48 protein-coding genes (1 of these 48 only partly in view) are annotated in these 57105 nt (G+C 61.4%); 22 read left to right on the top strand and 26 right to left on the bottom strand.

All coding sequences use genetic code 11. From position 1 onward, the window contains the following. A protein-coding gene (locus ACFQDI_RS09070; RefSeq protein ID WP_377165660.1) for a Gfo/Idh/MocA family protein crosses the window boundary here: on the top strand, positions 1 to 692 show its 3' portion. Its footprint begins 583 nt before the window's first position; the window shows 692 of its 1275 coding nt (coding positions 584-1275); the start codon falls outside the window, past its left edge; its stop codon occupies positions 690 to 692. Between the two features lie 24 nt (positions 693 to 716). Here ACFQDI_RS09070 and ACFQDI_RS09065 read toward each other — a convergent pair whose 3' ends face one another. Beyond that, complete coding sequence (locus tag ACFQDI_RS09065) at positions 717 to 2147, bottom strand: DUF1501 domain-containing protein (protein ID WP_377165658.1); 1431 nt, start codon at positions 2145 to 2147, stop codon at positions 717 to 719. Between the two features lie 143 nt (positions 2148 to 2290). Between ACFQDI_RS09065 and ACFQDI_RS09060 the strand changes: the two genes are divergently transcribed. Then, the gene (locus ACFQDI_RS09060) at positions 2291 to 4192 is read left to right on the top strand and encodes a sulfatase family protein (protein ID WP_377165656.1); all 1902 of its coding nucleotides are present in this window, start codon (positions 2291 to 2293) and stop codon (positions 4190 to 4192) included. A gap of 30 nt (positions 4193 to 4222) precedes the next feature. Beyond that, positions 4223 to 5707, top strand: coding sequence for a sulfatase family protein (locus tag ACFQDI_RS09055; protein ID WP_377165654.1), 1485 nt, complete (start codon positions 4223 to 4225; stop codon positions 5705 to 5707). Between the two features lie 78 nt (positions 5708 to 5785). Here the strand turns inward: ACFQDI_RS09055 and ACFQDI_RS09050 are convergent, their stop codons facing one another. From ACFQDI_RS09050 to ACFQDI_RS09040, 3 genes are all read right to left on the bottom strand, one after another. After that, positions 5786 to 7312 (bottom strand): M56 family metallopeptidase, encoded by a 1527-nt coding sequence (locus tag ACFQDI_RS09050; protein ID WP_377165652.1) that lies wholly within the window; start codon positions 7310 to 7312, stop codon positions 5786 to 5788. Further along, complete coding sequence (locus ACFQDI_RS09045; RefSeq protein ID WP_377165650.1) at positions 7309 to 7695, bottom strand: BlaI/MecI/CopY family transcriptional regulator; 387 nt, start codon at positions 7693 to 7695, stop codon at positions 7309 to 7311. Before ACFQDI_RS09045 ends, ACFQDI_RS09050 begins: the two co-directional genes overlap by 4 nt. A gap of 104 nt (positions 7696 to 7799) precedes the next feature. Further along, positions 7800 to 8198 (bottom strand): thioredoxin family protein, encoded by a 399-nt coding sequence (locus tag ACFQDI_RS09040; RefSeq protein WP_377165648.1) that lies wholly within the window; start codon positions 8196 to 8198, stop codon positions 7800 to 7802. Between the two features lie 160 nt (positions 8199 to 8358). Here ACFQDI_RS09040 and tkt point away from each other — a divergent pair, with 160 nt between their 5' ends. The 3 genes from tkt (at position 8359) to ACFQDI_RS09025 (ending at position 12663) form a co-directional block, all read left to right on the top strand. Further along, positions 8359 to 10335 (top strand): transketolase, encoded by a 1977-nt coding sequence (gene tkt, locus ACFQDI_RS09035; protein ID WP_377165646.1) that lies wholly within the window; start codon positions 8359 to 8361, stop codon positions 10333 to 10335. Between the two features lie 126 nt (positions 10336 to 10461). Next, complete coding sequence (locus tag ACFQDI_RS09030) at positions 10462 to 11361, top strand: helix-turn-helix transcriptional regulator (protein ID WP_377165644.1); 900 nt, start codon at positions 10462 to 10464, stop codon at positions 11359 to 11361. Positions 11362 to 11415: 54 nt separating this feature from the next. Then, complete coding sequence (locus ACFQDI_RS09025; protein WP_377165642.1) at positions 11416 to 12663, top strand: MFS transporter; 1248 nt, start codon at positions 11416 to 11418, stop codon at positions 12661 to 12663. A 28-nt stretch (positions 12664 to 12691) separates the two neighbouring features. On the opposite strand, the gene ACFQDI_RS09020 is transcribed toward ACFQDI_RS09025, so the two are convergent. Genes ACFQDI_RS09020 through ACFQDI_RS08980 form a run of 9 tightly spaced genes read right to left on the bottom strand, consistent with a single transcriptional unit; the run spans position 12692 to position 20424 of the window. After that, positions 12692 to 13438 carry a tetratricopeptide repeat protein gene (locus ACFQDI_RS09020; protein WP_377165640.1) on the bottom strand — a complete coding sequence of 249 codons (747 nt, stop codon included), beginning with the start codon at positions 13436 to 13438 and terminating at the stop codon, positions 12692 to 12694. Next, the gene (locus ACFQDI_RS09015; RefSeq protein WP_377165639.1) at positions 13435 to 14472 is read right to left on the bottom strand and encodes an SAM-dependent methyltransferase; all 1038 of its coding nucleotides are present in this window, start codon (positions 14470 to 14472) and stop codon (positions 13435 to 13437) included. Before ACFQDI_RS09015 ends, ACFQDI_RS09020 begins: the two co-directional genes overlap by 4 nt. A 39-nt stretch (positions 14473 to 14511) precedes the next feature. Then, positions 14512 to 15306 carry a DUF1295 domain-containing protein gene (locus ACFQDI_RS09010; protein ID WP_377165636.1) on the bottom strand — a complete coding sequence of 265 codons (795 nt, stop codon included), beginning with the start codon at positions 15304 to 15306 and terminating at the stop codon, positions 14512 to 14514. Next, complete coding sequence (locus ACFQDI_RS09005; RefSeq protein ID WP_377165634.1) at positions 15296 to 15796, bottom strand: DUF2062 domain-containing protein; 501 nt, start codon at positions 15794 to 15796, stop codon at positions 15296 to 15298. The genes ACFQDI_RS09010 and ACFQDI_RS09005 overlap by 11 nt, the downstream gene beginning before the upstream one ends. Next, positions 15793 to 16125 (bottom strand): DUF1475 family protein, encoded by a 333-nt coding sequence (locus ACFQDI_RS09000; RefSeq protein WP_377165632.1) that lies wholly within the window; start codon positions 16123 to 16125, stop codon positions 15793 to 15795. Before ACFQDI_RS09000 ends, ACFQDI_RS09005 begins: the two co-directional genes overlap by 4 nt. 6 nt (positions 16126 to 16131) lie before the next feature. Continuing rightward, on the bottom strand, positions 16132 to 17412 hold the full coding sequence (locus ACFQDI_RS08995) for a class I SAM-dependent methyltransferase (protein ID WP_377165630.1): 1281 nt from the start codon (positions 17410 to 17412) through the stop codon (positions 16132 to 16134). Then, on the bottom strand, positions 17409 to 18209 hold the full coding sequence (locus ACFQDI_RS08990; protein ID WP_377165628.1) for a DUF1365 domain-containing protein: 801 nt from the start codon (positions 18207 to 18209) through the stop codon (positions 17409 to 17411). Before ACFQDI_RS08990 ends, ACFQDI_RS08995 begins: the two co-directional genes overlap by 4 nt. Beyond that, entirely contained in the window at positions 18209 to 19486 is a 1278-nt protein-coding gene (locus ACFQDI_RS08985; protein ID WP_377165626.1) for an NAD(P)/FAD-dependent oxidoreductase, read from the bottom strand. Before ACFQDI_RS08985 ends, ACFQDI_RS08990 begins: the two co-directional genes overlap by 1 nt. After that, entirely contained in the window at positions 19483 to 20424 is a 942-nt protein-coding gene (locus ACFQDI_RS08980; RefSeq protein ID WP_377166577.1) for an acyl-CoA desaturase, read from the bottom strand. The genes ACFQDI_RS08985 and ACFQDI_RS08980 overlap by 4 nt, the downstream gene beginning before the upstream one ends. 163 nt (positions 20425 to 20587) lie before the next feature. Here ACFQDI_RS08980 and ACFQDI_RS08975 point away from each other — a divergent pair, with 163 nt between their 5' ends. After that, on the top strand, positions 20588 to 21313 hold the full coding sequence (locus tag ACFQDI_RS08975; RefSeq protein WP_377165624.1) for an RNA polymerase sigma factor: 726 nt from the start codon (positions 20588 to 20590) through the stop codon (positions 21311 to 21313). Positions 21314 to 21379: 66 nt separating this feature from the next. Beyond that, on the top strand, positions 21380 to 24415 hold the full coding sequence (locus ACFQDI_RS08970; protein ID WP_377165622.1) for a protein kinase domain-containing protein: 3036 nt from the start codon (positions 21380 to 21382) through the stop codon (positions 24413 to 24415). Position 24416: 1 nt separating this feature from the next. Here the strand turns inward: ACFQDI_RS08970 and ACFQDI_RS08965 are convergent, their stop codons facing one another. Then, positions 24417 to 25415 (bottom strand): galactose-1-phosphate uridylyltransferase, encoded by a 999-nt coding sequence (locus tag ACFQDI_RS08965; RefSeq protein ID WP_377165620.1) that lies wholly within the window; start codon positions 25413 to 25415, stop codon positions 24417 to 24419. Positions 25416 to 25563: 148 nt separating this feature from the next. After that, complete coding sequence (metK, locus tag ACFQDI_RS08960; RefSeq protein WP_377165618.1) at positions 25564 to 26784, bottom strand: methionine adenosyltransferase; 1221 nt, start codon at positions 26782 to 26784, stop codon at positions 25564 to 25566. Between the two features lie 145 nt (positions 26785 to 26929). Between metK and ACFQDI_RS08955 the strand changes: the two genes are divergently transcribed. Genes ACFQDI_RS08955 through ACFQDI_RS08935 form a run of 5 tightly spaced genes read left to right on the top strand, consistent with a single transcriptional unit; the run spans position 26930 to position 32178 of the window. Continuing rightward, the gene (locus ACFQDI_RS08955; RefSeq protein ID WP_377165616.1) at positions 26930 to 27874 is read left to right on the top strand and encodes an MJ1477/TM1410 family putative glycoside hydrolase; all 945 of its coding nucleotides are present in this window, start codon (positions 26930 to 26932) and stop codon (positions 27872 to 27874) included. Between the two features lie 35 nt (positions 27875 to 27909). Further along, positions 27910 to 29232, top strand: a complete 1323-nt coding sequence (locus ACFQDI_RS08950; protein ID WP_377165614.1) for a sulfatase-like hydrolase/transferase — start codon at positions 27910 to 27912, stop codon at positions 29230 to 29232. Between the two features lie 58 nt (positions 29233 to 29290). After that, positions 29291 to 30175 (top strand): ATP phosphoribosyltransferase, encoded by an 885-nt coding sequence (gene hisG / locus ACFQDI_RS08945; protein WP_377165612.1) that lies wholly within the window; start codon positions 29291 to 29293, stop codon positions 30173 to 30175. A gap of 30 nt (positions 30176 to 30205) precedes the next feature. Further along, positions 30206 to 30310 (top strand): AURKAIP1/COX24 domain-containing protein, encoded by a 105-nt coding sequence (locus tag ACFQDI_RS08940; RefSeq protein WP_133796641.1) that lies wholly within the window; start codon positions 30206 to 30208, stop codon positions 30308 to 30310. A 17-nt stretch (positions 30311 to 30327) separates the two neighbouring features. After that, positions 30328 to 32178 carry a tetratricopeptide repeat protein gene (locus tag ACFQDI_RS08935; RefSeq protein ID WP_377165610.1) on the top strand — a complete coding sequence of 617 codons (1851 nt, stop codon included), beginning with the start codon at positions 30328 to 30330 and terminating at the stop codon, positions 32176 to 32178. Here ACFQDI_RS08935 and ACFQDI_RS08930 read toward each other — a convergent pair. Both ACFQDI_RS08930 and ACFQDI_RS08925 read right to left on the bottom strand, forming a co-directional pair. After that, positions 32175 to 33443, bottom strand: coding sequence for an MFS transporter (locus ACFQDI_RS08930; RefSeq protein ID WP_377165608.1), 1269 nt, complete (start codon positions 33441 to 33443; stop codon positions 32175 to 32177). The two genes, ACFQDI_RS08935 and ACFQDI_RS08930, sit on opposite strands and share 4 nt — an antisense overlap. A 67-nt stretch (positions 33444 to 33510) precedes the next feature. Next, positions 33511 to 34344, bottom strand: coding sequence for an NlpC/P60 family protein (locus tag ACFQDI_RS08925; protein ID WP_377165606.1), 834 nt, complete (start codon positions 34342 to 34344; stop codon positions 33511 to 33513). A 96-nt stretch (positions 34345 to 34440) separates the two neighbouring features. Between ACFQDI_RS08925 and ACFQDI_RS08920 the strand changes: the two genes are divergently transcribed. Both ACFQDI_RS08920 and ACFQDI_RS08915 read left to right on the top strand, forming a co-directional pair. Then, the gene (locus tag ACFQDI_RS08920) at positions 34441 to 35835 is read left to right on the top strand and encodes a caspase family protein (RefSeq protein WP_377165603.1); all 1395 of its coding nucleotides are present in this window, start codon (positions 34441 to 34443) and stop codon (positions 35833 to 35835) included. A gap of 13 nt (positions 35836 to 35848) precedes the next feature. After that, positions 35849 to 36256, top strand: a complete 408-nt coding sequence (locus ACFQDI_RS08915) for a hypothetical protein (protein WP_377165601.1) — start codon at positions 35849 to 35851, stop codon at positions 36254 to 36256. Between the two features lie 8 nt (positions 36257 to 36264). Here the strand turns inward: ACFQDI_RS08915 and ACFQDI_RS08910 are convergent, their stop codons facing one another. Next, a complete protein-coding gene (locus ACFQDI_RS08910; protein ID WP_377165599.1) occupies positions 36265 to 37086 on the bottom strand; it encodes a TIGR00282 family metallophosphoesterase in 822 nt (273 codons plus the stop codon). Between the two features lie 54 nt (positions 37087 to 37140). On the opposite strand from ACFQDI_RS08910, the gene ACFQDI_RS08905 reads away from it, so the two are divergent. Continuing rightward, positions 37141 to 38625 (top strand): hypothetical protein, encoded by a 1485-nt coding sequence (locus tag ACFQDI_RS08905; RefSeq protein ID WP_377165597.1) that lies wholly within the window; start codon positions 37141 to 37143, stop codon positions 38623 to 38625. Then, positions 38622 to 40058 (top strand): shikimate kinase, encoded by a 1437-nt coding sequence (locus ACFQDI_RS08900; protein ID WP_377165595.1) that lies wholly within the window; start codon positions 38622 to 38624, stop codon positions 40056 to 40058. The genes ACFQDI_RS08905 and ACFQDI_RS08900 overlap by 4 nt, the downstream gene beginning before the upstream one ends. A gap of 7 nt (positions 40059 to 40065) precedes the next feature. Here the strand turns inward: ACFQDI_RS08900 and ACFQDI_RS08895 are convergent, their stop codons facing one another. Next, the gene (locus tag ACFQDI_RS08895) at positions 40066 to 42741 is read right to left on the bottom strand and encodes an ATP-dependent DNA ligase (RefSeq protein ID WP_377165593.1); all 2676 of its coding nucleotides are present in this window, start codon (positions 42739 to 42741) and stop codon (positions 40066 to 40068) included. 177 nt (positions 42742 to 42918) lie between these two features. On the opposite strand from ACFQDI_RS08895, the gene ACFQDI_RS08890 reads away from it, so the two are divergent. Both ACFQDI_RS08890 and ACFQDI_RS08885 read left to right on the top strand, forming a co-directional pair. Then, positions 42919 to 44292: an FAD-binding oxidoreductase gene (locus ACFQDI_RS08890; protein ID WP_377165591.1), complete on the top strand. Its 1374-nt coding sequence runs from the start codon at positions 42919 to 42921 to the stop codon at positions 44290 to 44292. Between the two features lie 51 nt (positions 44293 to 44343). Next, positions 44344 to 45540 (top strand): FG-GAP repeat domain-containing protein, encoded by a 1197-nt coding sequence (locus tag ACFQDI_RS08885; protein ID WP_377165589.1) that lies wholly within the window; start codon positions 44344 to 44346, stop codon positions 45538 to 45540. Positions 45541 to 45545: 5 nt separating this feature from the next. On the opposite strand, the gene fmt is transcribed toward ACFQDI_RS08885, so the two are convergent. The 4 genes from fmt to ACFQDI_RS08865 all read right to left on the bottom strand — a co-directional run bounded on the left by fmt (position 45546) and on the right by ACFQDI_RS08865 (position 48705). Beyond that, positions 45546 to 46475: a methionyl-tRNA formyltransferase gene (gene fmt / locus ACFQDI_RS08880; RefSeq protein WP_377165587.1), complete on the bottom strand. Its 930-nt coding sequence runs from the start codon at positions 46473 to 46475 to the stop codon at positions 45546 to 45548. A gap of 10 nt (positions 46476 to 46485) precedes the next feature. Next, a complete protein-coding gene (locus ACFQDI_RS08875) occupies positions 46486 to 47121 on the bottom strand; it encodes an adenylate kinase family protein (RefSeq protein ID WP_377165585.1) in 636 nt (211 codons plus the stop codon). Positions 47122 to 47150: 29 nt separating this feature from the next. Further along, positions 47151 to 48044: a glycosyltransferase family 9 protein gene (locus ACFQDI_RS08870; protein ID WP_377165583.1), complete on the bottom strand. Its 894-nt coding sequence runs from the start codon at positions 48042 to 48044 to the stop codon at positions 47151 to 47153. 70 nt (positions 48045 to 48114) lie between these two features. Further along, a complete protein-coding gene (locus ACFQDI_RS08865; protein ID WP_377165581.1) occupies positions 48115 to 48705 on the bottom strand; it encodes a hypothetical protein in 591 nt (196 codons plus the stop codon). Positions 48706 to 49013: 308 nt separating this feature from the next. On the opposite strand from ACFQDI_RS08865, the gene nusG reads away from it, so the two are divergent. Both nusG and ACFQDI_RS08855 read left to right on the top strand, forming a co-directional pair. Continuing rightward, positions 49014 to 49562, top strand: a complete 549-nt coding sequence (gene nusG / locus ACFQDI_RS08860) for a transcription termination/antitermination protein NusG (RefSeq protein ID WP_377165579.1) — start codon at positions 49014 to 49016, stop codon at positions 49560 to 49562. Between the two features lie 717 nt (positions 49563 to 50279). After that, positions 50280 to 50525, top strand: a complete 246-nt coding sequence (locus tag ACFQDI_RS08855; RefSeq protein WP_377166575.1) for a glycine zipper domain-containing protein — start codon at positions 50280 to 50282, stop codon at positions 50523 to 50525. 95 nt (positions 50526 to 50620) lie between these two features. Here the strand turns inward: ACFQDI_RS08855 and ACFQDI_RS08850 are convergent, their stop codons facing one another. The 3 genes from ACFQDI_RS08850 to ACFQDI_RS08840 all read right to left on the bottom strand — a co-directional run bounded on the left by ACFQDI_RS08850 (position 50621) and on the right by ACFQDI_RS08840 (position 54595). Continuing rightward, on the bottom strand, positions 50621 to 50821 hold the full coding sequence (locus ACFQDI_RS08850) for a DUF3368 domain-containing protein (protein ID WP_464694259.1): 201 nt from the start codon (positions 50819 to 50821) through the stop codon (positions 50621 to 50623). A gap of 479 nt (positions 50822 to 51300) precedes the next feature. Next, on the bottom strand, positions 51301 to 52365 hold the full coding sequence (locus tag ACFQDI_RS08845) for a putative phage abortive infection protein (RefSeq protein ID WP_377165575.1): 1065 nt from the start codon (positions 52363 to 52365) through the stop codon (positions 51301 to 51303). A 43-nt stretch (positions 52366 to 52408) separates the two neighbouring features. Beyond that, a complete protein-coding gene (locus tag ACFQDI_RS08840) occupies positions 52409 to 54595 on the bottom strand; it encodes a hypothetical protein (RefSeq protein WP_377165573.1) in 2187 nt (728 codons plus the stop codon). A 538-nt stretch (positions 54596 to 55133) separates the two neighbouring features. On the opposite strand from ACFQDI_RS08840, the gene ACFQDI_RS08835 reads away from it, so the two are divergent. After that, on the top strand, positions 55134 to 56744 hold the full coding sequence (locus tag ACFQDI_RS08835; RefSeq protein WP_377165571.1) for an ABC-F family ATP-binding cassette domain-containing protein: 1611 nt from the start codon (positions 55134 to 55136) through the stop codon (positions 56742 to 56744). The last annotated feature ends 361 nt before the right edge of the window (positions 56745 to 57105 follow it).

The raw sequence follows: 57105 nt of genomic DNA, 5'->3' as shown, positions 1-57105 counted from the left end.
GGAACCTGTGGCTGGGCCCGGCCAAGGAACGCGCCTACCATCCCGATTTCTGCCCGCGCAAATGGCGTGGGTGGTGGGACTTTGGCTGCGGTGCTTTGGGAGACATGGCTGTGCACAACGCTGATCCTGCCTTTTATGCGCTGGATCTCGATCCCCCCGATTGGGTGGAGGCGGAAAGCGGGCCGAACAACAACCAGTCCTATCCCGTATGGAGCATCATCACCTACCATTTCCCAGCCAAGGGTGACCGCCCTGCGGTGAAGATGGTGTGGTATGACGGCGGCAAGCTGCCCCCACGCCCCGAGGGCCTGGAGGAGACCCGCAACCTCGGCGACAACGGCATCTACTTTGTGGGAGACAAAGGCTGCATCCTCGCCGGTGGCTGGTCTGGCACACCGCGCCTCGTGCCGGAGACGAATATGCAGCAGTTCGTCATCCCCGCGAAGACCATCCCACGCTGCCTGGGCGGCCACCGCAAGGAATTCCTGGAAGCCTGCAAAACCGGCAACCCACAGGATGCGAAGAGCGGCTTCTGGTACTCAGCGCCGTTCACGGAATCGCTGCTGGTGGGACTGCTGGCGGTGCGCTTCGGCAAACGTGTGGAGTGGGATGCGAAGGCGATGAAGTCGCCGAATACGCCGGAGGCGGATGCGATCATCCACAAGGCGTACCGGGCGGGGTATGGGATCTGAGGTGGGACAACCGGGACGGTTGTCCTACGCCAGGAGCTTGGGCACCAGCTCACCAGCGACGCCGGTGAGGCGCATATCCAGCCCTTGGAAGCGCTGGTTGAGCTTTGTGTGCTCGAAGCCGAGGAGGTGCAGCAGCGTGGCGTGCAGGTCGTGCACGTGCACGGGGTCTTCGGTCACATTGAATCCAAACTCATCGCTCTGCCCGAGGGTGATGCCGGGCTTCATGCCGCCGCCGGAGAACCACATGCTGAAGCAGTTCGGGTGGTGGTCGCGGCCATCGCTGCCGCCTTGCACCATCGGCGTGCGGCCAAATTCACCGCCCCAAATGACGAGGGTGTCCTCCAGCAGGCCGCGCTGCTTGAGGTCGCGCACGAGAGCGGCGCAGGGCTTGTCGGTGAGACCGCACTGCTGCTTGAGGCCGTTCACCAGACCACCGTGGTGGTCCCAGGCTTCATGGAAGAGCTGCACAAAGCGCACGCCGCTTTCGATGAGGCGACGCGCGAGCAGGCAGTTGTTGGCAAAGGAGGCCTCGCCGGGCTTGGCTCCGTACATGTCGAGGATGTGCTTGGGCTCCTGGGAGATGTCCATCAGCTCAGGCGCGGTCTGCTGCATGCGGTAGGCCAGCTCAAAGCTGTTGATGCGGCTGGCGATCTCGGGATCTCCCACTGCGCCGAGGCGTTCTTCGTTGAGCTGCTTGAGTACGTCCAGCGTGTCGCGCTGCGTGGCATCGCTGACGCCTTCCGGATTGCTCAGGTAGAGAACGGGCTCGCCGCTGCTGCGGAAGGGCACGCCCTGATAGACGGTGGGCAGGAAGCCGCAGCCGAAATTGCTCATGCCGCCGCTGGGGCCTTTCTGGCCGCTTTGCATGACCACGTAGCCGGGCAGGTCCTGATTCTCGGTGCCGAGACCGTAGAGCGTCCATGCGCCAAAGCTGGGGCGGCCAAAAATCTGCGAGCCGGTGCTCATCAAGATCTGCCCCGGCGCGTGATTGAAGGCGTCCGTCTTCATCGACCGCACGATCGTGAGGTCGTCCGCGATTCCGGAGAGATGTGGCAGCAGCTCGCTCAGCTCCGCGCCGCTCTGGCCATGGCGGGCGAATTTGAACTTCGGGCCGAGCAGCTTGCTGTTGGGATTGATGAACGCGGCGCGGTAGCCTTTGAGAAGGTCCGGCGGTGGCAGCTTGCCGTCCCATTTGGAAAGCTCGGGCTTGTTGTCAAAAAGCTCCAGATGGCTGGGCGCGCCGCCCATGAAGAGGTAGATCACCCGCTTGGCCTTGCCAGGGTAGTGAGGCTTTTTCACCGCCAGTGGATTTGCCGGAACCGGTGCGGCACCCGCCGTGCGCGACATGAGATCCGCCGCCGCGATGCTGGCCAGCCCCACGCCGCAGTCTTTGAAAAACCAGCGGCGGGTGCGGTAGCGGGCGTATTCGGCCTGGAGTTCGTGGCGGAGGTTCATGGCGTTGATTGACGCATAGAAATCGCTGATTGGCCACGCCGTCTATCCAGGCCAGCGGCGCAGCACAATCCGTGCGGCGGGTTTGTCCATGCGGGCGAATTCATGTGAAGGATCGCCGCTAGTGCCGTCGTTCCACCCGGCCCATGAAGCTCCTCAGCCTCTTCCTTTCGTCCTTCATTGTCGTTTCGGCATCTGCCGCAGACCGGCCCAACATCCTCTGGCTCACCAGTGAGGACCACGGGCCGCACATGGGCTGCTATGGCGACACGTATGCCGACACGCCGAATGTGGATGCACTGGCGGCGAAGGGCATGCTTTTCAAGCACGCGTGGTCCTGCGGCCCCGTCTGCGCAGCAGCGCGCACCACCATCATTGCGGGCATGTATTCCCCCTCCACCGGCGGCGAGCACATGCGCAGCATGGCGGCCATGCCCAAGGGGACCAAGATGTATCCGCAGTTTCTCCGCGAGGCGGGCTACTACTGCACGAACAACAACAAGGAGGACTACAACCTGCAGAAACCCGAGGGCGTGTGGGGTGAGTCGAACGGCAAGGCGCACTGGAAGAACCGCAAGGACGGCCAGCCCTTCTTTGCCATCTTCAATGAGCAGTGCAGCCACGAGAGCCAGATCCGCAAACGCCCGCATGTGGCCATTCACGATCCCGCCAAGGCCCGAGTGCCTGCCTACCACCCTGACACGCCCGAGGTGCGTCAGGACTGGGCGCAGTACTATGATCAGGTGACGCTCGCGGATGCCTCGGCAGGCAACCGCCTGAAGGAACTGGAAGCCGCCGGCCTGGCAGAAGATACCATTGTCTTTTATTACGCCGACCACGGCAGCGGCATGCCGCGCAACAAGCGCTGGCCCAGCAACTCCGGCCTGCAGGTGCCCATGGTCGTGTACTTCCCGCCCAAGTGGAAGCACCTCGCGCCGAAGGAGTATGGCGCCGGTGTGAAGTCAGACCGCCTCGTGAGCTTTGTCGATCTCGCGCCCACGCTGCTCAGCCTCATCGGCGTGCAGCCGCCGGAGTGGATGCAGGGCCACGCCTTTGCCGGCAAGTTTCAGACCGAGCCGCAGCCCTACGTGTATGGCTTCCGCGGCCGCATGGACGAGCGCTACGACTGCGTGCGCAGCGTCACGGACGGGCGCTTTGTCTATCTGCGCAACTACATGCCCCACCTCTCGCAGGGCCAGCATGTGAACTACCAGTTTGAAACCCCCACCACCGCCGTGTGGCGCAAGCTCTACGATGCGGGCAAGACCACGCCGGAGCAGTCCATCTTCTGGAAGACACCCAAAGATGCCGAGGAACTCTACGATCTGCAGAGCGACCCCGATGAAGTACACAACCTCGCCGCCAAACCCGAGCACGCCGAGACGCTGGCCAGGATGCGCGCCACGCAGGAAGGCCTGGCACTGAAGATCCGCGATGTGGGCATGATCTGCGAGGGCGAGATGCATCACCGCTCCGAAGGCACCACGCCCTACGACATGGCGCACGATGACAAGATGTATCCGCTGGCCCGCATCCTCAAAGCCGCAGGCCAGGCATCCTCCATGAAGGCGGACGCCATGCCGGATCTGAAGGCCGGATTTGCCGACAAAGACAGCGCGCTGCGCTACTGGTCCGCCATGGGCATCCTGATGCGCGGCAGTGCCGGACTCAGCGCAGCACACGATGAGATTGCTCAAGCAGCCAAAGACAGCTCCACCTATGTGCAGGTCGTGGCCCACTGGACGCTGGCCAAATACGGCAGCGACTCCGAACGCGCCGCCGCCCTGACCGCGCTGGCAAATCTGGCCAACTGGAGCCAGCACGATGTCTTCACCTCCATCAGCGCACTCAATGCCATCGGCGATCTCGGCGACAAGGCCCAGCCCATCGCCGAGCAGATCAAAGCACTGCCAGCGAAAGGCGAGTCTCCCGATGCCCGCTTCAACGGCTACGTGTCCCGCCTGCTGGCAGACCTGAAGGGCGAAAAACTCCCCGCAGGTGATGCCGAAGGCGCGCCTGCCGCCAAGAAGAAGGGGAAGAAAAAGTAGGCGCTCGGATTCTCATCTGCATTTTGCCCCATGTCCCTGCCCCGCCTCCTCGCCTGCCTGCTGCTTTGCATCAGCAATGCTGCAGCAGCGCCCAATGTGATCCTCTTCATCGCCGATGACGTGAGCTATGACGACCTCGGCTGCTACGGCAACGCAGCCGCACGCACGCCGAACATCGACAGGCTCGCAGCCAAAGGGCGGCGCTTTGACGAGGCCATCCTGGTGGCCAGCAGCTGCAGCCCCAGCCGCTCCAGCGTCATCACCGGCCGCTATCCGCACAACAATGGGCGTGCCTCCGAGCTGCACCAGCCCATCGCTGCGCACCTGCCGTGGTTTCCGCGCCTGCTGCGTGAGGCGGGCTGGTACACCGCACTGGTGGGCAAGCACCACATGACCTCCGACAAACCCGCCGCTGGCGAGCAGCCGCAGCCCGAGCCGTTTGATCTTGTGGATGCAGGCAACGAGCCCGGCAACAAAGGCGGCCACGCCACCTGGGTGAAGACCGTGCAGCAGCGCCCCAAAGACAAGCCGTTCTTCTTCTGGTTTGCCTCCCTGGACGCTCACCGCGCCTGGGACGCCGACAAGGACTGGAAGGCCGACCTCTACGGTCCCAAGCACGATCCCGCCAAGGTCATCGTGCCGCCTTACCTGAATGACGATGCCGCCACGCGCGATGACCTGGCCTCCTACTACAACGAGATCACGCGCTGGGATTACTTCATCGGCCTCGTCGTGACAGAGCTGGAGAAGGAAGGCACGCTGGACGACACGCTCATCATGATCATGGCGGACAACGGCCGCCCCTTCCCCCGCGCCAAGACACGCCTGCATGATTCCGGCATGAAGACGCCCTTCATCGCGCACTGGCCCAAGGGCATCGCCAAAGCAGGCACTCCTACACAAAGCCTCATCAGCAGCATCGACATCGCGCCCACCGTGCTCACGCTCGCTGGAGTCGCAGTACCGCCCACCATGCAGGGGCTCAGCTTTGCGCCCGTGCTGGCCGATCCCGCTGCCACCCCGCGCAAGTACGCCTTCTCCGAGCACAACTGGCACGACTACGAGGCGCACGGCCGCTCGGTGCGCTCAGAGGGCTTTCTATACATCGTCAATTCACGCCCCGACCTCGCGTGGCAGGGGCCGGCGGACTCCGTGCACTCGCCCTCCTTCCAGAGCCTGCGCGCCGTGCGCGATGCCGGAAAGCTCACGCCACCGCAGGCAGATGTCTTCCTTTCCCCACGCCCCACCGTGGAGCTCTACCGCACTGACGCTGACCCGCTGCAACTGCAGAACCTCGCCGATGATGCCAACTACGCCTCCGTCAAAGCACGTCTCGCCAAAGCCATGACCGAATGGACCACCGCCACCGGCGACTCCGCTCCGGCGAGCCTCTCCAAAGACTCCTTTGACCGCGAAACCGGCAACAAACTCAAGCTCAAGGAAGCCGACTATCGCGGCACTCCCGCAGGCTGGGACAAGGATGCCGCGCACATCAATGCGCCTGGGCCGAGGTGATGTTCAGCCCGTAGCTTTGGCGGGGTCCTTTTTGTTGTGAACCGGCTTCTTAGTCGTGCTTTCTTCAGCGGGCTGTTTCTATTCTTTCCTCCAGAGCTTCCAAACGGGAACCAATCCGCTTTGCATGACTTCGGTGGCGGGCTGAGCGCGCTTCTGGATCGCTACGTAATCTCTGCTTTCGGCAGACCCCGGAGGAGGATTCGCCCGCTCATCCTGACTGAGCTTTTGCAGAGCTTTGCCGCCAGACTGTCTGCGGATCGCTTGTCGAAAAGCGATGAATTCATCCAGCAATGCATCCAGGAAGACCCGGGCGTATTCCCTGTCCTCACTGAGCGCCTGCACGCCAAACATGCTCGAGCCCTGCATCTGTGGTTCCTGGAGTGATACATGGATTTCAACATCTCTGCCCCTGAGGTCTGGATGTAAGGCCCGAGTGCGTTCCAAAGCCCGGCGTTTCATTTCCGAAGACTCCAGCGTTTCAGTGATTGTGCCGTTAAAATCATCGCGCCAGGCCTGCCAGTTTTCAACTTTGTCATCCAGACCTCCGGCTACGAGTTTTGCCTCGCTCTGATACATCGGTGCCTTCGGTTTGAATTCCACCTTCGTCGCCGCCAGCACCGCGAGGATCACCGCTACGAGGGAGATCAAACTTAGCGCCCCGACACCGATGCGGCCGCGCCACTGGCTGGCCTTCATCAGCTCCCGCACGCGCCTTTGTACAGACTCTCCTCCAAACATCGCCACCCCCGGCAATTTGCCCAGAGATGAGGGCAGACTGGCGGCGATCTCCACCAGCGTCCGCGCATAATCATGCATGCTCTCTCCGGCGAGCACAGCGGCGTCATCCGCGGCGTGTTCAGTTTCGTTTCGCAGAGAACTCAACGCGAGCCATGCCAGCGGCTGCCACCACCAGAGGCAGGCGGTGCATTGCGCCAGCCATTGCCACGCCACGTCTGCACGCTGCAGGTGGGCCAGCTCATGGCGCAGCACCACGCCCAACCGCCGCTCATCCCATTGGGCCGCATCTGGCGGCAGCCAGATCACCGGCCTGCGCCAGCCCGAGAGCATGGGGGAATGGAGTCGCTGTGCGACACGACACTGCAGGCCATCCGGTGCATTCATTTTCCACAGCAGCCGCTGGATGAAATCAGGTGCCTGATCACTCCGTCGGCGCAGCCAGAGCAGTCCGGCCCACGCCCTCAGCACGCGCCTCAGCAGCAGCACTGTGGCCGTGCCCAGCCAGAGCTGGATGCTGGCTCCCTCCAGAAACATCAGAACGCGCTGCCATGCGCTTTTCTCTGGGAGCACCAGTGCAGGTAAAGCAGGCTCATCTGGCAAAGCAGCAGGGAATGACACACGCCATTCCACCACCGCCACAGGAGGAGCCGCCTCCGGCATCAGCCGCCACACACCTACTGCCAGCAGCGCCAGCATGGCGATCCGCCAGACAATGCTGCGCGCCCGGGCGGAGCGCCGACGCAGTTGCAGAGCCACGGTCTTCGCCACACAAACCACCGCCGTGCTGGTGAGCAAGGCGGACGCGAGCAGTCCAAAGTTTGGATTCTGGGTGAGAAAACGGAGCAAGTCTTCGAACCAGATGTTCATGATTCGCGTGCCTCCTCAATGAGCTGGATGAGTTTTTCCGCTTCCTCCTTGGACAGCTTCACATTTTTCTGTCCCAGCAGCGCCAGCGCGGCCTCGCCTGCGGAGTTTTCAAAAAAGCGGCTCACAAAGCTGTGCAGCGCGCTGACACGCGCCTTTTGAGGCGAGACCGGCAGCGAGAACCAGTCCCGCCCATCCGCCTGTGTTTTGATCAGATGCCCGCGCTCCACCAGCAGGCGGAGGATGGACCGCACCGCCGAGTAGGTGGGAGCGTCCGGCAGCTTTTCTTCAATCTCACGAGCGGAGAGCCGCCCATGCTTCATCACGATTTCCACCACCTGCCGCTCGCGACGGCTGAGCTCACTGGAATGTTTGTCGTTCCACATGGGTGTTGATTTTTCAACACCAGCAGGCCAATGTCAAGGCTCCATGTTGAAATTTCAGCAGGTGGCTGACTCTTGCCCTCGCTTTGCTTGTTCAGCAGGGCCTCTCACAGCCCCAGCAGCTCCCGCATGCGCTCTTTGGGGATGCCGCCGATCTCGCGGCCCGTCTCGCGCCCCGACTTGAAGGCGATGAAGGTGGGGATGGGGCCGACACCATGCTCACGTGCCAGCGTCGGGTTTTCATCAATGTTGATGCGGATCACCAGGGCCTTGCCCCTGAGTTCCTGGGCCAGTTCCTCCACCATGGGACCCACCACCTTGCAGGGGCCGCACCAGTCGGCGTAAAACTCCACCAGCACGGGAAGCTTGGCCGTGCGCACGGTGCTGATCGTGGTGAGAGCCCCGCTGCCGCCGCCAGACACCGGACGCAGCATGTCAAAGGCGATCCAGCCAATGTACAGCAGGACAGCCCCGGCGATCCAGATGGGCAGGTTTCCTTTGTTCATGTGGTACCATCCGGGCAGGAGGCCGGATGGCAAGGGACGATAACGTCCGATTCCCCCCAGTTTTCGACCTTGAAACCCACCCCTGCACTAGTAAGAAAGGCTCCCGCGCTTGGCCGCATCTGGCGCTTTTTTGACCCTACCTGATCCTGAACCAACTCTCATGAACAAAACCCTCCTCGCTCAAGCTGCCAACGAAGCCCGTGGTCTCGCCATGGATGCCGTGCACAAGTGCTCCTCCGGCCACCTCGGCCTGCCCCTCGGTGCCGCTGAAGTCGGCGCCGTCCTTTTCGGCGAAACCCTCCAGTGCGACCCCGCCGACCCCAAATGGCTGAACCGCGACCGCTTCATCCTCAGCGCCGGCCACGGCTCCATGTTCATCTACTCCTGGCTGCACCTCAGCGGCTACGAGGTGTCCATCGACGATGTGTCCAAGTTCCGCGTGCTGCATTCCATCACCCCGGGGCATCCTGAATTCCATGAGACCCCCGGCGTGGAGTCCACCACCGGCCCGCTGGGCCAGGGCATCGGCAATGCCGTGGGCTACGCGCTCTCCGGCAAGATGGCTGCGGCGAAGTACAACACCGCCGAGCACAAAATCATCGACAACCACGTCATCGCCCTCGCTGGCGACGGCTGCCTTCAGGAAGGTGTGGCTCGTGAGGCTGTGGCCTTTGCCGCCCACAACCACCTGGACAACCTGATCGTCATCTATGACTCCAACGATGTGACGCTGGACGCCATGGCCAAGGTGACCCAGAGCGAAGACACCCAGGCGCTCTACACCGCGCTGGGCTGGAACGCCGTTACCATCGACGGCCACGACCTCGACGCCATCAAGGCTGCGATCGACACCGCCAAGAAGAGCGACAACGGCAAGCCCACCATCATCATCGCCAAGACGATCATCGGCAAAGGCATCCCCGAAGTGGCCGGCACGGCCAAGGGCCACGGCGAGGGCGGTGCGAAGTTTGTCGATTCCGCCAAGAAGGGCCTCGGCATCCCCGAAGGCACCCACTTCTACGTCAGCGACGAGGTGAAGGCCTACTTTGCCGACCTGAAGAACAAGCGCGCCGCCGCCCACGGCGAATGGAACAAGGTCTTCCTGGCCTGGAGCGCCGCCAACCCTGCTCTCGCCAAAGAACTGGACGCCGCCCGCCATGGCAGCCTGAAGGCCGAAGACCTCCTCAAGGTGGTGCCGGAATATCCCGCCGAAGGCAAGGCCGCCACGCGCAACAGCGGTGGCGAGATCCTCAACCACATCGCCAAGGCCGTGCCGCATCTCGTCACCGGCAGCGCCGACCTCTTTGGCTCCACCAAGAACTACCTCACCGGCATGGGCGACTTCAGCGCCGCCAATCCGACCGGCCGCAACATCTGGTTCGGCATCCGTGAGCACGCCATGGGCGCCATCTGCAACGGCCTGGCCTACGACGGCCTCTTCCTCGCCAGCGGCGCGACCTTCCTCGTCTTTGCCGACTACTGCCGCCCGAGCATCCGCCTGGCCGCCCTGGCCAAGCTGCCCGTCACCTACATCTTCACCCATGACTCCGTGGGTGTGGGTGAAGACGGCCCGACCCACCAGCCGGTGGAAACCGTCAGCGGCCTGCGTGTGATCCCAAATCTGGACGTGATCCGCCCCGGCGACGCCGAAGAAACCGCCGCCGCCTTTGCCGCCGCCTTCAGCCGCGCAGACGGCCCCACGCTCCTCGCGCTCAGCCGTCAGGACCTGCCACACCAGGGCATCGCCAGCGCCGCCACCCGCCGCGAAGGCACCCTCAAGGGCGGCTACGTGCTGGTGAAGGAAACCGCTCCGCTGGAAGCCATCGTCATCGCCACTGGTTCCGAAGTGCAGTGGGCCGTGGCAGGTGCCAAGGGCAAGCCCGGCGTGCGCGTCGTCAGCCTGCCCTGCTTTGAGCGCTTTGACCGTCAGGACGCCGCCTACCGCGAATCCGTCCTGCCCGCCGCCTGCACCAAGCGCATCGCCATCGAGGCCGGCGTCTCCGGTCTGTGGTGGAAATACGTCGGCACGCAGGGCCAGGTGATCGGCATCGACCGCTTCGGCATCAGCGCCCCCGGCGCCACCGTCTTCAAGGAGCTCGGCATCACCGCCGAGGCCGTGGCTGCGGCGTTGGCGTAAGCGGACTGATAACCAACAGTTCTGAAAACTCACGAAGAGAGGCTGGAAACAGCCTCTCTTTTTTATGTCCACACATCTTCGGCTCGCCGGACCTCGTAATCACATGTCCACTCATCGCCGTACACCATGAACCGCCGCACCATCCCCTCCCTGCAGATGAGCAGGTACGGGCAGGACCGGCTGCGTGCGGAGGGCTGTGTGGTCATGCCGCTGGAGTTTTCCATGATGCAGGAGCCGCAGCGGCTGATTCCCCATTTCCATGATTTCTTCCAGCTCTTCCTCATCACGGGCGGAGGCAGGCTGATGCATGATTTCCGTGACCATGAGGTGAAACAGGTGACGCTGTTTTTCCTGAGCCCCGGGCAGGTGCACACCATCCACCCCGCGCCGCAGATGCGCGGCACGGTGGTGTCGTTCACGCAGGCGTTTTTTGATGATCATGCGCCGCCGCCCAGCCTGCTCTTTGAGCTGCCTTTCTTCTTCGGCTCAGGCGTGACGCCCTGGCTGACGGTGAGCAAGGCGGAGGCGGCAAAGATCATCTCCCTCTTTGCCGAGCTGCAGACGGAGTACGATGCCCCGCAGAGCGGCGTGCAGGAGGTGCTGCGCGCCACACTGCGCATCGTCTTCATCCATGCGGCACGCCTTTATGCGAAGAAGCACGCGGTGCGCGAAACCACGCGTGCGACACAGCTGACGCGCCGGTTTCATCTGGCGCTGGAGCAGCACTTTCGTGAATGGCCGGCGCTGGCGCCGTATGCGAAGGAACTGGGCATCACCGTGAACCATCTGAACGATGTCATCCGCGAGGAAACCGGCCACGCCGCCGGGGAACTGATACGCCTGCGCCGTCTGCTGGATGCCAAGCGCCTGCTGCTGCACTCCGATCTCAGCGTCTCCGAGATCGGCTACCAGACGGGCTTTCAGGACCCGTCCTACTTCACGCGCTTTTTCCGCCGTCATGAGGGACAGACCCCCATGGAGTTCCGCGAGGAAATCCGAGAAAAATACCAGCCGGAGTCCGCCTAGCACCAGAGGCCGGCATTGTCCGCCCGCAGCTTCAGCCGAAGAGTCACGGTCCTTATGAAAGAGACCCTGATCGAGGACCAACCACCTCATGCGGTCACCCCAGCGGCCACGGACCCGGGGCAGACCGTTTTTGCGCTGCTGTTTGCCATCAGCTTTTCCCACATGCTGAATGACACCATCCAGGCCCTGCTGCCCGCCATCTATCCGGTGCTCAAGGATTCGTATGGCCTCACCTTCACACAGCTCGGGCTCATCACGCTGACCTTTCAGGTCACGGCCTCGCTGCTGCAGCCGCTGGTGGGCTACATCACGGACAAGCGTCCTTTGCCCTATTCTCTGCCAGTCGGCATGGGGCTGACGCTGATGGGCCTGCTGGCGCTCTCCAGGGCGCAGAGCTTTCCCGCCATCCTGTTTGCATCCGGGCTGGTAGGCTCGGGCTCGGCGATCTTTCATCCGGAGGCCTCGCGCATCGCGCACATGGCGGCGGGTAGGAGGCGTGGGCTGGCGCAGTCGCTGTTTCAGGTGGGTGGAAATGCTGGCTCCTCCATCGGACCGCTGCTGGCGGCGTGGTTCATCGTGCCGCATGGCCAGACTGCGCTGTCGTGGTTCTCCGTCATCGCGCTGCTGGGGGTGGTGGTGCTGTGGCAGATCGGCCTGTGGCAGGCGCGGAATCTGCATCGCATCCGGCGCAAGCCTGCGCGCTCATCGGCTGCCGTACACGCGCATCCGTCATCAGGCCGTGTGGCCTTTGCCATGGCCATCCTCGTGATGCTGATCTTTTCCAAATACGTGTATCTCGTGAGCCTGAGCAACTACTACACCTTTTACCTGATCAACCGCTTCGACGTCTCGGTGCAGACCTCGCAGTATTATCTCTTCCTCTTCCTCTTTGCCGTGGCGGTGGGCACCATCGTGGGCGGGCCGGTGGGCGACCGCATCGGGCGCAAGCGCGTCATCTGGTTCTCCATCCTGGGAGCCGCGCCGTTTTCGCTATGGCTGCCGCATGCGGGGCTGTGGCTCACGGCGGTGCTGACGGTCATCATCGGTCTCATCCTGGCCTCGGCCTTCTCCGCCATCCTGGTGTATGCGCAGGAGCTGATGCCCGGAAAGGTGGGCATGATCGCAGGCCTGTTCTTTGGCCTGGCCTTCGGCATCGCCGGCATCGGCTCCGCCGTGCTGGGAAAAGTGGCCGACATGCGTGGCATCGACTTCGTCTTCCACGCCTGCGCCTTTCTGCCGCTGCTGGGTTTGCTGACGGTGTTTCTGCCGGAGGTGGAAACGGAAGAGCAGGTGCGCCCCTGAGAGCGTGCGGGTGCAGAGTGCGGGCGGATCAGTCAAGGCTCTGCAGAGTCTTGCGTCCGCGCGCCTTGGTCTCCGGATCATCCTGGTCGCGGTTCGTCATCGCCAGACCTTGCTCGATGAACTTCCGGGCCTCCGCCTTGCGGTCCATGAGGGCGTAGGTGCGGCCGAGTTCAATGTAGTGTATGAGACGATCAGGTTTGAGCGCGATGGCCTTTTGAAAGCACTTTTCCGCCTCGGCATAAGAGGCGCTGGGCAGGGCGCCATAGACGATCTTGGCCACGGCGCGCGTCATGCCGCCAATCTGCGCCAGCTCCTGATGCCAGCGGCCCAGCAAGTGCCAGGCAAAGTCGTTTTTGGGATTGAGCCGGGCAGCGGCCTCCGCCTCGGCCTTGATCCTGTGCGAGGCTTCGATGCCTTCGCGGTTGCCAACGAGGGGGGTGAGCTTGCCCAGGCAGATGGCGACGGCGAGATGCGGGTCCGACTCATTGGGAGCCATTTTGACCGCGCGCTCAGCGTAGGCCAGGCCGGTGCGTCCTGACTTGAGCCGGGCTGCATTGTCAGGCAGGCCGGTCATGCGATAGACATACTGCCGCGCGATCTTCACCAGCAGCGCAGCGTCGTTCGGATTCAGCTTTTCGGCGGGGAGATAATATTGCAGCGCAGCCTCCGGCTTGTACTGCGCATCGTAGGCATCTCCCTGCTTCACCAACTCTGCGAAGTTTGCCCACACAGGCCCCGCCAGCAGGAGGGCCGCCGCTGTCAGAATGGCTTTCATGGCTTGATGAAACGATAGTGTGAAACGATCCACTCCTCGCCGCCGCGGTAGCCCCAGAGCTCGGCGCAGGCGAGGAAAAACAGGCGCCACCAGACCCACCACTTGGTCACCTGGTCCTTGCCGTAGGTCTCGGCAAACAGAGGCAGGATCTCCGATTTGTGGGCATCCATGTTGGCCAGCCAGGCCTCGCTTGTTTTGGAATAATGCAGGCCGCTGACGCACCAGTGGTCCTCGATTTTCAGATCGTCCTGGAAGTAGAGCAGCAGGTCGTCGCTGGGCATCTGGCCGCCGGTGAAGAAGTACTTGGCCATCCAGTCGTCATCGCTGCGCACCTCGTAATGGTAGGCGTACTCGCGGTGGGTGAAGATGTGCACGAAGAGCTTGCCTCGAGGCTTGAGCCAGGTGGAGACGCGGCGCAGCAGCTCCTGGTAGTTTTTCATGTGCTCAAACATCTCCACCGAGACGCAGCGGTCAAAGATGCCGTCTCCGACGCCCTGGAAGTGCACCATGTTGGCGGTGATGATGGTGAGGTTTTTCAGCCCGCGCTTCTGCGCCTCGGCATCAATGAAGAGCTTTTGCGTGCGTGAATTCGAAACGCTGGTGATCTGCGCATTCGGATAATGCTCTGCCATCCACAGGGAGAGCGAGCCCCAGCCGCAGCCGAGTTCCAGAATGCGCTGGCCGTCCTGAATCTCGGCGCGCTCGCAGGTCAGCTTCAGCATGGCGGCCTCGGATTCATCAAAGGTGGTGCTCTCATCCGGCCAGTAGCCGGAGCTGTACTTGAGGTGCTTCCCAAGCACGAGCTGGTAGAAGCGCGTGGGCACCTCGTAGTGCTGCTCATTGGCCTCGTCCGTGGCGATGGCCACGGGCATCTGCTTGAGATCCTGCACGTAGCGCATGAGGGCTGCGCGCTGGGCCTCGACGGTGGGCTGCTTGTTTTCCCGCAGCGTCTCCGCCAGCCGCTGGCGGATGCCCAGACGGATCATGGGATCGGGGAGGATGTTCCTGGCGAGGATGGCGTTGATGGTGCTCATGCGTGTGGTGGGTTATGCGGCCGGTGATGGAAAATGGATTCAGCTTTTTGGGGGCCACGGCACAAAGGCGCTCGTGGTGCGCTGGTATTCGCGGTAGGCGTCTCCCTTGCTCTTCACCGCGCACTCCTCCGTGAGCGGGATGCCGGTGACGCGGAGCAAAAAGTGGAGCATGAGCAGCGGAGCGTAGAGCGTGACCCAGCCCCAGGGCGAGCCGCAGGCAAAGAGCCAGAAGCCCCACCACACCACGGACTCAAAGAAGTAATTCGGATGCCGCGAGTAGCGCCACAGGCCCACCTGGCAGACCTTGCCCTTGCTGGCGGGGTCCGCCTTGAAGCGCTGCATCTGTGCATCGCTCAGCGCCTCGCCGCAGATGCCGGTCAGCCATAGCAGCGCGCCGGCGATTTCGATCAAGTTAAGCTGCGGTGCGGGGTTCAGGCATGCCAGCAGCACGGGTACCGCCAGCAGCACGATGAGCACTGCCTGCGCCTGGAAGAAAAAGAAGAAATTGCGCGCCAGGGCATCGCGCCATTTTTCGCGCAGCACGGCGTAGCGCACATCCTCGTGCGGATGGTGGCGTTTCACGCGGAAGAAAAGATAGGTCCCAAGCCGCACGCTCCACACCACCGCCATCGTCACGGCGATGATCTTGCGCTGCGTCCACCCGCCACCGGCCAGCCACGCATAGAGCGGAGCCACCACGGCGAGCGCGTAGGACCACGTCACGTCCACAAAGCTGAAGTTGTCCAGCTTCAGACTGAGAAGCCAGGTGAGGGCAAAGAGGCCCACGGCCACTGCCGTGCCAGCGGCGGTCAGAAACCAGAAGTCATGTGTCATGATGGGGAAAGCGGATGTGTTTGTGCAGTTTCTCCACGAAGGGCCTGCTGATGAAATAGACCAAGGCGATGAGCAAAGGCGCCAGCAGCAGCCACACCACCACACCGTAGAGACCGATCATGCCAAAATCGGCCAGAAACTGCATCGGATCGGCAAAGAAGCGCTCCATCATCATGGGAATGGAAAGCGGCACATGTTCCGCGCCAAACAACGACTCACCAGCGCGCATGAAGAGCAGAATGGTGGCCAGCTGCACCGGATACACCAATTGAAGAAACACCTGGAGCACCGGTTGATTGAGCTTCAGCCAAACGCCCAGCGCCAGTCCAAGCACCGTCGTGGTGCCCAGCAAGGGAAACACCCCTGCAGCCACTCCAAACGCGATGGCCTGCGCGATCTTGGACGGTGTCGTCCCTTGCTTCAGCTGCGCCACGACCGGCTTTACGACCCAGCGGTGCCAGAGAGATTCATGCTGGACGGGGGCATTCATGCCTTGCGCAGAAGAATGTCCTCCATGCGCGCCGTGGCGGGCACACGGAAGAGCTGGATGAGCATGTAAACAGCCATGGCGATGTTTCCGAGAAGGAGGACGCCAACCAGCCAGCCGAGGCGTGCCAGCCACGAGCGTTCTTTGTACGCCAGCCAGCAGTAGAAGGTGAGGAAGGCCCAGTAGGTGTCAAACAGCGTGGCAATGAACCACGGATGACCTCCCACCGAGCCGGGTATGGCCCACAGCGCGCACTGGGTCGAGGCCCAGCTCGTGACTCCGAGCATGGACACCAGAACGATGATGAAAAACACGCGGAGAAACCAGATCATGATCTTTTAGAAAGCGCGGTGAAGGGTGGCGTTGTTTGGGCGGGTATAGACGGCCTGCACCACGCTGATGTTCCGCGTGGCAAAGGCGGCCTCGCAGTACTGCAGGTAGTAGTTCCATTTGCGCATGAAGCGCTCGTCAAAGCCCAGTGCCTTCACCTCGGCGGCCTTGGCATTGAAGCGCTCAAACCACAGGCGCAGTGTTTTTGCATACGAGGCGCCCAGATCCTCGAGGCCGTGCATGAACATCTCGCTGGTGCGGTTGATGGCCTCATTCACACGCCCCACGCTCAGCAGCAGGGAGCCGGGGAAGATGTGCTTCTGGATCCAGTCCACGCCTTTGCGCAGGTCCTTGTGCTGGCAGTCGGCCACGGTGATCATCTGAAAGGCCAGCAGCCCCTCAGGCTTCAAAACCTCGGCGCACTTGGCAAAGTAAGTCTCCAGATACTTGTCGCCCACGGCCTCCAGCATTTCGATGGAGGCGATTTTGTCGAACTGACCTGTGATGTGGCGGTAGTCCTGCAGGCGGATTTCCACCCGGTCTGCCAGCCCCTCGCGCGCGACGCGCTCGGTGGCGTACTTGTGCTGTTCTTGAGAGATCGTCACCGCCGTGACACGACAGCCATGATGCTTGGCCGCATGGCAGGAGAAGCCGCCCCAGCCGCAGCCGATTTCCAGCACGTGGTCTCCCGGCTGGAGCTGCAGCTTCTGGCACAGCGCCTCATACTTGGAGTGCTGCGCCTCTGCCAGCGGCTGCCCGGGATACTCAAAGCGTGCGGCGGAGTACGTCATCGTCTCATCCAGCCAGAGGGAGTAGAATTCGTTCCCAAGATCGTAGTGCTCGGAGATGTTGCGCCGGCTGGTGGTGACGCTGTTGGGCCGCAGCAGATGATGCACGCGGTTCACCACATTGAGCAGGTTCACAAACGCCACCTTGCTGGAGGAGGAGCTTCCGCCCTGGGTCTTGGAGAGATTGAGGATGAACCATTCGATCACCGCCGCGATGTCGTCCGTGTCCCAGTCGCCCTCCACGTAGGCTTCGCCAAAGCCCACATTGCCAAACAGCACGCAGTGTTTGAAAAACTCACGGCTGCGAATGCGGATCTCAGCCGTGATGGGTGCGCCGGGCGCTCCCAGCGTCTGAGCCCGGCCATCGGGATGCACCAGGCGCATGCCTCCATGCACGAAAGGCTTGAGCGAAAGCATGAAGAGCCGCTCGTAAAAGCCTTGCTTGGATGCAGCCGCATTCGATACCAGGAGGGGAGTGTCGCAGGTGATGGTGTCGTTCATGATTTTCCGGGTGAAATGGATGCATGAGGCCGCAGCACTCCGAGCTGCAGCGCGGCATTGGCCGCCTTTCGATGCCAGGGAATGCGCTTGAGCCACAGCAGCAGCGCATGCCAGTGAATGAGAAAGATGACGCGCAGGGTCAGCAGCGGATACTTCACCGCGCAGAGCAGCAGCGCGGCATCGGTGAGCGGCCTGCGCGTGCCTGTCAGCGCAGTGAGGAGCACACGATCGTCCTGCTGACGGTCGTCGATGTGGATCTCCAGCTTTTCATCCGGGAGACGGAGCTTGAAATCAAAGCTCAGGTCCAGCGCGAAGAAGGGCGATACATAAAAGTGCTTGGGAGTGATGAGGCGGAAGCGCTGCGCATCTTCGACCGTCTTCAGAATGTAGGGCTTCTGCTCGTGAAAGGTGTTCGTCACCTCCGCCACCGCGCACACCGGATTTCCGGCGGCATCGTAGGCGTAGTAGAAGCACACCGGATTGAAGATGTAGCCCAGCACTCGCGGAAACGTGAGCAGGCGGATGGTGGCGATGCGCGTTGTGTCCACGTCGTTCTCCGCCAGGTAGCGCAGGATGTTGGCCTTCACGCCCTCCGCACCGAGATCGAGGTGATCGCGGTCGAAAAACGAGAAGAGATTGAAGCGGTTGCGGCTGAAAAAGTGCAGCCTGCTGGAGAGGCTGTCGATCTCATCGAGATCCAGCCAGAGGTAAAAAACATTGTAGCTGAACCGGTGCACCTTGGGCTGCAGCCGGTGGTGCATGACCTTGCATTCGTAGATGGCGGATGAGTCAGGCATCACCAGGGTTCCCTTCCGAGGAGATCGCGGCACAGGGCCACCGCCGAGCCAAAGGCGTCCTCGTGGAAGCCATAGCGGAAGTAGCTGCCGCAGAAGTAGGTGCTTTGGTCGGGCGAAATTCGGTTGAGCTCGGGAAGCTGCTTCTGCGCGTCGATCGCGGCCAGATCAAAAAGCGGGTGCTCGTAGTTGATGCGCTTGAGCACTTTCTCCGGCGCTATCTCATCCGCCGCATTGATGGCCACAAAGTAGTTCGTCTTGTCAGACACACCCTGCAGGCTGTTCATCCAGTAGTGCGTGCTCGGCTCGATGCAGCCGCCCGTACCCTCACGGATGCGGTAGTTCCACGAGGCCCAGCATTTCTTGGTGCGCGGCATGAAGCGCTCATCTGTGTGCAGCGTGGCGATGTTGGGCTGGTATTTGAAGCAGCCGAGCAGTGCGCTCTCGCGCTCGGTAGGCTGCGCCAGCATGCGCAGGGTTTGGTCGGCATGGCTGGCAAAGACGACCTTGTCAAAGGTCTCTGCGGCCCCATCGCGTGGGTAAACCTTCACGCCATCGGCACCCCGCTCCACACGCACCACGGGAGATCCGAGGCGAATGCGGTCCCGGAAGGGAACGGTGAGCTTTTTCACATACGATCGCGCGCCATCCGTCACCGTCCACCAGGGGTGCTGCGTGTGCAGGCCGAGGAAGCCGTGGTTGTGCCAGAAGCGGATGAGCGTGAGCGCAGGAAATTCCAGCATCAGCTCCGGCGGTGTGGACCACACCGCAGAGCTCATGGGGATGATGTAGATGTTGAGAAAGTCGGAGCCATAGCCCCGCGCCTCCACATACTCGCGCAGTGTCATGCGTGCGTAGCGCGCATCGTCCAGCGCGGCCACTGCCTCGGCATTGAAGCGGTTGATCTGCAGCATGAAGCGCCAGAAGCGCGGGCTGATGAGATTGCGCCGCTGGCCGAAGAGGTGGTTCAGCGAGGTGCCGTTGTATTCGATGCCGCTCGGCAGGTGCGCGACGCTGAAGGACATGGAGGTCGGCTTGGTGGCCACATCCAGCTCCCTGAAAAGACGGGTCAGCAGCGGATACGTCACATGGTTGAAGACCATGAATCCTGTGTCCACCGGCAGCTCGCGGCCGTCTTCCGGCACCGTGACCGTGTTGGTGTGTCCGCCTGCGTAGTCGTTCTGCTCGAAGATGGTGAGATCAAAATGCGGATGCAGAAAATGCGCGCAGCCCAGGCCTGCGACCCCGGTGCCGACGATGGCAAGACGTGGGCGGCTCATGCTGGATTCCTCCCGGCTGAGAGTTTGAGCTGCTGCGCCTCACGGTAGACGCTGGCTGGCACCACCTTGAGGTCCCAGATCAGCCCCGTCCAGGAGAGCAGCTTGAGCACGTAGTAGGAGATGTCGATCTCCCACCAGAAAAAGCCCTGCCGAGCCGAGCCGGCGTAGCGGTGATGGTTGTTGTGCCAGCCCTCTCCCAGAGTCAGCAGAGCCAGCAGCAGGCTGTTGCGGCTGTCATCTTCCGTTTTGAAGCGACGGGAGCCAAACACATGCGCCAGCGAATTGATGAAAAACGTCGCATGCAGCAGCAGCACCGTGCTGATGAAAAAGCCCCACACCAGCATCTGCGGCCCGTTGGTTCCCAGACCCGGCACATGCTTCTCCATCCAGGCCCCGGCATACCAGAGCAGAGCACCATACATTATCGGCACCAGCTGGTCGTGGCGGTTGAGAAACACCAGTTCGGGAAATTTTTCCAGATCCCGGATGCGGCTGTAGTCCGTGGGGAAGTTTTTGGGGCTCGTCAGCCAGCCAATGTGGGACCACAGAAATCCGCGTACGCGTGGCGAGTGCGCGTCCGGCACCTCATCCGAGTGCTGGTGGTGGTGCCGGTGCACTGAGGCCCACCACAGCGCGCCGCGCTGGCAGGAGGTGTTTCCCAGCACGGCAAAGATAAACTGCATCACGCGAGAGGTGCGGTAGCTCCGGTGAGAAAAGTAGCGGTGATAAAAGGCCGTGATGGCAAACATGCGCACCGCATACAGCAGCAGCGCAGCCACCAGCGCCGCCCAGCTGAAGTCCACCCAAAGCACCGAGAGGCAGCCCAGGTGCAGCACGATGAAGGGAATGCAGCGCCGCCAGTCAATGCCGTCCGTCAGCTTGTCATCTCCCTGCCAGCCTGGGGGCCGGTAGTCGGAGTCAAACCACTGCCTGAGCATGACTATGATCTGCCAGGAGAAGCTGTGTTTTGGAGGTGACTGCGCGGGGTCTGCGGATTTCACGCCTCCTATTGCGCCTGTGCCCTTCTTCTGGATTCAAAAAAAATAACAAATGACTGGTGAACGGCTTGTGCCGCGCCGGACCGGCGTGGTATGAAGCAGCATGAACGACTCCATCGCACCCGGCGCACGCGAGTTTCACACCACACGCTGGAGCCTTGTGCTCGACGCCCAGAACGGCGGCGATGCTACACGGGTACGCCGGGCCATGTCCACGCTCTGCCAGGACTACTGGTACCCGCTCTACGCCTTTGTGCGCAGGCGCGGCCACTCACCGCACGATGCCCAGGATCTGACCCAGGCCTTTTTTCTCTCGCTGCTGGAGACCCCGGCGGCTGCTGATCCTGCACGTGGCAAATTCCGCTCCTACCTGCTGGGCGCGCTGAAAAACTTCCTCGCCAACGACTGGCACCGCAGGCAGACGCAAAAACGCGGCGGCGGGCAAAAGCTGGTGGAATGGGACGCGCTGGATGCGGAGGCACGCTACGCGCTGGAGCCCGCAGAGCAGGCCGACGCCGACACCCTCTATGACCGCCGCTGGGCCATGGAGCTGCTGGCGCGCGCGGTGGAAAAGCTGCGCGTCGAATTTGCGGCCAAAGGTGAGGCGGAAACATTTGAGGTGCTGAAAGGCACGCTCAGCGGCGCCGGGCTGCCGCGAGATCAGATCGCCGAGCAGCTCGGCATGAGCGAGGGGGCTCTGAAGGTGGCCGTGCATCGTCTGCGGCAGAGCTACCGCGAGATGCTGCGCGCCGAGATCGCCGAGACGGTGGATTCGCCGGAGGAAGTGGATGCTGAGATGCGCCACCTCGTGGCGGTGCTGCGGAGCTGAAGTTTTTTTGTAACCCGCGCAGCCGGAGCTTTCAGGAAGTCAGTGAACCACCAGCCACCTCCTGTCATGACTCCTTCCCCGACCTGTCCCCGCTGCGGCACCATACTGCCTGCCGATGCTCCTGCCTCCCTCTGCCCGGCCTGCCTGATGAGCGGCGCCCTGCCGTCTGCCACAGACCCGGACGCGACTCTGCTGATGCCAAGACCAGAGCCCCACGCGCTGCCACGTGCGGGCGCATTGTATGGCGGCTACCGCATCGAGCATGAGCTGGGCCGTGGTGGCATGGGTGCCGTTTACGCGGCGGAGCATCTGGAAAGCGGACGTCGCGTGGCGCTGAAGGTGCTGAGCCACCAGCTCGACTCACCCGATGCACGCGCGCGCTTCCTGCGCGAAGGGCGGCTGGCGGCGTCCATCAATCACCCCAACAGCGTCTATGTCTTCGGCACGGAGGAGATCAAAGGCACGCCGGTCATTGCCATGGAGCTCATCGCGGGCGGCACTTTGCAGGACCGCATCCAGCGCGGTGGCCCCCTGTCCGCAGGTGCTGCAGTGGATGCCGTGCTGCAGATCATCGCCGGTCTGGAGGCCGCGCATTCCGTGGGCATCCTGCACCGCGACATCAAGCCCGCGAACTGCTTTGAGGACACGGACGGCACGGTGAAGATCGGTGACTTCGGTCTGTCCATCTCCACCACGGGCCGGGGAGAGTCTCTGCAAACCATCGAAGGCACCTTTCTAGGCACCCCGGCCTTTTGCTCACCGGAGCAGCTTCGCGGCCAGGAGCTGAATGTGCGCTCGGACATGTACTCCGTGGGCGTCACCTTGTTTTACCTGCTGACCGGACGCACGCCGTTTGAGGGGAAAAACATGGTGCAGCTGCTGGCAAACTCGCTGGAAAAACCGGCGCCGTCCCCGGTGCAGTTCCGGGCGGACATTCCCCAGGGGCTCGCCCGCATCGTGCTGCGTTGCTTGAACAAGCAACCCACGGAGCGCTACGGCAGCTACCAGGAGCTGCGGCAGGCCTTGCAGCCTTTTGCGTCCATCGCGCCCACCCCTGCCACACTTGGGCTTCGGTTTGCCGCTGCGGTGCTCGATCACTTCATCCTCTCTGCGGTGAATTTCGTTGCCCCGTTATTTTTGATCAGCTCGCCCATGGACATCCTGAATCCCGAGATCCTTCGCTCCAGGGAGTTCTACTGGCTCATGGTCGGGCTGTTTGTGCTGAGGCATCTCTACTTCGGCATCGCCGAGGGGCTCTGGGGCGCCTCAATTGGCAAGGCGCTGGTGGGGCTTCGAGTCGCCACGCTGAACCGCAGCGCACCGGGCATTCCGCGGGCTTTCGTGCGTTCGCTGCTGCTGCAGGCGGTCATGGTCATTGAGCTCGTCCGCTATCAGATTCCGGATATGTCACAGGTCACCGTCTGGAGCTACGTGTGGCTGGGCATCCAGATCCTGTTCTTCTTCATCATGTTTGCGACGGCCCGGCGAAAGAACGGCTTTGCGGGCTTGCACGACCTATGGACGGGCACGCGGGTCATCCAGAAGGCCGCGTTTCAGCCACGTGTGGCCGTGATGCAAGCCGCTGCCACCGTTCCCACCACGGACGGCATGCTCAAAGTTGGCCCGTTTCACATCATCTCCACGCTGTGTGAGGCTGACGGTCGCAGGGTGCTGCTCGGGTATGACACGCGCCTGCTGCGCCAGGTCTGGATTCATCAGATGTCTCCCGGAGCCCCGCCGGTGTCTCATGCCGTGCGCAACCTCGCGCGCCCCGGCCGCCTGCGCTGGCTGCAGGGAGCGCGTTCCGAGCTTGAGGCCTGGGATGTCTATGAAGCCGCCCACGGCACGCCCCTGACGCAGCTCATCGGCCGGCATCCATCCTGGCGCGAGGTGAGGCACTGGCTGACTGATCTCGCAGCCGAGCTGGAGGTCGCAGGCAAAACAGCCTCGCTTCCTGAGGCGCTCGCGCTGGACCGCATCTGGATCACCACGGAAGGCCGCGCCAAGCTGCTGGACTTTTCAGCGCCCGGCAGCAGCGGCGCCGGAGATGCCGCTGCGTCACCGCAGGCTTTTCTGCGTCAGGTGGCGATCTCTGCACTGGAAGGCCGCCTGCTCCCGGTGCAGGAGACGTCCGGACGCGAGGTCCGCGCACCGCTGCCCCTGCAGGCGCGCCAGATCCTGAAGGGGCTGGCAGACACGGCAGATCTGCACACGCTGGCGTTGCAGTTTCAGGCTCAGACGCTGCAGCCTGCGGAGGTCTCGCGCTGGCGGCGGTTTGCTCTGTTTTTCGCCACCTTGCTGCCTTCCTTGTTTCTCAGCGCCTTCATGGCCCTGGGCATGTCCTACTATGAAAGCTGGGCGGCGAAAAATCCCGCCTTCTCCGCCATCCACGGCTGCATGAGGTCCTACCAGGAAATGCTCAGAGATGTGAAGCAGCCGGGGCTGGAAAACATTCCCGTTTCCGAAGCACGCAGCGCCATGGAGATCTACATCGCTGGCACTTACGGCCCCATCGTTCGGGATCCGCGCCAGTGGGACACACCTCTCGGTCGCAGCATCCTGCAGCCGCCCATCCGTGCCGCCGTGGAAAAGATCGTGAAGGATCACCCGCAGCCCACGGCGGAGGACGTGCAGAAGGCCAGGGCGCTGCTGAAACCGCTGCTGGACGCCCGTGTCGCGGAGCGGGCCAAAGAGATTGGCATGGCGGGCAAGCTGCACAGCGTGGACTTCGTCACTGCTTCGGTGCTGTGCGTCTATCTGCTGCTCACCGCCCTGCTGAGCCTGTTCTGCGCCGTGGTTTTTCGCGGCGGCCTGATGATGCGCCTGCTAGGCATCGCGGTGGTCAGGGAGGATGGCATGGACGCCTCACGCCTGCGCATGCTGTGGCGCAGCTTCATCGCCTGGGCTCCCATCCTGCTGGTGCCTGTTGTGCTCATGCTGCTCACACGGTTCATGCAAAAGGCCGGTGTTCAAAACCTGGTACAAGGGGCAGGGCTGAGTTTGATGCTGGTGCTTTTTGCGGCTCTTGCCGTGGCCGTTGGCACCACCCGCGGGCGCGGGCTGCACGACCGCCTGGCACGCACCTGGCTGGTGCCGCGCTAGGCTAAACGGCCACGCTGCGCAGGAGCTCGGCGCAGCGCTCGGGCCGCATGCTGTTGATGTAGGTGCCGCTGCCGAGCTCAAACCCGGCAAGCTGGGAGATGCGGGAAACCACCGAAAGATACCAGTGAAAGCAACCTGATGACACTTCGCCCACAGGGGCGGAGCGGATGGTGATGTTGTAGTCCGGCCCGCCGGCGGCGGACCTGAGCCGGCGCAGCAGGCGGCTGAGGATGCCCGCCAGCTCCGCGATGTCTGCATCGCTGATCTCATCATACGAAGACTGGTGCTTGCGCGGAAAAACCCAGGTGTGGTAGGGCGAGAGCGCCGCATACGGCATGAAGGCGACAAACGAGCCCCCCTCCTCGATCACGCGCTCCTCGGCCAGCAGCTCCTCATGCAGCACCGCGCAGTAGAGGCAGCCGCCCTCCAGCTCATGAAAGCGCCGCGCCTCCTGCAGGCGCATGATCACCTGGGAGGAAAGCACCGGCGCGGCCGTGATCTGCGAATGCGAATGCTCCAGCGAGCTGCCTGCGCGCCTGCCCTGGTTTTTGAAAATGACGATGCTCTCCGCCAGCGGATGATGGCGCAGCGCCTGGTAGCGCTCCCGGTACATGCGCAGCATCAGCGCCAGGTGCGCGGGCTCCATGTCGCAGAGGTCCAGGTCATGCCGCGGGTGCTCCACCACCACCTCGTGCACACCTGCGGCGGCCATGGACCTGAAAGTGCCGTTTTTCTTCCGCTGCAGCTCGCAGCCAGGATCGAAGACCGAATACTTGTTGGGAAAGGCACGGACGAGCCACGAGCCATCCGGCGCGGAGATGCGCGCGGTCTCCCCCGGCGTCATCGACTCATTGCCGGTGCAGAAAGGGCAGTCATCCCGGTGCGCCGCCCGTGGCGCAGGCTGCACCCGGTCCCCATGAAAATCATCCGGACGCAGAGCCCGGTCCGGCGCCATGACGACCCAGTCGAGCGTGATGGGGTTGAAGCGCATTTCAGACATGGTTCAGACGGGTTTGGAGTGTGTTGTTTAACGCGAGGGACACCCATAGCTGACAAAAAAAGCCGCGCAGGAAAACCTGCGCGGCTTGATCTTTATCTTAACTGGGTTGACGGCCTAAAGCGGCCAGCTGCGGCGCAGCTGGACAACTTTACTTCGCAGCCTTCTTGAGGGCGTCGGCCTTGTTGGTCTGCTCCCAGGTGAGGTCGGCGTCGTCGATCTTGCCGAAGTGACCGTAGTTGGTGCTCTTGCTGTAGATCGGGCGCAGGAGGTTGAGCTGCTTGACGATGTCTGCTGGCTTGAAGGAGAAGACCTTCAGCACGGCGGCAAGGATCTTGTCGTCGCTGATGGTTCCGGTGCCGAAGGTGTCGATGTGCACGCTCACAGGCTCAGGATGGCCGATGGCGTAGGCAAACTGCACTTCGCAGCGGGTGGCGAGGCCGGAGGCCACCACGTTCTTGGCCACCCAGCGGCCCATGTAGGCGGCGCTGCGGTCCACTTTGGAGGGGTCCTTGCCGGAGAAGGCGCCACCGCCATGACGGCCCATGCCGCCGTAGCTGTCCACGATGATCTTGCGTCCGGTGAGGCCGCTGTCGCCCTGAGGACCGCCAACGACGAACTTGCCGGTCGGGTTGATGAGGTACTCGGTGTCCTTGGTGAGCATTTCCTTCGGCAGCACCTTCTTGATGACCTGCTCGATGCAGAATTTTTCGATCTCGGCGTGGCTCACGTCCGCAGCGTGCTGCGTGGAGATGACGACGTTCACGATGCGGGTGGGCTTGCCGTCCACGTATTCCACGGAGACCTGGCTCTTGGCGTCAGGGCGCAGCCACTTGGCCAGCTTGCCGGCCTTGCGGATGCGGGTCAGCTCACGACCCAGACGGTGGGCGTACATGATCGGAGCAGGCATGAGCTCAGGGGTGTCGTCGCAGGCAAAGCCGAACATGATGCCCTGGTCGCCAGCGCCCTGTTCCTGGGTCTTCTTGCCTTCAGCCGCAGCGGCGTCCACACCCTGGGCGATGTCGGGGCTCTGGATGGTGAGGTAGTTATTGATGAAGAGCTTGTCGGCGTGGAAGACGTCGTCGTCATTCACGTAGCCGATGCCGCGCACGGCGTCACGGATGACCTTGCCGACGTTGATCACTTCATCGATGGGCTTGGTGGTGCCAAGCTTCTTGTTCTGCAGCTTGGGGATGGTGATCTCGCCACCGACGACGACGACGTTGCTCTTGGCAAAGGTTTCGCAGGCGACGCGGCTCTTGGGGTCGATCGCAAGGCAGGCGTCGAGGATGGCGTCAGAGATGGTATCGCAAACTTTGTCAGGATGGCCTTCGCCGACGGACTCGGACGAGAAGATGTAGCTACGGGACATGATGGTGGTCGTGTGGGTTATATTGACGAATCATGATTTGATGATGCGTCTTGGAAAGGCGGCAGAGTATTCCCCAAAACGGGGGCGTCAATGTGGATTTCGGGGTGACAGCGGCATGCCCACTTCTGTACGATGCCTCCCAGCCTTGAAACAAATCACCACCTGCCTCCTCCTGCTTGCCAGTTCTTTGCCCCTGGCGGCAGACGCCCCGCCTTTTGCGCCCAAGTCGATGGCCTACGTCCTGCAAGCCGAAAACCTCGCCAGCAGCCGCGAAGCTGCGGTGCAAAAACTCGCCTCCTCCGATCGCGACCTTATCGTCATCGATGCCGCCTTCAGCAGCGAGGGTGACTGGACACCCGCAGAGATCCAAACCATCCGCACTGGCAAAAAAGGCCGTCGTGTGGTCGCCTACGTCTCCATTGGCGAGGCCGAAGACTACCGGCCCTACTGGCAGAAAAGCTGGGATGCAGACAAAAATGGCCAGCCGGACGCCGCCGCCCCCAAGTTCCTCAACATTGAAAACCCCGACTGGAAGGGCAACTACCGCGTGCGTTACTGGCAGCCCGAATGGCAGCAGATCATGCTCCCAGCGGTGGACAAAGTTGTGGCCCAGGGGTTTGACGGCATCTATCTCGACATCGTCGATGCCTTTGAATTCTACGAATACGATGCAGCGACCCAAAGCTGGCTCGACAACCGGCCCAATCCTGATACCGGCAAAACGTATCGGGAAGACATGATCGCATGGGTCGCCGCCATCGCCCAGAGGGCGCGTGCCAGGCAGCCCGGCTTCCTTGTCATCCCGCAGAACGCCCCCCAGCTCCTCGCCCACGCAGATTATCGTGAAATCATCAGCGCCATCGGTGTGGAGGATTTGTTCGTCGCAGACAGGAAATTGCGCACCGAAAAGCAGTCACGCTACGTCGTGGGCTTTCTCAAACAGCTGCAGCCAAGCGGCAAGCCTGTGCTGGTGATCGATTATCCGAAGTCGTCGGCCATTCATTCCGCCGCATTTGAAGCTGCGGCCAGACAGGGCTTTACCCTGCTGCTCACCGACCGGCCATTGACGACGCTGGGGGAGTCGAAATGAGGAGATAAGCAGGGCGGCGCCCACGTTCTGCCTTCATGCGCTGTTTTCTTCTGGCACTCGTCTGCGCCCTCAATGCCTGGGCTGCTGAAAAACCCAATGTCGTCTTCATCCTCGTGGATGACATGGGCTTGGGGGACGCCTCCTGCTTTGGCGGGCAGGTGCCGACGCCTCACATGGACCGGCTGGCGGGGGAGGGGATGCAGTTCCGGCAGTTTTATGTGGCCTCACCCATCTGCTCGGCCTCACGGTGCGGCGTGCTCACGGGGCAGTTTCCTGCGCGCTGGCGCATCACCAGCTACCTGCAAACGCGGGCGGGCAATCGCGAATGTGAGCAGGCGGATTTCCTGGACCCGCAGGCCCCCTCGCTGCCGCGTGCCTTTCATGAGGCTGGCTATGCCACGGCCCACATCGGCAAATGGCACCTGGGCGGAGGGCGCGATGTGGCAGACGCTCCCCAATTTGCCGCCTATGGTTACGACCTGGGCCTGGGCACTTATGAGAGCCCGGAGCCTGCCGCAGCCCTCGGCTTGAAAACCATGCCGTGGGAAACCAGGCGCGAGCCCCAGCAGGTGGAGCGGCATGAACGCACGCGCTGGATGGTAGACGAGGTGCTGAAGTTCATGCAGCAGCATGCCTCCGGGCCCTTTTTTGTGAATCTGTGGCTCGATGACGTGCACACGCCCTACCGGCCTGTGGAGGGCCGGGATGAGCGCGGCCTGCCGGAGAAATATAGGGATGTGCTGGTGGAGACGGACCGCCAGATCGGCCGCCTCGCAGATGCGCTCCCGCGCAACACTCTCCTGCTGCTCTGTGGTGACAATGGCCCGGAACCCACTCTGAACCGTGCGCGTACTAAGGGGCTGCGCGGCATGAAGTGGAGCCTCTATGAAGGTGGCATCCGCACACCGCTCATCGTGCGCTGGCCTGGCGTGGTGCCGGCAGGCGGTGTGAATGAGTCCACCGTCGTCAGCAGCGTCGATTTCATGCCCACCCTCTGCTCGCTGGCCAAGATCACGCCCCCGAAGGCCGCCCAGGACGGGGAGGACATGAGCGCCGCGTTGCGCGGGGAAAAAGTGCTGCGCCAGAAGCCTCTCTTCTGGGAATATGGCCGCAAGCCAGGCGCGGCAGGCAAAGTGAAAGGCGGCTTTCCCTATCCCAAGGAGCCGGACTCTAAATCTCCCAACGTTGCCATCCGCGAGGGGGGCTGGAAGCTTCTGGTGAATGCGGACGGCACGCAGACCGAGCTGTACCACCTCGGCAGAGACCCGAACGAGACCACCAACCTGGCAGAGGCCGAAAAAGAGACCGCCGAGCGACTGAAAAAGGCCGCTTTGGAGTGGCGGGCCGCATTGCCGTGAAATTTCCCCTCGCCAGCGGAGAAAATGCCACTAGGATGCGCGCCCCCTTACCCCAACCATGTCCGAACCAAAGAACATCCTCCGCCTTGGCCTGCCCAAAGGCAGCCTGCAGGAGCCGACGCTTGAACTGTTCAAGCGCGCGGGGTTCAACATCGTCGTCTCCTCCCGTTCCTACCGCCCCTCGGTGGATGACTCAGAGCTGGAGCTGCGCCTGCTGCGCGCCCAGGAGATCGGCCGCTATGTGGACCACGGCTTTCTGGACTGCGGCATCACAGGTCGTGACTGGATCGTGGAAAACGGCGCGGATGTCGAAGTCATCACGGACCTGCGCTACAGCAAGGCGACCTCCTGGCCCACGCGCTGGGTGCTGGTGGTGCCAGATGACTCCCCTGTGAAGACCGTCAAGGACCTGCAGGGCAAGCGGATCGCCACCGAAGCGGTCGAGATGACGAAAAAATACCTCGCTGCAAACGGCGTCGAGGCCGAAGTCGAGTTTAGCTGGGGTGCCACGGAAGTGAAGGTGCCCGAAATGGTGGATGCCATCGTGGACATCACCGAAACCGGCTCGTCCCTGCGCGCGAACAAGCTGCGCATTGTGGACACGCTGATGGAAAGCTACCCCCAATTTGTTTCCAGCAAAACTGCCGCCCGTGATGAATGGAAACGGCAGAAGATGGAGACACTCGTGCTGCTGCTCAAAGGTGCCCTTGAGGCCCGCCACAAGGTGGGGCTCAAGATGAACGTGCCCGCGAAGCAGCTGCAGGAAGTGGTCGCCTGCCTGCCGTCCCAGCGCTCGCCCACCGTTTCAACGCTCGCCAGCCAGGAATGGGTGGCCGTGGAAACGGTCATCGACGAAGCCACCGTGCGGGTCATCATCCCGCAGCTCAAGTCGCTGGGGGCCGAGGGTATCGTCGAATACCCTCTGAACAAAGTCGTCCACTAGATCAACGCCAACACACAGGAGAACACGAACATGGGATCGCTCAAAAAGCGGAGAAAAACGAAGATCAACAAGCACAAGCGCAAGAAGCGCATGCGTGCGAACCGTCACAAGAAGCGTTTGCGCTACAAGTCGTAACCGCTAGCCTTCCCGGCATGGCTCCTTTCCGCAGTGCGATTCGATGGTATCGAGACGCAGGAGGCTTTGTCATGCCCGGGTACGGCTCGGTTGGCAGGGCTTTGCGGCCCTGCCTGACGGTCGGTCTTGCCGCCTTCATCGGCTCCTGCCTGACAGGTTTCGCTGCCACAACGGCAGACCTGTCACTGGGAGCCAGGGCGGCTGACGCATCCGACCTGCAACTATCTCCGGGCTCCGCCTCCAGGGCGGATGTCCTGGCGCATTTCAGCGCGGCGCTCCAGTTTGAAGCTTCCGGGAAGCTGCGGCAGGCGCTCGAGCACTATCAGGCTGTTTTCAAAGCAGATCCGGGCAACTCGGATCTGGCTGCGCATACCGCCAAGCTCGCCATGCAGTTTCAGGGCCGTGCAGCGGCCATCACGATCCTGCAGGACGCCGTGCGTTCCAGTCCGCGCACACCGGCCCCCTTGCTCAATCTGGCACGTTTTGCCAGCACCTACCCGCCGGAGGACCTGTTTGAGAAAGACGAGGTGCCCGCCAGGGCCATCGCCGAGGCATTGACGAAATTTCCCGCGCATGCCGAGGTGTATGAGGTGGCGGTGATGCTGCACCTCACGCACAACGAGCGTGACAAGGCCGTCGAGGTCATGAACCAGGCGGCCAACCAGCAAAGCCGTGACCCGCAGTACTGGCTGGCCACAGGACGCACTGCCGAGCGCGTGTGGCCGCTGGGGCAGGCCGAGTTCAGCGCCGAGTACCGCCAGCGCGTGGCCCCTTTTTTTGAAAACGCCCTCAAAGCCGCCACCAAGGCCGATGCCGAGCAGGTCACCCTTGAAGTCGCCCGTCAGTACCTCCTGACCAACGATCCCGACCGTGCCCGGCAGCTCTGTGAAAAACTCGCGGCCGAATACGGCAACCTCGATGCCCGCAAGCTGCTGTACCGGCTCTATGCAGCCGCCGAGCAGAAGGACAAGGCGCTGGCGACGCTGGAGCAGATCGTCAAGCAGGCGCCCGATGACGCCGAGATGCAGCGCCTGCTGGCCGGTGAATATGACAAGCTCAAGCAGCCGGAGAAGGCCATCGTGCATCTTGAGGCAGCCATTCAAAACGGCGGAGGCGAGATCGGCGACTATGTGAAGCTCGGCTGGGAGCTTTATCAGACGCAAAAATTTGACGACATGGTGCGCGTGGGCCAGCGCAGCGTGCGCCTCTTCCCCGACCACCCGCTGGTGCATTATCAGTTGGCGATCGCCCATCGTGCGCGTGAAGAGTGGGGGCCGTCCGTGCAGCACTTTGCCGAGGCCGAGCGGTTTGCCGGCTCCAGCCAGAGCGAGCTGCTGGACCACCTCTTCTACTACCAGTACGGCATCACGCTGGAGCGTCTGGCACGCTATGAGGACGCCTCACGCATGCTGGAAAAATCCATCACGCTGACCCCGCGTGAGGAAGCCAAGGCGGCTGCGAACACCATGAACTTCCTCGGCTACATGTGGCTGGATGTCGGCACCCATCTGGACAAAGCCGGCGAGCTCATCGCCAAGGCCAACGAGCTCATGCCCGACCAGCCCGCCTACATTGACAGCCTGGGCTGGTTTCACTACAAAAAGGGCAACTACCCCCAGGCGCTCAAGGAACTGCAGCGTGCCGAAGCCCTGCTGGAGCCTGTCGCTCCTGAAGATGCGGAGATCCTCGAGCACATCGGCCTCACCCATCAGTCGCTGGGGGACAAGGCAAAGGCGCTGAATTATCTCGAACGCGCCGAAGGGCTCAAGACCCCTGACCTGAAAGCCCGCAAGCGCATCGAGGAGGAGCTCAGGAAGATCAAAGGCGGGAAGCAGGAAACGGAGAAGAAGCAGCCGGCGGCGCCTTAAAGCCGTTCATCGCTGTCGATGAACATCCAGCACAGTGCCGCCAGCAGGTAAGTGGCCGCGGCGACATACATCACCTTGTCCCAGCTTTGGTTCGTCAGGTTCATCAGCCAGGGCACCGCCACGCCACCGAGCGCACCACCGAGATTGCCGATCATGTTCATGCTGCCTGAGACCGATCCCGCAAGCTTGCCACCCACCTCCATGCATGCACCCCAGGCTCCCGGCATGGACAGATCATTGAAGAACCCGGAGAAGCCCAATGCCAGCATCGCATACGTGGGGTCGTTCAGGGTGGTGGCCAGGAGAATCATGCCCCCGGCAGCCAGCATGCCCAGCACGCCGATGGTGCGCCGGGCGCGGCTCAGGCTGTCTGACCTTGCCGACATGCGGCGCGCCATGATGCCCCCGATGAAGCAGCCGATGCCGCCCAGAAACAGCGGCAGACCGTTCAGGATCGAAGTCCACGTGTCCTTCATGTCCATCTTCAGCTCCAGTTCCATGTACTGCGGCATCCAGGTGATGTAAAAGTACCACACGTAGCTGATGCAGAAGTAATACACCCACAGCAGCAGCACCGACTTGGTCGTGAAAAGCCGCTTCCAGGGGATCGATGCATGCCCGCCGCTCAGATTTTTTTGCGCTTCCTCCAGCAGTTCGCATTCCGCCGCATTCACACCCGTGTGGTCCTTCGGATTGTCCCGGAACCACACGTAAAAACACAGCGCCCAGACCACGCCCAGGCTGGCGAAGAGCACGAAGGTGTTCCTCCAGCTCACAAAGCCCAAAATCCACACCACCAGCAGCGGTGTGAAGGCCCCGCCCCAGCGCGCTGCCAGCCAGGTGATGCCTTGCGCCACGCCGTGCTCCCGCTGCGGCAGCCACACGCTGAACATCTTGGCGATGTTCGGAAACCCGCCCGCCTCACCAGCGCCAAACAGAAAACGGCAGACGGTCATCGACGCCAGATTCCATGCGTAGCCTGTGGCCGCCGTGAACACGCTCCAAAACATCACCACACGCAGCAGCACCCGCCGCGGCCCCCATTTGTCCCCCAGCCACCCTCCCGGAATCTCAAAGAGCGCATACGCCAGCGTGAAGGCCGAGAACACATAGCCCATCTGTGTGTCATCAAACCCCAGATCCTGCTGGATGAAGGGCCGCGCCTTGGAAATGCACACCCGGTCGATGTAATGAATGATGCCGAGCATCACGGCAAACACGATCACGCCATAGCGCGTGCGGGTGGGGCGGAGGGTGGATTCCATGGTCGGGTTGGGAAAGCGCGCATGCTGCCACGCGGCCTGACTCAACGTCAACCCCTCAAACTTTCCATCACGGCTCTCCCACCGTAGGATTCTCCACCACAATCGCGCCCGCCTTGACCGCGCGCGTCAGCACTTCCTTCGGCTGTTTGCCGCTGGGCACCAGCTCATGCGCCATGCCCTTGTAGCGCAGCGGCTTGTAGCCGAGCGCCAGCAGGGCATCCAGCGGCGCCTGCTTGAGTCCGGGCTTCCAGTAGTCCGGCGCGCCGCCGGTCTCGTAGTAGTAGATCCAGGTGTGCTGCGGGTCATACCATCCGGCGCAGAGGATGACGTGACGGTGCGGGATGTTCAGCACATCTCCCGGCTGCAGCTCCTGCGCGCTGCCGAGTTCTGTGCACACCTCCGGCAGCTTGCTGGTATCATGCACACTTGGCAGCTTCAGGCAGCGCGACACAAACCCCGAGCAGTCCACTCCCGCCGCCTGGCTGCTCACGGCGGCGTTGTCGGCCCGGCGTTTCTCCGGCGAGGACACATCGCCACCGGCGCTGCCATTCGCGATGGCAAGATCAAACGAGGCCGGATTATCAAAGCCGCCCCACTTGTAGGGCACACCGCTGTTCATCTCCCCTGGCACCCACCAGCCCTTGCGGTCCTGCTGCGGTGCGTGCGTCACGTCAGGTGTGTTGACGAGGACGCCCGCCTTGTCCTTGCCGTGCAGGATGTTGCGTGCAAAGGGGCGCCAGGTGTGATGGGTGTACTGCTGCGCGATCTCCATGGCCTCGGCCGGGGTGACCTGCGAAGGCGCGGTGGGATCTCCCGGGATGAGCTGTGGTGCAGCTCCCTGTTTCAGGGCTGAACTGCAGCTTGTGAGCAAGAGCATCAGGGCGGAAAGGGCGCGCGTCATAGCGCGGATGATGCGGGTTCTGCCAAACAGTTCAACCCATTGCTTAGTCCGCGCATGCAGTTGACCGCCGGGCTGCTTTTTGCAGACTGTCCGCCCATGCCCCTCCGCCTTCTCCATACCGGCTGCCTCTGCCTGCTGCTGGCGGTGTTTTCGCTGCACGCCGCAGCCGCACCCAAGCCCGCCGCACGCACCGCCCTCGTCATCGGCAATGCCAAATACGAAGCCGCCGTGGGCCCGCTGCGCAACACCGTCAACGACGCCAAGGCGGTGGCCAAAACCCTGCGCGACCTTGGATTTGCCGTGATCGAAAAACACGACGTCACCCGCGATCAGCTGCTCAAGGCTGTGGTGGAGTTTCGCGCCACACTGACGGATGCGGAGGTCGGCCTCTTCTACTACGCCGGTCATGGCATCTCCGTGGCTGGCTCCAACTACCTGCTGCCGGTGAAGTCCGGCTACACCAGCGAAGGTGCAGATGATGTGACACTGCGCCTGCTGGCAGAAACCAAACTCTTCAATGTGGAGCAGGCCGTGGCAGACATGAAAAGCGCCGGCGCGCGCTGCAACCTCGTCATCCTCGACGCCTGCCGCACCACCGCCGTGGCGCGCACCGGCCGCACGCGCGATGCCACAAACCCCGGCGGTCTCAGCGAGATGAAGCCGCCCGCCGGTTCACTCATCGCCTTTGCCACGGATGCCGGACAAACCGCCCTCGATGGCGATGGCACCAACGGTCTCTACACCGAGGAGCTGCTCAAGCACCTGCGCACGCCCGGCCTCACTGTGGAGCAGGTCTTCAAGCGCACACGTGCGGGAGTTCTGGAGCGCTCAAATGGCGGGCAGATTCCGGCCGAGTACTCACGCCTCGTCGGCGAGGACATCTTCCTGGCGGGGCAGGCGCCTGCCCCGCCCGCGCTGACCACGGAGCCTGCACCCATGCCCCCGCCCGCAGCACCGCCAGAGCCTGCGCTGCCTTCCCTCAGGGGAATCGCAAAACAGGCCTCTGCGGGCAAGGCGCGGGAGTGTGTCGAGGCCCTGCAGCAGTACGCGAAGGCCAAAGGCCCGGGTGCGTACTCGGCGGAGCCCATTGGGGTGCTGCTGGAAAAGGTGAAGGAAGACCTCAAGGAGGCCACCACCGCCTCGCCTTCCGTCGATGCCGCCGCCGTCACATGCGAGCTCATCCTGCATGCCCTGCGTGACTGCCTGCCGCCTGACCATGAGCAAAAGATCCCTTTTACCGCGAAGGCGCTGAACCGGCGTGGCGATGCCCTGCTGCTGCTGGGGCGCGCCGAAGAGGCGCTCGACGCCTACAATGCCGCGCTGCCGCTCACCCCCGAGGACTCCTACATTCTCTACAACCGCGGCCGTGCCCACCTGGCCCTTGGCAAGACTACCGAGGCCAAAGCCGACTTCACCGAAGCCGCCAGCAGCAAATACAAGCAGCTCAAGGCCCGCAGGCTCGCTGAGGAGGCCCTGGCCAAGCTCAAGTAACTCCACGCACGCCATGCCCAAGTCCTGGACTGAAAAATTTGCCCATCCGCCCAAGCCCAGTGTTTCGCGGCTGGGAAAGCCGTATGCAGGCCATGGCGAAGGTGAAAAGATGCTCATCCCCACCCCCGCCGTGGTGGCCGCCTATGTGGCCGAGATTCCTCCTGGGGCATCCCGCACCATGCCGCAGATGCGCGAGGACCTGGCCACCGCTCATCATGCCGACTTCACCTGTCCGCTCACCGCAGGCATCTTCCTGCGCATCGCCTCAGAGCTCGCCTGGGAGCAGCATCAAAACGGCACGCCTCTGGACAAGATCACGCCTTTCTGGCGTGTGGTGGATCTGAAATCCCCCATGGCCAAAAAACTGGCTTGCGGCGTGGATTTCATCGTCCGGCAGCGCAAGCGCGAAGGCATCGTCTGAGTGGCTGGTCACTCATGCCACGTCCGCGCCACGCGCTCGATGCTGAGCGCCTTCCCGGTGGCAGGATCAATCGTGATCAGCGCCCCATTCACCCGCACGGGGCCGCTGCCGACGCCGAAGCGGGTGGGCATCATGGTGTGGAAGCGCTCCAGCACAGGCTCGACCTGGCTGCCGATGACGCTGTTCATGGGGCCGCACATGCCGGCATCGCTTTGAAAGGCGGTGCCCTTGGGCAGCACACGCTCGTCAGCCGTGGGCACATGGGTGTGGGTGCCCACGACGGCGGAGACCTTGCCGTCCAGATGCCAGCCCATGGCTACTTTTTCGCTGGTGGCCTCGGCGTGGAAATCGACAAAGATGACCGGTGTTTCCTCGCGCAGCTTTTCCACCAGAGCGGCGATGGCGGGGAAGGGGTTGTCGAGCTGCTGGTTCATGAAGGTGCGCCCCTGCAGGTTCACCACGGCCACCTTGCACTTCTTGGACTCCAGCACCACAAAGCCGCTGCCAGGTGTGCCTTCAGGGTAGTTCATGGGGCGGAGCATGCGCGGCTCATCAGCCAGATAGGGCACGATTTCCCGCTGGTCCCAGATGTGGTCGCCGCTGGTCACCACGGCGGCGCCGGCTCGCATGAGGCTGATGGCTATCTTGGGGGTGATGCCGCGGCCTCCGGCGGAGTTTTCGCCGTTCACGACGATGAAGTCGAGCTTGAGCTCGTCTTTGAGCACAGGCAGCAGCAGGCCTACCGCCTTGCGCCCCGGCTCACCCACCACATCACCCAAAAAAAGCAGGCGAAAAAGTCCGTCCGCGCTGTCAGCCGTGTTGTCATTCATCGTGGCGCTACTTAGTAGATGATGAAGGCGGGGATCAAGTCTAGGATGCACTTTATGATGATGAAACGAATGCTGTGCGGCTGTGCGCTGCCGGTCATGCTCATGTCCCTGATGGAGACTGCGGGCATGGCTCAGACGATCGTGCCCGCGCCTGCGCCTGCCAGTCCCGCGCAGGAGGCACCGGGCTCCCAACCGGCTGCGCCCACCGCGGCACCTTTGACCCCGGCCCAGGTGAAGCCAGGGACTGTCGCGGCTGCACCTGAAGTGCCCGCCCCGCCCGCCCCAGCGCCCGCCGCTCCGCCGCCTGCCCCAGCACCCGCCGCTCCAGCACGTCTGGACCGGCTGAGCGCGCTGGGCACCAAGCCCGACTGGCTCAAGCTGCAGTCGTTTCATCAGGTGCTCTCCCGCAGTGAATTCGAAGTGGCCATGCGGGACGTTTACTCCGACGGCTCCCCATTCCCGCCGCCGTGGACTCTGGAGGCCGATGGCGTGGTCATCAAGACGGGCGATCCCGTGAAACCGGAGGTGCGCATCGCCTTTGCGCCCCGCTCCCAAGCGCCGCTGCCAGGCACACGCACCTGGCGCACTGCCGCCGAAATGCCGCCGCTCAAGGGCCGCCCTTTGCTCAGTGACATCCACATCGCCATCGACCCCGGGCATATCGGCGGCGGCTATGCCAGGATGGAGGAGCGCATGCTCAGTTTTGCTCCGGGGGAGTCCATCCAGGAGGGTGACCTCACGCTGACCACCGCCCAGGTGCTGGCCGAACGGCTCAAAGCCCTGGGGGCCTACGTCTCGCTCGTGCGTGACCGTGCCGAACCGGTGACGCAGCAGCGCCCCTCTGATTTTGTGATCCAGGCAAAGCAGATCCTGGCCGAGGCGGGGTTTCCGCAGGCGCAGGAAAATTACAGCGGCGTCACGGGCGATGCCAAAATCCTCACGGTGCAGTGGCAGACGGAAAAGCTCTTTTACCGTGTGAGCGAGATCCACGCACGCGGAGAGAAGGTGAACAACACCATCAAGCCGGACGTGGTGCTCTGCCTGCACTACAACGCAGAGGCCTGGGGCGATGCCACAGCGCCGCAGTTTTCGCCGATGAACCACATGCATGTGCTCATCAACGGCTGCTACTCGCCTCTGGAGCTGGAGCAGCAGGATGTGAGGTATGAGATGTTTCACCGTCTGTTTTCACGCATTCACCAGGAGGAGCTGCCGCTTGCCGAGGCCGTCGCCAACGGCATGCGTCTGAGCACCGGACTGCCGGCCTACGTTTACACCACGGCGAATGCGCGCCACGTCGGAACAAACTCCTATGTCTATGCACGGAACCTGCTGGCAAACCGTCTCTATGACTGCCCTGTGGTGTACCTGGAGCCCTACGTCATGAACCACGAGGAGACCTACCAGCGCCTGCTGCGCGGCCACTTTCGCGGACGCACACTCATCGCCGGACGCCTGCAAAGCAGCGCCATCGAGGACTATGTGCAGGGAGTCGTCAAGGGCGTCACCGCCTATTACCAAAAACACCGCCAGCCATGAAGGTGATCATCGCAGGATGTGGCTTCGTCGGCGAGCGTGCCGCCGATCTTCTTCATGCCGCCGGGCATGAAGTCATCGGCCTCACGCATTCGCCGGAGTCTGCGGCACGGCTCGCCATGGCCAAGCCGTGGCGCACGGAGCCCTGTGACATTTCAAACAGCGCCGCCGTGATGGAGCTTGCCGCCCGGGTCAATGCCGGGAGCATCGACGCCGTCATTCACTGTGCCAGCTCCAGCCGCGGCGGCGCTGAAATGTACCAGGCCGTCTATGTCGATGGCATGAGGCACCTCACCCGGGCGTTTCCCACCGCTTATCCGCTGTACACCAGCAGCACCAGCGTGTACCCGCAGGTGAACGGTGAAACGGTCGATGAAACCAGCTTTGCTGATCCTGACCGCGATACCGGACGCCTGCTGCGGGAGGCTGAGGGCATCGCCCTCGCCGCCGGCGGTGCTGTCGCGCGCCTTGCGGGCATTTACGGCCCCGGGCGTTCCTTTGTGCTGAAGAACCTGCTGGAGGGGAAGGCTGCCATTGAGGGCAACAACGGGCAGGGGCGCATCCTCAACCAAATCCACGCCGAAGACGCGGCCGCAGCGCTGGCGCACCTCGCCACGCGGCGGCTGAGCGGCATCTACAACATTGTCGATGACGCTCAGATGACGCAACGGCAGTGCCTGGAACGGCTGTGCGCCATCTTTGGTGTCAAAATGCCTGGAACGCGTGAGCCTGACCCCAACCGCAAACGTGGCTGGAGCCACAAGCGCGTCTCCAACACCAAGCTGCACGCCTCCGGGTGGGTGCCGCGTTATGCCAGCTATTTTGATGCGCTGCGTGACGATCCCGACCTCGCCGCTTCCATCCTTGATCTCGTGCAAACCACGGGGGAAGGCCCCTCGCCCCGCCAGCCCAACATTGTGCTGATCGGGCTGATGGGCTCGGGCAAAACGACGGTGGGCCGCATCGTCGCGCAGATGATCGGCTTCCAGATCGTCGATACGGATCACCTCATCTCGGACAATACTGGGAAAAGCATTCCTGAGATTTTCGCCACGGAGGGCGAGGCCGCCTTCCGCCTGCATGAGTCCGCTGCGCTACGCTCCCTGCTCGGCAGGCGAGGCTGCGTTATCGCCACCGGCGGTGGCATCGTCACCCAGCCGCGCAATCTGGCCATCCTGCGCCATCTCGGCTACATCGTCTGGCTGGACGCCGATCCCGAGCGCCTCGCCCGCCGCACTGCCGCCAACACCAACCGCCCGCTGCTCCATGGTGAGGAAAATCCCAAGGCCAAGCTGGAGCGCCTGCTCAACGAGCGCAAACCGCTCTACAAAGGCCTGGCCGATCTCCGAATCCAGACCGCCGAACTCACTCCGCAGGAGACCGCCTACGGCGTGATGGAAAGCGCCCGTGTCTTCTTCGCCAAGCTGAAGAAATAACAGCGTCTCACACGCTCACTCCGGCCAGCTTGCGGGCATAGGCCAGGGTGTCGATTTCTGCGGGGCTTTTGTCGCGCCGGATGGCCTTGATGCGGGGAAAGCGCATCGCCAGGCCGCTGTCGTGGCGGTTGCTGGCCTGGATGGAATCAAACGCGATCTCCAGCACGATCTCCGGCGTTACCGTGCGTACCCGTCCGCGCTGGCTCAGCGTGCTCTGGGTGAAGTGCTCGGTCAGCTCTTCGATCTCCGCATCGGTCAGCCCGCTGTAGGCCTTGCCAATGATGCGCAGGCTGTTGTCCGCCTCTTCATCGCGCACGGCAAAGGTGTAGTCGCTCAGCACATGGCTGCGTTTGCCGTGGCCCTGCTCGGCCCGCACCACCACCACATCGAGCGTGGCAAAGGCCTTCTTCAGCTTGAGCCATGACTTGCCCCGTCTCCCAGGCGAGTAGTGGCTGAGAGCATCTTTGGCGATGAGCCCCTCATTGCCACGACGCCGTGCCGCATGAAAGGCGGCCTCGATGTCATCCGCACTGGCCGCTTTCATCACCTCGATCACTCCCATTCCGGCAGGCAGCGAAATCGCCTCCAGCTCCACTCGCCGCTCTGTCAGTGGCTTTTCCAGCAGCGAGACGCCGTCCTTCCACAGCACGTCAAACACCACGTACTTCACCGTCACATCACTGGGCAGAAAAAGATCCGCCTGATCGCGGCGGCCGAGGCGCTTTTGCAGATCGAAGAACGAGAGCTTCTTGTCCTCCGCATGCGCGATGATTTCACCATCCAGAATGACCTCCGACGACAACGCAGCAGCAGCATTCATGATCTCAGGAAACTGCGCACCCACAGGCTTGAGATCACGGGTGTAGATCTCCACACGCTGCGCGGTCCGGTGCATCTGTGCGCGAATGCCGTCATACTTGTCCTCCAGCCAGACCTCCGCCGCATTGAGCCTCTCCCAAATGTCCTGCGCAGTTTCTTCTGGAGACGCAAGCATGACCTTGATGGGCACTAGCGGGCGCGGCCTTGCCTCGTGCAGGCTCTGCGTGCTGGCCAGGGTGGCTGCCTGTCCGATGTCTCCGCAGAGCATGGCGGCCTCGCGCACGGCATCAGCGCCCACATCAAACGCCGCCGCCACAGCCTCTTCGATCAGACCTTCCTTGGAGCCCATGCGTAGTTCCCCCGTCATCAGCCGCACCAGCCAGGCACCCGTGGCGGCAGTGAGCTGCTGCAGCCGGTTTTTGATCAGTTTCACACGCTCTATCTGCCCCCCGGCCCTGCTTAGCTGGGCAAAAAGCGCGGCAACATCACTCAAAGAACACTCGGCCGGGGAAAGTGCCGCACGCTGCAACACCAGGAAGGCCGTGCGTCCTGTGTCCGCCTGCGAGCGCGAGATGGTGCGATATTCCGCCTCGTTCACACCGCTGAGTTCAATTAGAGCGCGCTTCAGCAGAGACCAGCCCGTGTTCAGCGGTGCGTCACCGGTGCTGCCGGAGGCAAAGCGCGCCGCAAGCGCCAGCTCTGCTTTGTCAGACAGACTGCACAGCATGGATGCCAGTCTCTCCACCTTCTTCAGGCGCGAGGCCACTTCGGCAGTCTGTGCACAAGCTTCCGCCCATTGTGCAAAGCTGCCGTTTCCCCAGTCATCGTCATTTTTCACCACCGCAGGCCGGGCTGCTGACGCTGCGTTTTGCAGGGTCAGCTCCAGCTGGTCCGCGCGCTCCAGAGTCCAGGCCTCAAATCCACGCTGCCGCAAATCCGCGGCAAACTCCCGCGTGTAGCCATGCACCAGCCAGGTGCAGCGCGGCTTCACCTCCTGCACCGTTTCGACCAGCTCGGGATAATCGGCGTGATCGCTCAGCGGAAAGATTTCATCCACCTGGTAGCGGAACTTGGCACCCGGTTGCAGTGCCCAGCCGGTCATCATGGCCGTGCGGCAGACCTTCAGCTTTTTGATGGCGATGGAGCGCCCGTTGCTGGGCGGGAAGAGCAGCACATGGCCGGGAGCCTGCGCGGCGTCAAACAGGCGGTACTCAGGCAGCCTGCCCAGCAGCGGAGCCACGGCGCGTGTCATGTCCCAGATGGACTTGTGCACCATCACCGGATGCCCCGCCTCCGCCAGCGCGCAGAGGATCTCCTGCGCCTTTCCCAGGGAGTAGCCCAGCAGCACGGGAATGCCGCCGTCCTCCAGCGTCTCCTGCACAAACTTGAGCACCTGCTCCACCACCTGCGCCGTGGGCGGAAAGGTGAACTGCGGCAGGCCAAAAGTGCACTCCATGATGAGCGTGTCTGCATGGAGCAGTTCGCAGCGTTCCGAACTGAGCCCCTGGCGCAGCTTGTAGTCTCCGGTGTAGAGCAGCGTAGCGCCGTCGGCCTTGCGCGTGAGGTGCAGCATGGCGGAGCCGATGATGTGCCCCGCAGGCAGCAGCCGCAGCTCCCAGCCCTCCCACTCCACGGCCTCTCGCATGGGCAGCACGCGCATCTCACCCTCGCTTTTGTAACCGTAGCGGGTCTTCATGAGATCCCGCGTCACCTCGGAGCAGAAGGTCATCTCGTGCCGCGCCACATGGTCGCTGTGCGCATGGGAGATAAAAGCTCGCTTGCCAGGAAAATGCGGATCCAGCCACAGATCCGCCTCAGGCAGGTAGATCCCGTTGGGGTGGGTGACTTGGATCAATGGGGGCATGCGCGGCAGTGGAAAGATTTACGCCTGCACGCAGATGCCAGCAGCTTCATTCTAACGCGTCACGAATGGATTTTGCCGTCAGCCCCCTGAATCGCAGAGAGGTTTGTGCTGCATGGAAAACAAATGAGGCGCAGGGCATCAAGTTGCAAGGCCGGGCATCCGGCCCCAAGAATGCGCATGGCCGCCCTCGCCGATCAACTCACCGCTCTTCTCGGACCCTCGCGTGTTTCTGTCACAGAAACGGACCTCGCCACGCACAGCACGGACAAATGGTTCGCCTCCAACCCGCCCGAAGTCGTCGTGCATGCGGAATCGGCCGCTGAAGTGTCCGAAGTGCTGCGCTTTGCGAATGCGAACCGCATTCCCGTGACCCCGCAGGGCTCACGCGTGGGCTATGTAGGTGGCTGCGTGCCGCTGCAGGGAGGCATCGCGCTTTCCGTGGCGCGCATGAACAAGATCAAGGAGATCACCCTCGAAGACGGCGTGGCGGTGATCGAGCCGGGCGTCATCACCGGTCATCTGCAGAATGAGGTGCGCAAGCTGGGGTGGTTTTATCCGCCTGACCCGGCATCCCTCAAGGAATGCAGCCTGGGCGGAAACATCGCCACGAATGCAGGCGGCCCGCGCTGCCTGAAATACGGTGTCACGCGGCATTACGTGCTCGGCCTTGAGGCGGTGCTGGCGGACGGCTCCATCGTGAAGGCGGGCGGGCGCTGCCACAAAAACAAGACAGGCTTCGACCTCGTCGGACTCATGGTGGGCAGCGAGGGCATGCTGGGTGTCGTCACCGAGGCCACGCTGCGCCTCATCCCGCACCCCCCCATGCGTGCGATGCTTTCCGCTGGTTTCAAATCGTTCGCCGAAGCGGCCCATGCGGTGCAGCGCATCCTCGGGAGCGGCTTTCTCCCCAGCGCGCTGGAAATTGCTGACAAATTCACCCTCCGCGCCGCACGTGAGTATCTTGGCGCCTCCGTCACTCCGGAAGGCGATGCGCACCTGCTGGTGGAGATCGACGGCCAGCCTGAGTCGGTGAAGGGAGAAATCGAGCAGCTTGCCAAGCTGGTGACCAGCCTCGGCAGCATCTGCCTGAACAAAGCGATGGGAGACGAAGCCTGCGAGGCTTTCTGGAAACTGCGCCGGGAGTTCAGCTACAGCCTGCGCAACACCGGCCTGATCAAGCTCAACGAAGATATTGTCGTGCCGCGCGGCCGTCTGGTGGACCTGGTGGATTTTGCCGAAAAACTGCAAAGCGAAACCGGTTTCCCCGTGGCCTGCTTTGGTCACGCTGGAGACGGCAACATCCACGTGAACATCATGGTTCCCACCATGGACGACCCGGCGGTGCGCGAAAGCGCCGAGGCCGCACTCGACAAGCTTTTCCATCAGGTCATCGCCTGGAATGGCGCCATCACTGGCGAACATGGCATCGGCGTGGCCAAAAAACGCTGGTGGCGCGATGCCGTCACCCCCGCCGCGCACGAGACTCACCTGCGCCTGAAGGCTGCACTGGACCCCAATGGCATTCTCAATCCCGGAAAGTTTCTGGGATGAGGCCAGCGCCATGCAAGATCACGCAATTCAACTCTGTTCCCTTCCACCACCATGACCAAACTGCTGATCCCGACCCTGCTGCTGGCGCTGCCGCTTTGCGCTGCTGATTTGAAGTTCAAAAAATACACGCTCACCGAGGAGTTTGTGGCTGAAGGCGCGCACTTTGCCGACTTTGACCATGACGGGCACAATGACATCTGCTCCGGCCGCTTCATCTGGAAGGGCCCGGAGTTCAAGGAGAGGGTGGAGTTTGCTCCCAAATTCGAAAAAGAGCCGTATGATCCGGCCAAGGGCTACAGCGACTTCTTCCTGACCTACACCTACGACTTCAACGGCGACGGCTGGAGCGACATCCTGGCCTACTCCTGGCCGGGCAAGGATACCTGGGTGTTTGAGAATCCGCAGAACAAGGGCGGCGAATGGAAACGCACCACCATCTTTGATGTCACGGACAATGAGTCTCCTGATTTCAAGGACCTGAACGGCGACGGCAAGCCGGAGCTGATCTGCCACACCGGCGGACAGCTGGGTTATGCCGAGATCGACTGGAAAAACCCGCTCGGAAAGGCCCGTTTCCGCCCGATCACGCCGAAGTCTCCCGAAAACGACAAGAAGTACTTCCGCTACACCCACGGCTACGGCGTGGGCGATGTGAATGGCGACGGCCGCCCGGACATCCTGGACAAGGAAGGCTGGCGCGAGCAGCCCGCAGACACCAAGGCCGACAGCGACTGGGTTTTCCACCCGCAGCTGTTTACGGTTCCTGGAGGCCGTGGCGGCTCATTCATTCTCGTTTATGACGTGAATGGCGATGGCCGCAACGATGTGATCACCAGCTACGATGCGCATGGCTACGGCTTCGGCTGGTTTGAGCAGAAGGCGGACGGCAGCTTTGCCGAGCACAAGCTGATGGGCGCCACGCTGGAAGAGAGCCCGGCGGGTGTGAAATTCAGCCAGCTTCACGCGATGCAGCTTGCTGACATGAATGGCGACGGCGTGCTGGATATTGTCACTGGCAAGCGCCGCTGGGCCCACGGCCCGCTGAAAGATGACGAACCCAACGCTGCTCCGGTGCTTTACTGGTTCGAGATCAAACGCGAAGGCGGCGAAGCCAAAATCATCCCTCATCAGATCGACGACAACAGCGGCGTGGGCACCCAGGTGACCCCCGGCGATGTGAACAAGGACGGCAAAATGGACGTCGTCGTCGGCAACAAGAAGGGCGTGTTTGTCTTCCTGCAGGAATAAGCAGCTCAGCGCAACACATCGCCCGCGTGCAGCGGGTGTCCGCGCAGGAAGTCGGCGGCAGACAAACGTCTGCCGCCTTCTATTTGGACCTCGCTCAAATTGAGCAGTCCATTGCCACAGCTTACCAAAATTCCGCCGGCATTTGCGCTCACAATCGTACCCGGTGCAGGGCAGGCATCTGCATTGGTGATGACCTGCGCGCGGTGGATTTTCATCTGCGTTTCCTTGAGGAGGCAGGAGGTGCCGGGCCAGGGAGTGAAGGCGCGGATGAGGCGGTCGAGCTCCACTGCAGGGCGTGTCCAGTCGAGGCGGCCGTCCTGGCGCGTGAGTTTGCGCACATGGGTGGCCTGGGAGTCATCCTGCTTCACACGGGGTGGATGGCCGCTGGCAAGGAGATCGAGCGCTTCTTCGAGCGCGGCGGGGGCCTGAAGGGCCAGTCTGTCATGAAGACTGCCGCCAGTTTCATCGGCTGCGATGGGAGTGCGCTTCATCAACAGGATGTCGCCCGTGTCGAGTCCTTCATCCATGAACATGATGGTGACACCGGTCTCCGTGTCGCCATCGCGGATGGCGGCCTGGATGGGGGCGGCACCACGATGGCGGGGCAGCAGGGAGGTGTGCACATTGAGGCAACCGAGTGGCGGCACGTCGAGGACGGCACGGGAGAGAATCTGGCCGTAGGCGATGACAATGGCGACGTCGGCATTGAAGGCCTGCAACTCCTCGACGGCGTGGCGGATCTTGAGGGGCTGAATGACGGTGATCCCTGCTGCAAGGGCACGCACCTTGACCTGCGGCGGGGTGAGGACCTGCTTGCGGCCGACGGGTTTGTCAGGCTGGGTGACGACGCCCACCACCTGGTGCCTGGGCGTGCTGAGAAGCCACTCCAGGGATGGAAGGCCGATGTCTCCGGTGCCGATGAAAAGAACGCGCATCTGTGTGCGGCTAGACCTTCATCTTTTCCAGTTCCTTCCACTCTTTGAGCTCCATGACACCGCCGATGATGTCGTAGAGGACCTTGGCGGGGGCCTGGCTGGCGTCGATGTCGAGGATGCGGTCGCCGGCGTAGTATTCCAGAATGGGCTTGGTTTCGGCCTCGTAGGTGGCAAAACGCTGCTGGATGACGCTTTCGTTGGCGTCGTCAAAGCGGTTGTCCTTCAGGGCGCGTTTGCGCAGGCGGCGGGCGAGTTCGGTGCGGTCGGGGCAGGAAAGGTGGAAGACTTTCAGCACTTCGATGTGGGACTCCATGTGCTTGGCCTGCTCCACGTTGCGTGGAATGCCATCCAGTACCAGGAAGTCGATCTCGGGCTTGAACTGGTGGGCGTCGATGCGCTGCTTGAGATTGGCATGCCAGAGCTGGACGGTGACGTCATCTGGCACGAGCTCGCCACGGCTGGAGTATTCGACAAACTTCTGCCCCAGGGGAGTGCGGGTGTCGAGGGAGCGAAAGACATCGCCACAGGCGAGGTGGTGAAAGCGCGGGATGGAACCAAGCACCTTGCCCTGCGTTCCTTTGCCGCTGCCGGGCGCGCCGAGAATGAGGAAGGCTTTGATGCGTTCTTGGGTAAGGTGGTCGGACATGATTTTTTTAAGTGGGGAGAACTAGCACGTTACGAATTTGCGACAACTTGCGTGGCTGCCAATTTTACCTGATCGACCGACAAATGGGGCAGTTCTTGTGTCGGATTCCGCAAAACGTGCACCCAGGGCTGCGGCGGGGCCCAGATGGCGGGGTCGGTGGGGCCAAAGAGGAGGAGGGAGGGGACGCCGCAGGCGGCGGCGAGATGGGAGATGCCGCTGTCATGGCCGAGGAAGGCGGTGCAGGTGGCGAGGCGGGCGGCGAGTTCGGGGAGGGGCAGGGCGTGCCAGGTGTCGCGGCCGGCGGGGTGGATGCCGCGCTCGGCTTCGGCCTCGCCGGTGATGAAGATGACCTCTTTGGGGCCGAGGGAGTCGGCGACCTGCTGCCAGCGGTCGAGGGGCCAGTTTTTCTTTTCGGAGCCGCTGCCGACGTGGATGGCGATGCGAGGGTGATTGAGGGGGCTGTGGGGGAAATGGGCGCGGAGGAGGTGCTCGTCTTCCAGAAAGAGGGCGATCTTTTCGAGGCCGCGTGCGAGCTGGCGGGAGGCGTGGGGGCCGTCGGGTTTAACGAGGGGAGAGCACTCGATGAGGGTTTTGACGCCGATGCGTTCGAGGCTGGCGCGGAAGTGGCCGTCGGGGTCGTAGAGGAAGGAGACGATGAGGTTGAAGCTGCGGAGGTGCCCGGCGAGGGCTTCGTCGATGGGGGCGGTCTTGGCGAAGAGCGGGGCGATGGTGCGGTGCTCGAGGCTGCGGATGGAGTCGGCAAGGCCGGCGGCGCGGGCGAGCTCGGCGATGGCGGGATAGCCGAGGACCTCGATGTGGCTGTCGGCGATCATGTCGCGCAGGAGGCGCATGACGGGCAGCGTGAGGATGAAGTCGCCTATCGCACCGCCACGGATGACGAGGACACGGGGCTGGGTGGGCATCGGTGAGCAGTGGTCGGTGGCCAGTGGTCGTTGATCAGCGGCCCGAAGTCAGAGGCCGGTGCTGCTGAGATCAGTAGAAGAGGATGGCGGCGAGGAGCAGGACGACGCCGTAGGCGATGCCGCCGTAAACGGCGAGATTCCAGCGCTGGGGTTTGGCGAGGAGGGCATTGACCCAGTCGCGCATGAGGAAGGGCATGCCGATGAAGAACATGCCGACGATGATCCAGACGTAGGCGAGGATGGGGAGGAGGAGGCGGCTGGTCTGGGGCTGAAGGAAGGCGGCGCTGAGGACGGGCCCGGCGACGAGGAGCATGAGGGAGCCGAGGGCGCGGACGGAGAGGAATTCCTTGACGTAGATGAGCACGGCGACGTAGCCGCCGGCGACGATCATCATGAACTTGTCACGCATGTTGTAGAACTCGCCCATGTCCATGTTGACGAGGGCGAACTCGGCCCAGAGGAGGTCGATGGTGAGGAGGATGACGCCCCAGGAGTAGGTGCGGGGGAAGGCTTTGAGGAAGGCCTGGGTTTTGGCGGTGTTTTTGAGGGCACAGCCGTGGGAGAGGATGAGCGCGAGAGCCACGACGATGCCTGTGCCCTTCAACGGAATGCCGCCGGTTGGGGCCAGATGGTAGAGGTAGTCGTAGAGGTCTGGAAACATGCGGCGGGTGCGGGAAAACGGGCGGCACAGGTGGCGCAGGGCGTGCGGGGACGCAAACGCGGAGTTGGAGAGGTGTGTCAGGGTTGTTGACGGTGGTTTGGCCGGAGCAGGAGACTGATTTGACACCGCGAGAGATTAGAAGACCGCAGAGGTTTTTCAGAAGGGGAACCGGATGAGGCGGGCAAGAGTGCCCGCGCTCCGCTCGTGCTGCGCCTGTGCGCGTGTGCTTCTGCGTGCTTGTTGTGAGGCGTGGTGGATTGTGGTTGCCTCGGCGTGAGGGTGGGACAGTTTGAGATGACGATTTTCTGATGAAACCCAAACAAGAATCCACCCTGGCCTGGTACGTGGTGCACACTCGCCCGAAGTGCGAGCACATCGCGGCGTCGCTGATGGCGGGGCTGGAGGGGGTGGAGACGTACTGCCCGCGCATCCGCTTTCAGAAGAACACGCGGCGGGGGAAGGTGTGGTTCGTGGAGGCGCTGTTTCCGAGCTACTTTTTTGCGCGGTTTGTGCCGATCGAGTCGCTGCGGGCGGTGAACTACTCGCAGAGTGTGATCAAGGTGGTGGACTTTGGGGATACGCTGACGCCGGTGCCGGATGCGGCGATTGAGGAGCTGAAGGCGGAGATGAAGGACGTCGAGATCTGCGAGGTGGAGGTGGGTGTGAAGGTGGGCGACACCGTGGAGCTGACGGAAGGGCCGATGCGCGGGATGAAGGGGATCGTGAATGCGATGCTCAGTGGTGTGGAGCGTGTGCGGATTCTGCTGGAGTTTCTGGGACGGGAGAACGCGGTGGAAGTGCCGATGTCGAAGATTCTGACGGAGCACAAGCCGCGTGAGGTGCTCGCTTCTAAGTAGAAGCGTTTGCGATTGTTGGCAGTGGTTTGCCGTGGTTGAGGGAGAGCCAGAGGGGGGAAGACAATCAGACAGTCGGACAGTCGGACAATGAGACCATCAGATGGGGAAGTGAAGGGGAAGATGTTGGCGCTGGGAGGTTTGGGTTTGCCGCAGAGAGGCAGAAAGATGCGGAGGGGGCAGAGGATGAGTTGACGGTTGTTTACCGTTGTTGACGGTGGTTTACGATGGTTGGGCCGGAGTGCCAGAGGGGCCCCGTTCTTCGCTAAAGCTTCGAAGGGCAAGCTGCGCTTGGGTGCCGATGTCGAAGATATTGACGGAGCACAAGCCGAGGGATGTGGTGGCGGCGTCGCGGTGAGAGGGGAAGAGGGAGAGACAATGAGACAATGAGACAATGAGACAATGAGACAATGAGACAATGAGACAATGAGACAATGAGACGGGGAGACGGGGAGACGGGGAGACGGGGAGACGGGGAGACGGGGAGACGGGGAGACGGGGAGACGGGGAGGCGGGGAGACGGGAGACGGGAGACGGGCTATGAGGGGGGATCAGGGGCGGGCCTTTCGGGGGTATCAGATTTGGCGGAGGTACGACCGTGGGGGTGTCCGGGGGCGATTTTCCGAGTGCATGCAGCGCCTGGCGTTGCTCAAAACCTCAAACCTAAACTCTTATGAAAACATTCATTCTTAACGCGATGGCTGTGGTTTCTCTGGCCTCCTGCGCAACAGGGCCCAACGCTCAAACCGGTTCTGTGATCGGGGGCCTGGCGGCGCGGCTGCGGGCGGCATCATTGGCAGCCAAAGTGGACGGGGCCTGGAAGGCGCGGCGATTGGCGCGGGCCTGGGTGCCCTGGCCGGAAACGCGATCGGCAACTCACAGGACCAGCGGCGGTACAACAACGTCTATTACAACCGGCCCTACTACGGCCGGGGCTACTATCCGGGGTACTACCGCGGTTATTGATGCTTGAAGGCTGAGTTGCGCCGGGCGCGGAGTGATTGCAAATCCTGCGCCCGGCGTTCCTCATGTCTCATCGACAGCGCGGCGGTGGCAAGAGGTCAGGAAATTTCACCGGTCGCTTTCAAGATGATGTTGCGCAGAGAGGGGCTGATCCAGAATTCGGCTTCTTTCTCCAAGCGGTCGAGGAGGGGAGCGAAGGCGGGAATGAGGGACTGTTCTTTGGCATCTCGAAGACCACCCAGCATGCCTATCGTTCGAAGAACGCGGGAAGCAGCAGAGGGTCGGCCAGAAGTGCATATTTTTTAACCACTCATCTCACACTAATGGGACACTCATAAAAGGACCAGAAATCCTGATTTCTGGAGTGTTGTTTCTGTGGCTGGGCACCGCGTGTGAGCCCGTTCTTCGCTGATCCGCCTTCGCAGTTCGAGCTTGGGGAGACGGTTGTTTTGTTACTGCTTTGCAGCCCGTCCCTTTCGTTCAGAATTTCTGACCACGGATCACTCGGATTGACACAGATGACTGAACCTCAAGCGGACCTGCGCAAGGCTTTGATCCGTGATGGTCGTGTCATTCTTGGTTTCGTCTTTCCTGTTCCGTGAGTGCGATTCCAACCTGTCGCTCATTGATCCAGGCTGCTGGAGAATGAGCCGGATTTTAACGGCTGAGATGACGTGTGGCGGGACGCTGACAGTTAGTTTTGAGGGGAAGTACGCGCCAAGCATTAGCGTCCAGAGGGCTGCACTCTTTTGACCGTCAGCATCTTGCGGGTGATCATTCACCTTTTGCCTGGCATCTTATTTGCTCTCTCGACGTCTTTGTACTCAAATTCCATGTCGGGAAATTGGTGCTCTAGGTCGATTTCCGCCTCGCTGTCAAAGAAGCATTTCGGTATGTTCTTAATCATTGAGTACATTTGCAGGAATCCGTTTTCGCCACTCCATGCCGATCCAATTTTTGAAATAGAGTTAAGGCACAAAAGAGCTTGTTCATGATTAGAAAGCTGCGCTCGCACTAATGCTGCGTAACTGCGTCGCATCTTTTTATCAGGATGTGAGTCTACAAATTTCATCATCTGGTAGAGATGTCTGTAATAGTGCCCTAGGCGTGACTGATGCCCATCAAACGGCTGATACGTAATTCGTACTAACTCCCATTCCGCTTTGCTCAAATTGGCAAGATACCGCGAAGCCAAGTCTCCTTTGTCTTCTGGCTTTTTAAGTAGCTCTCTATACGCGACTTGCGCGCCCCCCATTTCAAGAATCACCTTTTCGACGCTCGCTTTTGGAAGATGGTCTGTAGCAGCTCTTAATAAACGTGTCGAATTTGGCCCAACCCCATAATAAAAAGCCAAATAAGCAAGATCGATTTTTGACGTGGTAGTCAGTTGCTGAGCAGAATCGGTTTCCGGGAGCGCGTTAACGATGCTAAGCGCCTTTCGAAATTCTCGAATAAAGGAGACAAAGACACGCCTCCCTACTTTTCCTTCAATTTCAAGCTCAGCAGTGTTTTCCCTGTGACACTTGAGCATATCGTAAAAGCGAACATCGAATACAGTCTGTTTGCTAGACTGCCTCTGGTCATCCAAGTTTTGTCTATTGGTCTCTTTCTGGTTTTGATAAGAGATAAACAAGATGACCACGCTCACCATGAAGGCAATCGTTCCGATGAACCCACCCACGAAATCGCCATATATGCCAGCTTGCTCCAGCTTTAGCACATTTCCCCACAATGGCACCCATGGGAGTTGAAAGCTCCACTCTTCGGGGATAAAAGGCAAAAGTGGAGTTAGCAAAAACGCTAATATGACAATCGAGATAGCGAGGCATTTCAATACTTTCATGATTTTATTGAGGCTATATGCTCACGGGAATATTTGGCAGTCACTACTTTGTAAATAATTGCTCAATATCCCCCATGTTCTCCATAAGTTTATCCCAAGTTGTCACAATGGTGAGTGGCATCGAACCTCCTATCTCATTAGTAAAAATAATCTCCGTCTCAGTGTCGTAGGAAAACATAGCTCCAATTACGCCAGCATCGTGCACGGAAAATCCGCCATCTCCAGTTAGTAGGACAGCGGGATGCCACCCTTTCAATCTCATCTCTTTGGCCTGTGACTTCATCCATTCCCAATCTACTTCAACTTTGGCGATACTTGCCAAGTGATGTGCCACTGGATGGCTAACGCGGTCGAAAATGTCGATTATGTGGGTTGTAAGGCTTTCGATGATCTGAGAATCTGTTACCTCGTCAAAACGGCTTATATTGAATCCCCGTGTATTTCTTTTTACTCCAAAGGACTCCAAGGCTCTTTGCAGTTCAGTGATCTCGTAGCCAGATTTAAGAGCTTCATTGTAATATTTAGCACCGCAATTAAGAGCTGCACGACCATAGTCTACAATGGACTTATTTACCGAATATGCGGTCTCTTCATCGACACCTGTCACAAAGTACGGATTCAGCAATGCATGCGCTTGGAGTCCTATATTGAAGGAATTTTGATGAAGGTCATTACCCTCAAGAAATACCGCGCAAATCCAGTTTGCTAAGGCCGTTATCTCTTCCACTTTCGCAAGTCCTTCTTCTGATACTTTTACAGTCGGCGGAGCTGGCATATCGTCCACGATTGATTCCCAACGAAAACCAAACTCTCGCATTGCCGACGCGAATGAGGCACCGTACCAGGTCAACAGCGCGGGCATGTTCCCAGCAGACAATCCCTCTTCAGTATTGTGCTGGATGGTTGATACGATAGTTGCAAATGACCCCAGCTCAATACCTACCCAAAACATAGCTGAACATGTGAATCGTCCATTTTTGACGACTTCAGAACCTATGAGGCGATCAAGTATTTCAATTGCGATGATAGGATCGCGCCAATCTAATTTTCTTTTTCCAATCAACGGATTGAAGGACTGCCGAACGGCGGGCATTGTTATATACTGGCGGGCAAAATCTCCAATAGCCCCCCAAAATTCGAACTGAATTGGTAGTGCTCTATAATGTAATCCCTGCATTCTTGCATTCGGATCAAGTATTGGAGTTCGTATTTCCTGCCATGTCGAGAAGGTTTCCCAACAGGGGTCACTAACTTCTTCAAGAATAGATTTCCCCTGCTTGCAGACCATTCCCAATACCGAGTCGGTTGGGCAGATATTAAAGTCCGTGAGCGCCTTGCTTATATAATCTACCAACTTCGTTCTACCTGCTTTAACAAAGTTGCTAGCAAGTGCCGATCCCATGAAGTGGTAAGGATTGATAAAGCCTATGGTCAAAGCTAGCCGGTCCTTATTCTCTCTTGACTGTAAGAGATCTTGCCAAAGCATAACGAACCCATGAGATTGGTACCGGTCTCCATCTCGCGCAAAAAGATTCAGCGCCGTCTCCGCTACACGTAATATATCACGAGGACTTGGGTTTTCTTTCTCAAGAAGAGGGTAAAGATAGAGATCTACAGTTACAAGAGCTACTTCTGGAATTGGCTTCTGCCCTATTGAAGTCCAAACATTTGGGATGTGGACAGACAAATCTAGTTTTCCGCCCTTGTAACTGGCTCGCAGACATAGAATTTGCTTTCCACCCCAAGTGATCATGCCAGCCACTGAATGATCTAATAAAGAGTCGAAATTAGATGCAATAATTACATGGCAAATATCTAAATTAGACAAAAATGGAAAATGATTACGGACTTCATGCTCGTAAGCAAGTATTTCAGTTGCCGTTTCACGCTCTGTTTTTTTGCTTCGTTTAATTTCTATCAAAACAAGTGATCCACTTTCGACATCACAGCAAATCACGTCTGGAAACAATCTCTCTCCGACATGCAATGAAATGTTGTTGGCACTTGCTGAGACTATCTGGAGCGAACTTAATTGTCCTAAAACGTGTTCGGCTGCCTCAAGGCAACGCTTTCTCATTAGATAATCGATTGGAAAGTTGGGAATGAAGGACTCATTTTCAATAGAGTACATTGAAGCATCCGCACTTTCCACACCGTGAATTGCTTCGAAAAAGCCCTCCTTCTTTATTAAATTTTCGACATGCCTTTGGATGATCTTTTCTTTAAACATATTAGTATATAAATGTATTAATGTGTTTAATAACGTCAAGACATTTAGGTGGATCGTGGGTCACCGTTGGCCATTATTTGACTCGGGAGCCCGTCATCTTTCGGAAGGGGTGATGGATGCACCCGACTCGTTGCCATGGGCTGCAAAAGGGCGCGCCGTTGGAGCCAACCGCACATGGAATGTGCGGACCACTGCATGCTGGGCTTTGCAGAGCCTAAGTCTCTTTTTTGAGCGCTGACTGGCCCAAGCGAATTCCGAAACTGATTTGCGAATAGGGCGCGCGGGGACGTTCGACGGCGGTTGGGGGACCAACCGCCCTACTTTCACGCTGTGCGCAGGCGCTGGGAGTCGCAGGGGTGGGGCATGCTTGGCCTCTTATTTGTGGAGAAGCTTGAGGGTAGAGCGGTGGTGGTTGGTGGGCCGGGGTGGCAGGCCGGACCCTACTTCGCTAAAGCTACGAAGGGCAAGGCCAACCATGCCGCGCCGCGGCATGGTTGGCCTTGCAAGTGGCGTGGGGTGAGGTAGCTGATCTGCCCCCATGCTTACCATTCGCGACGTCACCAAGACTTTCAATGCCCGCACGCTGTTCAGCGCGGCATCCATGACCATCAACTATGGAGAGCGCGTGGCGCTGGTGGGGCCGAACGGGGCGGGGAAATCGACGCTGTTTTCGCTGATCCTGAAGGAGGATACTCCTGATTCGGGGGAGGTGATCCGGGATGAGTGGACGACGGTGGGATTTCTGCCGCAGGAGAGCGAGCCGGTGGGGGATGAGACGGTGCTGGAGGTGGCGACGGGGAAGGCGGGGGAGATTGAGGCGCTGGAGAAGGCGCTGAGCGCCTTTGAGGCGGCGGGGGATGTTTCGAGCCCGGAGTATTTTGAGGCGCATGCGAAGCATGATGCGCTGCAGGACCCGCAGACGGAGGCGAAGGCGAAGCGCATTCTGAAGGGACTGGGCTACAAGGAGGGGGATTTTGACCGGCCTGCGCGGGAGTTTAGCGGGGGGTGGATCATGCGTGCGCACATGACGCGGCTGCTGGTGATGGAGCCGGATCTGCTGCTGCTGGATGAGCCGACGAACCACCTGGACCTGCTGTCGCTGATGTGGTTCCGGAATTACCTGAAAAACTACCCGGGGGCGCTGCTGATCATCTCGCACGACCGTGACTTCATGGATGAGCTGGTGCAGCAGGTGTATGAGATCGAGGAGAGCAAGCTGCTTTCCTACCAGGGGAACTACAGTGACTACCTGAAGCAGCGGGAGGAGAACTACGAGCGGGCGATGCAGGCGTACAAGAATCAGCAGAAGGAGATCGAGCAGATCCAGGATTTCATTGACCGGTTCCGGTCGGTGGCGTCGAAGGCGTCGCAGGCGCAGAGCCGTGAGAAGCAGCTGGCGAAGATGGAGAAGCTGGAGAAGCCGAAGCCGCTGCGGAAGGGCTTCCGCTTCAACTTCCCGCAGCCGCAGCGCAGCGGGCAGCGCCTGATCGCGCTGACGGACATTCATCAGGCGTATGGGACGAAGCAGGTGTACAAGGGCCTGGACCTGGAGATCGAGCGTGGAGAGCGGACGGTGCTGGTGGGGCCGAACGGGGCAGGCAAGAGCACGCTGATCAAGATTCTGGCGGGCGAGGTGCCGTTTCAGAAGGGTGAGCGGAGGCTGGGGACGAATGTGAAGCTGGGGTATTTTTCGCAGCACCGGGCGGATACTTTGGACCCGGACTGCAGTGTGCTGGAGGAGCTGAAGCGTGTGGCGCCGGAGCTGCGTGAGGATGAGGCGCGGAGCATTCTGGGATCGTTCCTGTTCAAGCGTGAGGATGTGCACAAGAAGTGCCGGGTGCTGAGCGGTGGTGAGAAGAGCCGTGTCAATTTGGTGAAGTTTCTGGTGGATCCGCCGAACCTGCTGCTGATGGACGAGCCGACGACGCACCTGGACATCTGGGCGATCGAGGGGCTGATCCTGGCGCTGCAGAAGTTTGAGGGGACGTTGGTGTTCATCAGCCATGACGTGCATTTCATCCGGTCTCTGGCGACGAAGGTGCTGCACATCACGGAGGGGAAGGTGCAGGCGTACTCGGGGGACTATGACTACTACCTGCAGAAGACGGGCGCGGAGGAGAATGCGCGTGCGGCGGTGGTGGCGGGGTAGGCGGCCCGGAGGGCCGTTGGCGGTTGTTGGCGGTGGTTGCCCGGAGCTCCGTAAGTGGGGCGATGGGCGGGGTGGTGGCGAGCCGCGCAGAGGATGGCCTCGGGCTCGCTGCGCGGTGTGCGGACTACTCTAGAGGCCTGCGGGTTAGAGGCCTGCGGGTTAGAGGCCTGCGGGTTAGAGGCCTGCGGGTAAGCACGGGGGCTGGTGGTGTTTGCGGGGACGCTGACCGACGGACAGCAACTGTGTTACGACGCAAGTGTGAAGTTGGGTTGGGTGAGGAGTTTGTTGAGCACGCAGAGGATTTTGCGCATGAGAGCTGTGATGGCGACCTTCGCAGGTTTGCCGCGTTGACGTAGACGTT

It is taken from the genome of Prosthecobacter fluviatilis, from assembly GCF_042655725.1.
Taxonomy (GTDB): domain Bacteria; phylum Verrucomicrobiota; class Verrucomicrobiia; order Verrucomicrobiales; family Verrucomicrobiaceae; genus Prosthecobacter; species Prosthecobacter fluviatilis.
This window is presented reverse-complemented; position numbering and strand designations above follow the sequence as displayed.

Bases quoted from the DNA above. Each gene is read 5' to 3' on its own strand.
- ACFQDI_RS09065 (WP_377165658.1), bottom strand. From the start codon at position 2,147: ATGAACCTCCGCCACGAACTCCAGGCCGAATACGCCCGCTACCGCACC.
- ACFQDI_RS09060 (WP_377165656.1), top strand. From the start codon at position 2,291: ATGAAGCTCCTCAGCCTCTTCCTTTCGTCCTTCATTGTCGTTTCGGCA.
- ACFQDI_RS09055 (WP_377165654.1), top strand. From the start codon at position 4,223: ATGTCCCTGCCCCGCCTCCTCGCCTGCCTGCTGCTTTGCATCAGCAAT.
- ACFQDI_RS09050 (WP_377165652.1), bottom strand. From the start codon at position 7,312: ATGAACATCTGGTTCGAAGACTTGCTCCGTTTTCTCACCCAGAATCCA.
- ACFQDI_RS09045 (WP_377165650.1), bottom strand. From the start codon at position 7,695: ATGTGGAACGACAAACATTCCAGTGAGCTCAGCCGTCGCGAGCGGCAG.
- ACFQDI_RS09040 (WP_377165648.1), bottom strand. From the start codon at position 8,198: ATGAACAAAGGAAACCTGCCCATCTGGATCGCCGGGGCTGTCCTGCTG.
- tkt (WP_377165646.1), top strand. From the start codon at position 8,359: ATGAACAAAACCCTCCTCGCTCAAGCTGCCAACGAAGCCCGTGGTCTC.
- ACFQDI_RS09030 (WP_377165644.1), top strand. From the start codon at position 10,462: ATGAACCGCCGCACCATCCCCTCCCTGCAGATGAGCAGGTACGGGCAG.
- ACFQDI_RS09025 (WP_377165642.1), top strand. From the start codon at position 11,416: ATGAAAGAGACCCTGATCGAGGACCAACCACCTCATGCGGTCACCCCA.
- ACFQDI_RS09020 (WP_377165640.1), bottom strand. From the start codon at position 13,438: ATGAAAGCCATTCTGACAGCGGCGGCCCTCCTGCTGGCGGGGCCTGTG.
- ACFQDI_RS09015 (WP_377165639.1), bottom strand. From the start codon at position 14,472: ATGAGCACCATCAACGCCATCCTCGCCAGGAACATCCTCCCCGATCCC.
- ACFQDI_RS09010 (WP_377165636.1), bottom strand. From the start codon at position 15,306: ATGACACATGACTTCTGGTTTCTGACCGCCGCTGGCACGGCAGTGGCC.
- ACFQDI_RS09005 (WP_377165634.1), bottom strand. From the start codon at position 15,796: ATGAATGCCCCCGTCCAGCATGAATCTCTCTGGCACCGCTGGGTCGTA.
- ACFQDI_RS09000 (WP_377165632.1), bottom strand. From the start codon at position 16,125: ATGATCTGGTTTCTCCGCGTGTTTTTCATCATCGTTCTGGTGTCCATG.
- ACFQDI_RS08995 (WP_377165630.1), bottom strand. From the start codon at position 17,412: ATGAACGACACCATCACCTGCGACACTCCCCTCCTGGTATCGAATGCG.
- ACFQDI_RS08990 (WP_377165628.1), bottom strand. From the start codon at position 18,209: ATGCCTGACTCATCCGCCATCTACGAATGCAAGGTCATGCACCACCGG.
- ACFQDI_RS08985 (WP_377165626.1), bottom strand. From the start codon at position 19,486: ATGAGCCGCCCACGTCTTGCCATCGTCGGCACCGGGGTCGCAGGCCTG.
- ACFQDI_RS08980 (WP_377166577.1), bottom strand. From the start codon at position 20,424: ATGCTCAGGCAGTGGTTTGACTCCGACTACCGGCCCCCAGGCTGGCAG.
- ACFQDI_RS08975 (WP_377165624.1), top strand. From the start codon at position 20,588: ATGAACGACTCCATCGCACCCGGCGCACGCGAGTTTCACACCACACGC.
- ACFQDI_RS08970 (WP_377165622.1), top strand. From the start codon at position 21,380: ATGACTCCTTCCCCGACCTGTCCCCGCTGCGGCACCATACTGCCTGCC.
- ACFQDI_RS08965 (WP_377165620.1), bottom strand. From the start codon at position 25,415: ATGTCTGAAATGCGCTTCAACCCCATCACGCTCGACTGGGTCGTCATG.
- metK (WP_377165618.1), bottom strand. From the start codon at position 26,784: ATGTCCCGTAGCTACATCTTCTCGTCCGAGTCCGTCGGCGAAGGCCAT.
- ACFQDI_RS08950 (WP_377165614.1), top strand. From the start codon at position 27,910: ATGCGCTGTTTTCTTCTGGCACTCGTCTGCGCCCTCAATGCCTGGGCT.
- hisG (WP_377165612.1), top strand. From the start codon at position 29,291: ATGTCCGAACCAAAGAACATCCTCCGCCTTGGCCTGCCCAAAGGCAGC.
- ACFQDI_RS08940 (WP_133796641.1), top strand. From the start codon at position 30,206: ATGGGATCGCTCAAAAAGCGGAGAAAAACGAAGATCAACAAGCACAAG.
- ACFQDI_RS08935 (WP_377165610.1), top strand. From the start codon at position 30,328: ATGGCTCCTTTCCGCAGTGCGATTCGATGGTATCGAGACGCAGGAGGC.
- ACFQDI_RS08930 (WP_377165608.1), bottom strand. From the start codon at position 33,443: ATGGAATCCACCCTCCGCCCCACCCGCACGCGCTATGGCGTGATCGTG.
- ACFQDI_RS08925 (WP_377165606.1), bottom strand. From the start codon at position 34,344: ATGACGCGCGCCCTTTCCGCCCTGATGCTCTTGCTCACAAGCTGCAGT.
- ACFQDI_RS08920 (WP_377165603.1), top strand. From the start codon at position 34,441: ATGCCCCTCCGCCTTCTCCATACCGGCTGCCTCTGCCTGCTGCTGGCG.
- ACFQDI_RS08915 (WP_377165601.1), top strand. From the start codon at position 35,849: ATGCCCAAGTCCTGGACTGAAAAATTTGCCCATCCGCCCAAGCCCAGT.
- ACFQDI_RS08910 (WP_377165599.1), bottom strand. From the start codon at position 37,086: ATGAATGACAACACGGCTGACAGCGCGGACGGACTTTTTCGCCTGCTT.
- ACFQDI_RS08905 (WP_377165597.1), top strand. From the start codon at position 37,141: ATGATGATGAAACGAATGCTGTGCGGCTGTGCGCTGCCGGTCATGCTC.
- ACFQDI_RS08900 (WP_377165595.1), top strand. From the start codon at position 38,622: ATGAAGGTGATCATCGCAGGATGTGGCTTCGTCGGCGAGCGTGCCGCC.
- ACFQDI_RS08895 (WP_377165593.1), bottom strand. From the start codon at position 42,741: ATGCCCCCATTGATCCAAGTCACCCACCCCAACGGGATCTACCTGCCT.
- ACFQDI_RS08890 (WP_377165591.1), top strand. From the start codon at position 42,919: ATGGCCGCCCTCGCCGATCAACTCACCGCTCTTCTCGGACCCTCGCGT.
- ACFQDI_RS08885 (WP_377165589.1), top strand. From the start codon at position 44,344: ATGACCAAACTGCTGATCCCGACCCTGCTGCTGGCGCTGCCGCTTTGC.
- fmt (WP_377165587.1), bottom strand. From the start codon at position 46,475: ATGCGCGTTCTTTTCATCGGCACCGGAGACATCGGCCTTCCATCCCTG.
- ACFQDI_RS08875 (WP_377165585.1), bottom strand. From the start codon at position 47,121: ATGTCCGACCACCTTACCCAAGAACGCATCAAAGCCTTCCTCATTCTC.
- ACFQDI_RS08870 (WP_377165583.1), bottom strand. From the start codon at position 48,044: ATGCCCACCCAGCCCCGTGTCCTCGTCATCCGTGGCGGTGCGATAGGC.
- ACFQDI_RS08865 (WP_377165581.1), bottom strand. From the start codon at position 48,705: ATGTTTCCAGACCTCTACGACTACCTCTACCATCTGGCCCCAACCGGC.
- nusG (WP_377165579.1), top strand. From the start codon at position 49,014: ATGAAACCCAAACAAGAATCCACCCTGGCCTGGTACGTGGTGCACACT.
- ACFQDI_RS08845 (WP_377165575.1), bottom strand. From the start codon at position 52,365: ATGAAAGTATTGAAATGCCTCGCTATCTCGATTGTCATATTAGCGTTT.
- ACFQDI_RS08840 (WP_377165573.1), bottom strand. From the start codon at position 54,595: ATGTTTAAAGAAAAGATCATCCAAAGGCATGTCGAAAATTTAATAAAG.
- ACFQDI_RS08835 (WP_377165571.1), top strand. From the start codon at position 55,134: ATGCTTACCATTCGCGACGTCACCAAGACTTTCAATGCCCGCACGCTG.